Annotated in this window: 50 protein-coding genes and 1 pseudogene (2 of these 51 cut by a window edge); 32 read left to right on the plus strand and 19 right to left on the minus strand. The window is 38.2% G+C overall.

Annotation, left to right across the window (positions count from 1 at the left end; translation table 11 throughout):
* From DMZ48_RS18865 to DMZ48_RS14185, 4 genes are all read left to right on the plus strand, one after another.
* Positions 1 to 464: the 3' portion of an acyl carrier protein gene (locus DMZ48_RS18865; protein WP_143955817.1), read on the plus strand. The gene continues 130 nt to the left of window position 1, outside the view; 464 of the gene's 594 nt are visible here — the last part of the coding sequence; its start codon lies off the left edge, out of view; the stop codon is at positions 462 to 464.
* 164 nt (positions 465 to 628) lie between these two features.
* Entirely contained in the window at positions 629 to 1,282 is a 654-nt protein-coding gene (locus DMZ48_RS14175) for a hypothetical protein (protein ID WP_143955818.1), read from the plus strand.
* A 159-nt stretch (positions 1,283 to 1,441) separates the two neighbouring features.
* Complete coding sequence (locus DMZ48_RS14180; protein ID WP_143955819.1) at positions 1,442 to 2,170, plus strand: hypothetical protein; 729 nt, start codon at positions 1,442 to 1,444, stop codon at positions 2,168 to 2,170.
* A gap of 117 nt (positions 2,171 to 2,287) precedes the next feature.
* The gene (locus DMZ48_RS14185) at positions 2,288 to 2,758 is read left to right on the plus strand and encodes a hypothetical protein (RefSeq protein WP_143955820.1); all 471 of its coding nucleotides are present in this window, start codon (positions 2,288 to 2,290) and stop codon (positions 2,756 to 2,758) included.
* Between the two features lie 308 nt (positions 2,759 to 3,066).
* Here the strand turns inward: DMZ48_RS14185 and DMZ48_RS14190 are convergent, their stop codons facing one another.
* Positions 3,067 to 4,122: an IS110 family RNA-guided transposase gene (locus tag DMZ48_RS14190; protein ID WP_143955821.1), complete on the minus strand. Its 1,056-nt coding sequence runs from the start codon at positions 4,120 to 4,122 to the stop codon at positions 3,067 to 3,069.
* 181 nt (positions 4,123 to 4,303) lie between these two features.
* Between DMZ48_RS14190 and DMZ48_RS14195 the strand changes: the two genes are divergently transcribed.
* Complete coding sequence (locus tag DMZ48_RS14195; protein ID WP_143955822.1) at positions 4,304 to 5,035, plus strand: hypothetical protein; 732 nt, start codon at positions 4,304 to 4,306, stop codon at positions 5,033 to 5,035.
* 102 nt (positions 5,036 to 5,137) lie between these two features.
* On the opposite strand, the pseudogene DMZ48_RS18910 reads toward DMZ48_RS14195, so the two are convergent.
* Positions 5,138 to 5,326, minus strand: a pseudogene (locus tag DMZ48_RS18910) (hypothetical protein); the annotation flags it as partial.
* Between the two features lie 191 nt (positions 5,327 to 5,517).
* On the opposite strand from DMZ48_RS18910, the gene DMZ48_RS18915 reads away from it, so the two are divergent.
* From DMZ48_RS18915 to DMZ48_RS14280, 18 genes are all read left to right on the plus strand, one after another.
* Entirely contained in the window at positions 5,518 to 5,868 is a 351-nt protein-coding gene (locus DMZ48_RS18915; RefSeq protein ID WP_422395441.1) for a transposase, read from the plus strand.
* 90 nt (positions 5,869 to 5,958) lie between these two features.
* Complete coding sequence (locus tag DMZ48_RS14205) at positions 5,959 to 6,417, plus strand: hypothetical protein (protein ID WP_143955823.1); 459 nt, start codon at positions 5,959 to 5,961, stop codon at positions 6,415 to 6,417.
* Positions 6,398 to 6,796, plus strand: a complete 399-nt coding sequence (locus DMZ48_RS14210; RefSeq protein WP_143955824.1) for a hypothetical protein — start codon at positions 6,398 to 6,400, stop codon at positions 6,794 to 6,796. Before DMZ48_RS14205 ends, DMZ48_RS14210 begins: the two co-directional genes overlap by 20 nt.
* 825 nt (positions 6,797 to 7,621) lie before the next feature.
* Complete coding sequence (locus DMZ48_RS14215) at positions 7,622 to 8,074, plus strand: FEKKY domain-containing protein (RefSeq protein WP_143955825.1); 453 nt, start codon at positions 7,622 to 7,624, stop codon at positions 8,072 to 8,074.
* Between the two features lie 5 nt (positions 8,075 to 8,079).
* Entirely contained in the window at positions 8,080 to 8,292 is a 213-nt protein-coding gene (locus DMZ48_RS14220) for a hypothetical protein (RefSeq protein WP_143955826.1), read from the plus strand.
* A 150-nt stretch (positions 8,293 to 8,442) separates the two neighbouring features.
* Positions 8,443 to 8,985, plus strand: coding sequence for a hypothetical protein (locus DMZ48_RS14225; RefSeq protein WP_143955827.1), 543 nt, complete (start codon positions 8,443 to 8,445; stop codon positions 8,983 to 8,985).
* A 44-nt stretch (positions 8,986 to 9,029) separates the two neighbouring features.
* Positions 9,030 to 9,278 (plus strand): DUF4844 domain-containing protein, encoded by a 249-nt coding sequence (locus DMZ48_RS14230; RefSeq protein ID WP_242009217.1) that lies wholly within the window; start codon positions 9,030 to 9,032, stop codon positions 9,276 to 9,278.
* 4 nt (positions 9,279 to 9,282) lie between these two features.
* Positions 9,283 to 9,426 (plus strand): hypothetical protein, encoded by a 144-nt coding sequence (locus DMZ48_RS18655; protein ID WP_162558727.1) that lies wholly within the window; start codon positions 9,283 to 9,285, stop codon positions 9,424 to 9,426.
* 168 nt (positions 9,427 to 9,594) lie between these two features.
* Positions 9,595 to 10,146 (plus strand): hypothetical protein, encoded by a 552-nt coding sequence (locus DMZ48_RS14235; RefSeq protein WP_143955828.1) that lies wholly within the window; start codon positions 9,595 to 9,597, stop codon positions 10,144 to 10,146.
* Between the two features lie 238 nt (positions 10,147 to 10,384).
* Entirely contained in the window at positions 10,385 to 11,005 is a 621-nt protein-coding gene (locus DMZ48_RS14240; protein ID WP_143955829.1) for a hypothetical protein, read from the plus strand.
* 239 nt (positions 11,006 to 11,244) lie between these two features.
* A complete protein-coding gene (locus DMZ48_RS14245) occupies positions 11,245 to 11,766 on the plus strand; it encodes a hypothetical protein (RefSeq protein ID WP_143955830.1) in 522 nt (173 codons plus the stop codon).
* 162 nt (positions 11,767 to 11,928) lie between these two features.
* Positions 11,929 to 12,324, plus strand: a complete 396-nt coding sequence (locus DMZ48_RS14250; RefSeq protein ID WP_143955831.1) for a hypothetical protein — start codon at positions 11,929 to 11,931, stop codon at positions 12,322 to 12,324.
* A gap of 166 nt (positions 12,325 to 12,490) precedes the next feature.
* Complete coding sequence (locus DMZ48_RS14255) at positions 12,491 to 13,039, plus strand: hypothetical protein (protein ID WP_143955832.1); 549 nt, start codon at positions 12,491 to 12,493, stop codon at positions 13,037 to 13,039.
* Positions 13,040 to 13,528: 489 nt separating this feature from the next.
* Positions 13,529 to 13,969, plus strand: coding sequence for a hypothetical protein (locus DMZ48_RS14260; protein ID WP_143955833.1), 441 nt, complete (start codon positions 13,529 to 13,531; stop codon positions 13,967 to 13,969).
* Positions 13,970 to 14,700: 731 nt separating this feature from the next.
* Complete coding sequence (locus DMZ48_RS14265) at positions 14,701 to 15,237, plus strand: DsrE family protein (protein WP_143955834.1); 537 nt, start codon at positions 14,701 to 14,703, stop codon at positions 15,235 to 15,237.
* A 288-nt stretch (positions 15,238 to 15,525) separates the two neighbouring features.
* On the plus strand, positions 15,526 to 16,287 hold the full coding sequence (locus DMZ48_RS14270) for a DUF6090 family protein (RefSeq protein ID WP_143955835.1): 762 nt from the start codon (positions 15,526 to 15,528) through the stop codon (positions 16,285 to 16,287).
* A gap of 139 nt (positions 16,288 to 16,426) precedes the next feature.
* On the plus strand, positions 16,427 to 16,852 hold the full coding sequence (locus DMZ48_RS18920; protein WP_479685358.1) for a DUF2975 domain-containing protein: 426 nt from the start codon (positions 16,427 to 16,429) through the stop codon (positions 16,850 to 16,852).
* Positions 16,853 to 16,873: 21 nt separating this feature from the next.
* The gene (locus DMZ48_RS14280; protein ID WP_143955837.1) at positions 16,874 to 18,091 is read left to right on the plus strand and encodes a DUF3500 domain-containing protein; all 1,218 of its coding nucleotides are present in this window, start codon (positions 16,874 to 16,876) and stop codon (positions 18,089 to 18,091) included.
* A 336-nt stretch (positions 18,092 to 18,427) separates the two neighbouring features.
* Here DMZ48_RS14280 and DMZ48_RS14285 read toward each other — a convergent pair whose 3' ends face one another.
* On the minus strand, positions 18,428 to 19,495 hold the full coding sequence (locus DMZ48_RS14285) for a glycoside hydrolase family 43 protein (RefSeq protein ID WP_143955838.1): 1,068 nt from the start codon (positions 19,493 to 19,495) through the stop codon (positions 18,428 to 18,430).
* A 356-nt stretch (positions 19,496 to 19,851) separates the two neighbouring features.
* On the opposite strand from DMZ48_RS14285, the gene DMZ48_RS14290 reads away from it, so the two are divergent.
* From DMZ48_RS14290 to DMZ48_RS14300, 3 genes are read left to right on the plus strand one after another with little or no spacing between them, the layout of a single operon-like run.
* A complete protein-coding gene (locus tag DMZ48_RS14290; protein WP_143955839.1) occupies positions 19,852 to 21,231 on the plus strand; it encodes a 3-keto-disaccharide hydrolase in 1,380 nt (459 codons plus the stop codon).
* Between the two features lie 6 nt (positions 21,232 to 21,237).
* On the plus strand, positions 21,238 to 22,578 hold the full coding sequence (locus DMZ48_RS14295) for a Gfo/Idh/MocA family protein (RefSeq protein ID WP_143955840.1): 1,341 nt from the start codon (positions 21,238 to 21,240) through the stop codon (positions 22,576 to 22,578).
* A gap of 3 nt (positions 22,579 to 22,581) precedes the next feature.
* Positions 22,582 to 23,781 carry a Gfo/Idh/MocA family protein gene (locus DMZ48_RS14300; protein WP_143955841.1) on the plus strand — a complete coding sequence of 400 codons (1,200 nt, stop codon included), beginning with the start codon at positions 22,582 to 22,584 and terminating at the stop codon, positions 23,779 to 23,781.
* A gap of 496 nt (positions 23,782 to 24,277) precedes the next feature.
* Here DMZ48_RS14300 and rsgA read toward each other — a convergent pair whose 3' ends face one another.
* The 5 genes from rsgA to DMZ48_RS14325 all read right to left on the minus strand — a co-directional run bounded on the left by rsgA (position 24,278) and on the right by DMZ48_RS14325 (position 32,319).
* Complete coding sequence (gene rsgA, locus DMZ48_RS14305) at positions 24,278 to 25,345, minus strand: ribosome small subunit-dependent GTPase A (RefSeq protein ID WP_143955842.1); 1,068 nt, start codon at positions 25,343 to 25,345, stop codon at positions 24,278 to 24,280.
* 297 nt (positions 25,346 to 25,642) lie between these two features.
* The gene (locus tag DMZ48_RS14310; RefSeq protein ID WP_143955843.1) at positions 25,643 to 26,788 is read right to left on the minus strand and encodes an efflux RND transporter periplasmic adaptor subunit; all 1,146 of its coding nucleotides are present in this window, start codon (positions 26,786 to 26,788) and stop codon (positions 25,643 to 25,645) included.
* Positions 26,789 to 26,792: 4 nt separating this feature from the next.
* Positions 26,793 to 31,160 (minus strand): CusA/CzcA family heavy metal efflux RND transporter, encoded by a 4,368-nt coding sequence (locus DMZ48_RS14315; protein WP_143955844.1) that lies wholly within the window; start codon positions 31,158 to 31,160, stop codon positions 26,793 to 26,795.
* 84 nt (positions 31,161 to 31,244) lie between these two features.
* Complete coding sequence (locus DMZ48_RS14320) at positions 31,245 to 31,541, minus strand: hypothetical protein (protein ID WP_242009218.1); 297 nt, start codon at positions 31,539 to 31,541, stop codon at positions 31,245 to 31,247.
* Between the two features lie 325 nt (positions 31,542 to 31,866).
* Complete coding sequence (locus DMZ48_RS14325) at positions 31,867 to 32,319, minus strand: DoxX family protein (protein WP_143955846.1); 453 nt, start codon at positions 32,317 to 32,319, stop codon at positions 31,867 to 31,869.
* Between the two features lie 157 nt (positions 32,320 to 32,476).
* Between DMZ48_RS14325 and DMZ48_RS14330 the strand changes: the two genes are divergently transcribed.
* Positions 32,477 to 32,980 carry a molybdopterin-dependent oxidoreductase gene (locus DMZ48_RS14330; protein WP_199288003.1) on the plus strand — a complete coding sequence of 168 codons (504 nt, stop codon included), beginning with the start codon at positions 32,477 to 32,479 and terminating at the stop codon, positions 32,978 to 32,980.
* 13 nt (positions 32,981 to 32,993) lie between these two features.
* On the opposite strand, the gene DMZ48_RS14335 is transcribed toward DMZ48_RS14330, so the two are convergent.
* From DMZ48_RS14335 to DMZ48_RS14355, 5 genes are all read right to left on the minus strand, one after another.
* On the minus strand, positions 32,994 to 33,746 hold the full coding sequence (locus DMZ48_RS14335) for a sulfite exporter TauE/SafE family protein (RefSeq protein ID WP_143955847.1): 753 nt from the start codon (positions 33,744 to 33,746) through the stop codon (positions 32,994 to 32,996).
* 94 nt (positions 33,747 to 33,840) lie between these two features.
* The gene (locus tag DMZ48_RS14340) at positions 33,841 to 34,269 is read right to left on the minus strand and encodes a molybdenum cofactor biosynthesis protein MoaE (RefSeq protein ID WP_143955848.1); all 429 of its coding nucleotides are present in this window, start codon (positions 34,267 to 34,269) and stop codon (positions 33,841 to 33,843) included.
* A 28-nt stretch (positions 34,270 to 34,297) separates the two neighbouring features.
* Positions 34,298 to 35,443 (minus strand): XdhC family protein, encoded by a 1,146-nt coding sequence (locus tag DMZ48_RS14345; RefSeq protein ID WP_143955849.1) that lies wholly within the window; start codon positions 35,441 to 35,443, stop codon positions 34,298 to 34,300.
* The gene (locus tag DMZ48_RS14350) at positions 35,436 to 36,590 is read right to left on the minus strand and encodes a cysteine desulfurase family protein (protein ID WP_143955850.1); all 1,155 of its coding nucleotides are present in this window, start codon (positions 36,588 to 36,590) and stop codon (positions 35,436 to 35,438) included. Before DMZ48_RS14350 ends, DMZ48_RS14345 begins: the two co-directional genes overlap by 8 nt.
* 165 nt (positions 36,591 to 36,755) lie before the next feature.
* Entirely contained in the window at positions 36,756 to 40,682 is a 3,927-nt protein-coding gene (locus DMZ48_RS14355) for a hybrid sensor histidine kinase/response regulator transcription factor (protein WP_143955851.1), read from the minus strand.
* A 308-nt stretch (positions 40,683 to 40,990) separates the two neighbouring features.
* Between DMZ48_RS14355 and DMZ48_RS14360 the strand changes: the two genes are divergently transcribed.
* From DMZ48_RS14360 to DMZ48_RS14380, 5 genes are all read left to right on the plus strand, one after another.
* On the plus strand, positions 40,991 to 43,924 hold the full coding sequence (locus DMZ48_RS14360) for a SusC/RagA family TonB-linked outer membrane protein (protein ID WP_143955852.1): 2,934 nt from the start codon (positions 40,991 to 40,993) through the stop codon (positions 43,922 to 43,924).
* 11 nt (positions 43,925 to 43,935) lie between these two features.
* Positions 43,936 to 45,513 (plus strand): RagB/SusD family nutrient uptake outer membrane protein, encoded by a 1,578-nt coding sequence (locus DMZ48_RS14365; protein ID WP_143955853.1) that lies wholly within the window; start codon positions 43,936 to 43,938, stop codon positions 45,511 to 45,513.
* 60 nt (positions 45,514 to 45,573) lie between these two features.
* On the plus strand, positions 45,574 to 47,640 hold the full coding sequence (locus tag DMZ48_RS14370) for a beta-L-arabinofuranosidase domain-containing protein (protein WP_143955854.1): 2,067 nt from the start codon (positions 45,574 to 45,576) through the stop codon (positions 47,638 to 47,640).
* 22 nt (positions 47,641 to 47,662) lie between these two features.
* The gene (locus tag DMZ48_RS14375) at positions 47,663 to 48,808 is read left to right on the plus strand and encodes an aldose epimerase family protein (RefSeq protein WP_162558730.1); all 1,146 of its coding nucleotides are present in this window, start codon (positions 47,663 to 47,665) and stop codon (positions 48,806 to 48,808) included.
* A 105-nt stretch (positions 48,809 to 48,913) separates the two neighbouring features.
* Complete coding sequence (locus DMZ48_RS14380; protein WP_143955856.1) at positions 48,914 to 50,449, plus strand: glycoside hydrolase family protein; 1,536 nt, start codon at positions 48,914 to 48,916, stop codon at positions 50,447 to 50,449.
* Positions 50,450 to 50,534: 85 nt separating this feature from the next.
* Here DMZ48_RS14380 and DMZ48_RS14385 read toward each other — a convergent pair whose 3' ends face one another.
* The 6 genes from DMZ48_RS14385 to DMZ48_RS14410 form a co-directional block, all read right to left on the minus strand.
* Positions 50,535 to 51,560 carry an NAD(P)-dependent alcohol dehydrogenase gene (locus DMZ48_RS14385; RefSeq protein WP_143955857.1) on the minus strand — a complete coding sequence of 342 codons (1,026 nt, stop codon included), beginning with the start codon at positions 51,558 to 51,560 and terminating at the stop codon, positions 50,535 to 50,537.
* 258 nt (positions 51,561 to 51,818) lie between these two features.
* Complete coding sequence (locus DMZ48_RS14390) at positions 51,819 to 52,211, minus strand: barstar family protein (protein WP_143955858.1); 393 nt, start codon at positions 52,209 to 52,211, stop codon at positions 51,819 to 51,821.
* 143 nt (positions 52,212 to 52,354) lie between these two features.
* The gene (locus DMZ48_RS14395; RefSeq protein ID WP_143955859.1) at positions 52,355 to 53,683 is read right to left on the minus strand and encodes a MutS-related protein; all 1,329 of its coding nucleotides are present in this window, start codon (positions 53,681 to 53,683) and stop codon (positions 52,355 to 52,357) included.
* A 6-nt stretch (positions 53,684 to 53,689) separates the two neighbouring features.
* Positions 53,690 to 55,015 carry a MutS-related protein gene (locus tag DMZ48_RS14400; RefSeq protein WP_143955860.1) on the minus strand — a complete coding sequence of 442 codons (1,326 nt, stop codon included), beginning with the start codon at positions 55,013 to 55,015 and terminating at the stop codon, positions 53,690 to 53,692.
* Between the two features lie 60 nt (positions 55,016 to 55,075).
* Entirely contained in the window at positions 55,076 to 57,373 is a 2,298-nt protein-coding gene (locus DMZ48_RS14405; RefSeq protein ID WP_162558731.1) for a Gldg family protein, read from the minus strand.
* Between the two features lie 40 nt (positions 57,374 to 57,413).
* Positions 57,414 to 57,671 carry the 3' portion of an ABC transporter ATP-binding protein gene (locus tag DMZ48_RS14410; protein WP_143955862.1) on the minus strand. 666 nt of this gene lie beyond the right edge of the window, so only the last 258 of its 924 coding nucleotides appear in the window; its start codon lies off the right edge, out of view; the stop codon is at positions 57,414 to 57,416.

Raw genomic sequence — 57,671 nt, forward strand, 5'->3', positions numbered from 1 at the left:
TTCATTCAACTGAAAAATGCTTAACCCAAATTATTTTTTACCGAATTAGTAAAGCTTTCGAAAACTTGGAGTTATCCAAACAAGAAATAAAACCTAACACGAAATTATCTGATTTACTGACTCAATCAGAATTAAAAACAAATTGGAATCGTTTAGGGGCAGAACTCAAATTTAAATTACCTGAATTAGCTGTTCTTGACTTTAATCCAAACTTGGATTCTTACGTAACGTTTTTAGGTATTCGTACAATTAAAAGACAAACACCGGTAACAAAAGGAACAATAAAACAATTAATTGATTGGATTATATCACTCAATTTTAAAAAGATGATTGATATTCAAAAGATTACCAACAAATATGAGGTTGAGAGAATAATTTCAGGAATTATAAGCGAAAATATGGGAATTCCAATAAGCGAAATTGAATTAAAACACTCAATAACAAATGATTTAGGAATTGACTAAAAAAACGTTTTACAACAAGCTGTATAAGCCATTGCCGGTACCTCTCTCCTATTTAAAAATTTTCCTACATTAGTCAGTGAATATTAATCGAGCCAAAAGTTAGCGCAGTTCACAAACTGCAATGGCAACGGCTCATACACCAGGCGTTGCCACCAATTAGAGAAATGACCACGAAAGAAATTTACGAAAAAGCGAATAACGTTGTCGGAATTGAAGGAAGGACTGGAAATGAACGTCTTTGGGAAAGTGGTTTAATGGATGAATTTGACAAAGCGAAAAAAACAGACAAATACAAAGCTCGAATAATACTTCAAGCATTAAAATTTGACGAACTTTCCATTGGCAGAATAGTTGGATTCTCAATGGACTCTCTGGAATATCCAAATGCTTGGGATTTTCCGAATGAAAACTCAAACGGACAAGAAGATGAAAATAAAGCTACGTTGGAATATTCCAATCTTAAAGAAGTTGGAATGGGTGCGCCATTGATTGGAAAATGTAAAGTCAGACTTAATGACAATAAAGAAATTCTGATTTACGAAAATTGCGGTGGACCAGCAATTTGGACACGAAACGGACAAAAAGTTGCAATACCGATTTGGGACAGCTCATTTTTTGGCGGAACATTTCAAAGAATCGGAATTGTGGACTTGAAAAACCAAACGCTGACTAAATACAAAAAGAAATTTCGAGTTTTGGATTTAAAGTCATTTAGTGGTAACAATATTGTTGGATATGACAGTCCAATCCACCGAATGAAAAAAATTGAATTTGATTATATTAACGAACCTATTGAAAAAATTATCGGAATAAAATAACTGGTGGTAATAACTAAGGCTATAATTCATCGTGGCGACAGTGCAAAAACCAAAAGTAAAACCTATATTTAAACTGATTTCTCTGCGAAATAGTCCTGCGGACAATTCCACGCCGAAATCATAGCCCAACCGTTACTTGCAAGCTGAAAAACGAACCGAATGAACATAATACAAAAAATATCTAGAGGTATAATTAAGATCTCATTTGACACATCTGTTTTGACAATTGAGTATTTCAATAAAATGGACAGGTACCATAAACAAGTTGATGACTTAAGAAAACTCGAAAACGGAACATTAGGAAAGGAAATTGCCAATTGCTTAGACGACCACAAATTGACTCTTGTGCCCAATTATGAAAGTCACGATTTAAAACACCTTTTACTTGACTACAAAATGACAGCAGAAGATGAAATTCGGATGCAAGCCTTTATGATTGGAAATGGCAATTATTCAATTCCATCATTTACAATTTTCTTTTTTGGAGCTATTTTACTTCCTGACTTATGGACGACTTTTTATTCGGATTTTGAAAAAGGACGGCAAACTGTCCCAATCTCAAACTGGACAATTAATGACTTTGCAAACAGACCAATTAGAGAATTAAGAAATGAATTGGCTCAGCCAATAAGACAAAAAATAAACCTAATAGATATGAAACGATTGACTCAATTAGTTGCAATGGCAACAGTTTTCGCAGGAGTATTTGGAATGTTATTTTGCCTTCCGTTTTTATTCTCGTCAAATATGGCTGACCTGTTTGGAGCAGGATTCCCATTTGTTGGAGGTGCTATTTTATTCGTTGGTGGACTTCTGACTTTGTCAAACCTGACGAAAGAAAAAAATAAAAGCCAGCAAGTAACATCGGCTACAGCAAATGCGGGTTGACTGCTAAAAAATGAAAATATTTAAACTAAATAACATTCGGTCTGGTGGACAAAGATTCGGTTTTAAAACCCCATACTTGCCATAGCAAGGACCTTTACCTGCAAGCTGAAAACAGAAATGCGAAAATTAATTGGACTTATATTGTTATTAACTCTAACGAGTTGTTCCTACAACACGGATTTCTATATTTTTAATTCAACTGATAAGCCGATTATAGTGACGTACGAATCTGGACCAAATGGAAAAATCTTCGTGACTGACCCAATGATTGTGGAATTTGACTCGGATTTTCAAACTCGTGAAATAAAAAAAGCATACGAATACAAAACTGAACTTAAAGCTGATTCGAAAAATAAAATCATTAGGTGTGAATTGAAAAGCGGACAAGCACTTTGGATTGGACACGATTTGAATTTTACTTTGACGAATCCAAACGAGGCTCTGATGTTGAAAGAAAATCTTGTTGAATTAAAGGTAGAACAGAACGGAAATCAAATATTTCGTGTGGATGACAGATATGTAATTGACTTTTTTGAAACGATTGACATTCACACTGTCGGAATTAAAGTAAAAAAAGCCAGCAGGTAACAACGGCTCCTATGAAAAGCATTAGTCACTTTCTCCAAAGTTAATATTTAAATTTTCAACTACTTCATCATTTTGTTTTTAAGCGTGTTGATTTATGGATGAAGCTTTGATTCATCTTTAAATCAATACTATATAACTTGCTCAGCATCCTATATGTGATCGCTCTTTTGAGTGTCACCGGCATCTGTATGATTATAAGTTATAATAAACCCATTTACTTGCTATATATATGTGATCGTTCCAGACGTCACCCACGTTGTTTTGTAATATGGGTTTTAAATACTTCTTTGTGAGCTTTGTTATTGATTTTATTCTATTACTCCAATCTGATAAGGTGTTTCTGTTTTTATTACTGCCAGCGTTCGGCTTAATAACTTTCTGGCCACCTTTACAATAATACTCTTCACATTTTTACCATAATGTTTCCGGTAATATGCCTGCATCACCGGATCGGTACGTATGGCCTGCCAGGATGCCTCTATGAAATAGGATCGCAGTAAGCGGTGGGCTCGTGGGGTCATCCCCATCACCCTATAGGTTTCTGCACTTTGATAAACTCCTGGAGCCAAGCCTACATATCCAGCCAAATGTTTGACGCTGGAAAACCTTCTTAAATCACCCAGCTCACTTAGTATCCCACAGGCTACAATTCCTCCGATTCCCGGTATACTTTTCAATAAGTAATAATCCTTTTTAAAATGTTTTCGACAATAGGCCAGTAACTGACAGCTAACCAATCGTAAATCCTCATCGACAAAACGAAAATAGCGCATGCGGCTTTCCAAACTTGCCTTTGCAATAGGATACTCAAATACCATTTCATCCAACCATTTTCTATAATCATGACTCCAATGATCGTTGTCAAAATGTTCCGGGACCTTGATGCCGAAATACAATAACTGCATTTTGATATAGCTCTTAATCCGTATGAAATCTTTCACTAAATCATTGCGTCGGCGAAATAAACTCCGCAGTGCCTCCCGATGTGTATCAGGTACCTCAATACTCTCCAAACGGCCATCCTTTAGCTCTCGGCTTATAAGTTGAGCATCAATGCGATCCGTTTTGGTAAACCGCTCTTTGCCTTTGCGATGAATATCTGCCGGATTTACAACCAGGGAATTCCATCCAAACGAAATAAAACTGCAGTGTGCTGAATAACCACAACATCCGGCTTCATAAGCGGTACTCACTTCATGATCAGGAAAATGTTTATGAACAAAAGTTCTTAATTGCAACGCATCCGGAGGCATGCTAAAAGATTTACCAGCAAAAAGATCTGTACTGCAATGAACTTTCCAACTACGTTTGTGTATGTCGATTCCAATGAATAACTTGGCACTAGCAGTTTGTTGTGTTTCCATCTCTATAAGTTTTAGTGAACTTTAAAGATACTCGACAAGCTGCTTTTACATAGATGCTATAATTCAGCGTGGCGATAGTGCAAAACCGAGAAGAAAAACATATAACCAGCTTGATTTCTCTGCGGAATAGTCCTGCTGACGATTCCACGCCGAAATCATAGCCAATCCGTTACCTACAATTATGAAAAACAACATATTAATAATTCTTCTAACATTTAGTTCATTAGTATTTGGACAAAATTTAAAAGGAAATTATTCTGGATATTGGGCTTCAACTAATTGGAGTTATATTTTTGATGGTAATGGAAATTTTGAATATGTAACTGCAGGTCATTTCGGTTTTACAAAATCCAAAGGAAAGTACGAAATCAAGGGAGATACAGTTTATCTGAATGCCAAAAAAACTGGAATAGGAACTTTGGATGTTAAAAGGAGAATGCTAATTGAAAAAGATTCCTGCATAATTGACTTGATAATGAGATATGACTATTGCAAGTCGAGAAATAGTGAGTTTCTAAATTCTAATAAACGGAACTTCAAATTTCCCCAAACAAAACCTGAAAACACTAAATCAATATCGGATTTAAAAGCTGTTTTAGATTCTGCCTTTACAAATCCCAAGGTTGTTGATTATTTTCATTTTGAAGAATTTCCTGAGAGAAGATTGATTTTTAAACCTTATTTTGAGTTAAATGAATTAAACTTTCCTAATTTTAAAATTGGAAATAAAACATTAGGATTTAAAACAACTGATTTGCCAAAATTCTATATTGAGTTTATCGAAATTAATCAAAGTAAAGAATCTATCGAACTTGAATTTGAAATCAAAGATGAAGGAGTTGAATTTACTATGATTTATGAGATTGCAAATAAAGAATGGAAATTGGAATATGAAAGACATAACGAAAAATAACTGTAGGTAACACTGGTAACCGTTGCACAAGTCTATAATTTTCAGAAAGATGATATAAAAGCGCCCTTTTTAAGGGCGTTTGTTGTTTTTGATAGTTATTTATCATCCTAATTCAAGGGAATTATATGGGGTAATATAGGGCTTAAAAACAGCTTTAAATTGAGAAATAATAGACTGAAGACTTACCGCCCCACTCTTACTGTGTTTTTCAATGAATTTCAGGTACTTTTTAAGGTTATAGGCAAACGCCGATAGCTGCATGCACTTATTGGCCTGCTTGATTCCAATGGTATAGCCCCTAAAAATATTAATTTCGTTGGGGTTTTTAATCCTTTAGCCAACATTATAGGCTTTAAAAATTGTCAAGCAAAAAGATCAACACGATATATACCATAAAAATAATGGCATAGGTGTTACTCTCCATCACAGAAAATGCCAATACGATCGACGGTATCACTGCCAGAGTAACGGGAATGTGAATAATAGCACAAAACAAAACTAATTTAAATAACCCGGAATTTTATAGACTAAGGCAACAGATTACTGAACACCAGTTTGGAACATTAAAAAGACAATGGGATTTTAGTTACACCTTGGTAAAGGGGAAACAACACGTACTAACTGAAGTAAATCTTATCATGATGAGCTATAATCTTAAAAGACTTTTAGCCATTTGGGGACCAGAAAGAATAAAAGAAAGGTTCAAAGAACTTTTCCTTGAAAATACAACTATAAATAAGTCAATTAAGCACATTTTAAGCACTTTGAACTTATTGAAAAATATAGACAGTGTAGAAAGAAAATTCTTTAAAACGTCTGTAATACTTCCGTAAATCCAAACGAAACACTTATTTTAGTCCAAAATGAGGTTGATGCGCAGCCTCCCGTTAGGCACATTTGAAAAAAAAATCGCATAATGAAATATGATTGAATTTTTAAAAGGAGGAAAAACTCTGAATGGAGTAAAAATGGGAATGAATATCGACGAACTATATTCGATTTTGGGAAAGCCAACAAATGTTAGCGGAGAAAAAAATTACGGTTATATACATTACGGAGAATATCGCTATGGATTTACTGATGACATAATTAATGAAATGTCAATAGAATTTAAACTGATTGAAAAGCCATTTGAGTTTCCCAATTTAGAATATAAAAAATATGATATTTCTCTTTTTGAAAATTTTAAAATCAAATCTAAAAGTAAAATTCATAAAATAATCAGCTTTGTCAATCACTTGCAACTGAATTGGAAAGCGCAAAATGGAATTGACAAAGATTCGTTGACAATAAAAATTGAAAACGGACCATATATTGTATTCAATCTTTATGATGGAACTGTAGATAAAATTACAATTGTAGATGGCCACCAAAACGACTGATTTTCTATTCGGATGTAAAAACCTTTATTCATTAGGAATTCATCCTTTTGACTTTAGTAAATCTGACTCTGACGAGTACAAAGCAATTATTGAACTTGGAAAAGAAATAATACGAGATATTGGACTTCAAAGTTTCCCTGAATTTATAATCGAATATCAATATCATGTTGGAATTTGGTCGTCGTTTATAACATTGGAATTTGGAAAACTAGACCAAAATGAAATTCTACAAATTAGTGGAACTAAATCTAAATTATCGGCTTGTTTAGAGAAAATTGAACAGAACGAAATTAATGAATTGCCCAGTGATATTGTTGAAAACAAAAATAACTGGATAACAAAAATAAAAACGTGCTACAACAATGGCTCCTATAAGTAATTGCTTGTTCTCGCCTACTTCTTCCCGCACGTGCGGGACTCGAGGATTTTCAGCTTGGTGTGTACCTGTCTGCCGACAGGCAGGCTTGTAAAGTTAAGTGCTAAACCACGCAACTACTCATAGCCGAAGCCATTGGCATCCATTTGAAATGAAAATCGTTCAAACTATAATAATTACAATTCTATCACTGTTTCTGACTATATTTTTGGCTGGAGGAGGCCACGGAACTTATATTCCTGCGAAACTGATTTACCCTTTCACAATGATAATTGCGGAATTCAAAAACGAAATCGGAATTGTTGGAATTTTACTAGCAATCATACAGATTCCGACTTATGCTCTGATTCTGAATAACAAACCGAACTGGAAATATTACTTACTCGGAATTCATTGCATTGCGGTAATTATTGGATTATATATTAACAACGGCTCTTTCTAAAATATGATTGGATTTTTTATTATATCATTCTTTTAACTTTTTTTCGAAGCTTTTATCTATTTTGGTTATTATCAAGATTATAAAAGAAAACCGAAAGAATTTACTAGAAGTATTATCGGAATGCCAATTGGACTTTTAGCAAGTTTCTTCGGACTTAAATCAATTGACGAAAGACTTAAAAAATGGGCAAATAACTCGGAATTGTAAAACAATGAACCTAAAAAATAAAAACGTATACCAACACCGGCTCCTAGTTCATTGCTGCAGTAATCCTCACAGCTTATTTAGGCAACTTTACTATCTTTAAGCCTGGCGGAAAAGTCCTGCGGACATTTCACGCAACGAAACCATAACCAAAACCGTTGTAAAACATTTAAGAGAACCGTATGAAATTCATATTAAAGCTATTTTTCGGAATTTTGACATTCACTTTGAATGCTCAAACAGACGGAGAAGAAACTGTTATATTCTCAAGAATCGGAGAATTGAGTGATGAGCAATTAAATAATTCTGGAACTTCTAAACTGATTTTTGTTACGGACAAAAAAGAAGCTGAAAAAATGGCGGAATTGGATATTAAAAACGGAAATCCATTTTTGTTGCTAATGGGCGGCGTTGCACCAACTATAATTGCTACTGACCCACAATTTGAAAAAGAATACGGAATTTACTTTTACGAATTTGGTTGTACTGGACCTGAAAATGACATAATAATTGCTTACAATAGAATTGTATTTGAACACTTAAGCTCAACAAAAGAAAAAAAATGGATAAATGAAGTTAGAGATGACGTAATCGGATTTAAGGAATGGAAACGCAATTACAAACGAAAAAATTAAATACAATGACTGAATTTATAATTATATCCATTCTTGTAATTCTATTTGCTGGATTCTTATATTGGGCTTATTTACCGGATTATCAAAGAAATCCAAAAGAATTCTGGAGAACCATAATTGGAATGCCAATAGGAATGATCTTAGGCGGATTAGGATATCCAACTTTAAATTATAATATTAAAAAGTGGGCAACGAAGAATAAAAAAGTTAATCGTTAGTAAAAACGTTTTACAACAACGTATAACAACAATTGCGGCTTTGTGCCCTGCGGACACAACCGCGCAAGCATAAAAGTTGGTTATTTTAGCTATCTTAATTTTTAACCAATCCGCAACTGATCATTATACAAGACCGTTGTGCATAATTAGATGACCGAAAAACAAATAGAAAAAATAATTGACTCTAATAAAGTTTTATCTGATGAACTTGATAAAGATAAATATTTTGGATTTTTTCCCGCTGTTTTAATAACTCTTGCATTTGGAATACCAAACTTGCCTTTCATTACTGATAATACGACTTTTAATCCGACAGTTAAATGGATTGGACTACTCTCAGGCTTACTGCTGATTTTGTTGACGTTTCTAAGTTTTAATAAAGAGAAAGAAATAAAATCGGTTATAACTAATCTAGATAAAGAATCGAATAGGCAAATAATTGAGAAATATTTTTGTGACCAGAATATTTCATTGACTAAATATTCAAACTATTACTCAACATTACTACCGAGTTTATTCTATAAAAAGGGTTTGAAATTGATAATCATACCAAGGAATAATAAAATTCTATTCAATTTAAGAACAATTGGTTTTGCAGTGGAGGGTGGTAGAATACCTTACTCAATCGGAAAACAAATACAACAAAATAAACTGACCGAAAAAATAAGAAACTATGCACAACAAGGAATATAAAAAATTGCTACATTTAGTTTTACCAATGTTAGTTGCTTATTTGTTTGCTTACGTCTGACTATAAAAATATTGCGGAATCTGAAAATCCAACTGACAAAAAATACCAAGAAAAAATTAAAATCGGACTTTCAAGGTTTGCCGATATTTATATGGAATTAGACACCGAAGACCGAGAAAGAGTTTGTACATACTTTAAAGAATTAATGGACATTGTGGGACTGGAAAGTTCCAATGGACAACTGAATAAATTTATGTACGGTTTTGACCTGAACGAAATGACAAAAAAAAATTAAAAAAATGTCTACTAGAAAGAAGGGTCAGTTAACGACAGACACAGAATGGCGAAAACATTTACGTAAGATAGGAAAGCGATTTTTCTGGAAAGGTGAACGTTTAGCTGAAAAGAAGATGATTGATAAAGAAATAAAAGAAAGTAAATAAAAAAGCTAGTTGCCAACAAGCTGTATAAGCCATTGCCTGGCCGTTACTCCTATTTAAAAATTTTCTTACATTAGTCGGTGAATATAAATCGAGCCAAAAGTTAATGCAGTTCACGAACTGCTATGGCAACGGCTCATACACCAAGCGTTAACTACTACTACTATTTGAATGAACCAATTTTGCACATATGCTGTAATACTAATCTTCGTCCTAGGATGTAAAGAAAAAACTGAAATAGAAAAAGCGAGCACTGAAAATAGTCTCCAAAAAACAGAAAATAAAAGTGATGTCCACCCACTCATTGACTTGATTTTGGATAGAGTCCATCCTGTAGAATTGGAGAGTTATAATTTGGTAATTTCCATTGACTCCACCTCAATTCCTCGACTGACAAATTTTCCTCCTAACCTAAACGAAAGACTGGACGACCCAACAAAAATTAAACTAATAAAAACTTTTAAAAACAAAACTAGCCCAATTGAGTTCGACAAAAGCAAACTAAATTCAAAAAGCAAAACTCTACTGGACCAGCAGGCCGACAAAGAGTATAAAATCCAAATAATATTCAATGGATTTTTAGAAATAAAAGAAGATAGTCTTGCAGTAACAACAATTGGATTTTACTACAGTCCAAAAGGTGGTTGGGAAGAAATCGTAATCTTTGAAAAAAATGATAGAGTTTGGAGAATATCAAATCGAATAAAAACAGTTCACTATTAAAAACAGTGGCTAACGCAGTGTATAATTGATTGCTGGCGGAAATTTTCTGTCGGAAAAGTCCGCAACTAATCATACACGAACCGTCAGACTGCGCAAAAACCTATTTTGAATATTAGAATATTTGGAGGGGTATCTGAGAAAAAAATCAAATACGGGAATCTCAGAGAATTAAATTTAGTTATTGCGCAGACTCCCGTTGTAAACAATTTGACCCAACAAAACCGAACCAAATCAAATAATGAGCGAAAATAGATTTATTGAGAAATTCCAACATAAGACTGACTCGGAATTAGAATATATTTTAGAAAACAAAAATAGTTACAACGAACAAGCTGTCGCAGCTTCTATTCATATTCTGAAAGAAAGAAACGGAAAAACACCTGAATTGGAATCTGTTGAAAGCAAAATCAAAATAGAAAAAGAGAAAAAAGAAATTGCTCGTGAAAAAACTATTGAGGAACAAAAAAAGAAAAACAATATAACTGACGACCCAAATGCACCTGAACTTCATTCAAGAAAAGTAATTATGGTGTTTTCTGGATTATTCTCGACGATTTTCGGAGCAGTATTACTAATGTATAATATGAACCAAACCGACAATCAAACTGGAAGAATCCAAGTTTTGATTTTTGGAATTTCATATACGATTATTACACTTGTTGTTGTGAACTTATTAAACATTGGAGGCAATATTGCTTTGATTTTTAATATTGCAGGTGGTGGAATTTTGACAGAATATTTCTGGAATAAATTTATCGGAAAAGAATTTCTGCACAGAAAAAGAAGTTGGATAAAACCAGCTATTATTTCCGTTTTAATAGCCATTCCTTTGATTTTAGCAGCAATATATGGACAATAAAAACTGCATACAACAATGTATCCGCAATTACGGAGGATTCGACTGCGTCCGAATCCACCCGGAATTGCTAACGTCAGTTCTAAACCGAAAAATAAAGTAAACCAAACCGATAATTGACGGTTATACGAACCGTCAGACTGCGCAAAAATCTATTTTGAATACTAGAATATTTGGAGGGGTATCTCAGAGAGTTAAATTTAGTTATTGCGCAGACTCCCGTTGTAGCCAATTAAAAGAAGATGAGTAATCAGCCAATAAAAGCAGGCTCAAAGGAATTTACCAAAGAACCATTTCATTTGATTCAATCGAATGGAATGGATAAGAGATATGTGGTTTCATTGAGAGATAAAGTTAGAGTTAGAACTTTGTTGACTGGGTTCATAAATCAATCAAAAAATGATATTCAAATAAAAATCAGAGATTTAGACAACCCTAAAAATCCGATTGACTACTCAGGCTCATTGGGTAATGCTAAACTTCATGAACTAATGACAAAACATGAAGATGTAATTTTTCACAATGGCTACCACGACCTAATGATTAGGAATCCCGACTCTGGAGATTATGTAGCTTTTGATGAGCATGGATTAATTTTCATTTATACGAATCAAGATTATTCAGAAATTTTGAAAAACTTAGAAGCTGAATATAAACCTGACGAGAAATTGATTTATGAATTCAATCATTGGCATTATTGCCTTCCCAAAGGACGGGAAAAATTGGCTGATATGATAAAGGATTTTGAATTGAAAAAAGAATAGAAACGCACTACAACAAGATGTATAAGCCACTGCCCGTTCCTCTTTCCTATTGAAATATTTTCTTACATTAGTCGGTGAATATAAATCGAGCCAAAAGTTAACGCAGTTCACGAACTGTAATGGCAACGGCTCATACACCAGGCGTTAGCCACAATTTAAAAAATGACGTTTCCAATAATTGACATATCGACTGAAAAATGGACTTACGAAGATTTGATAGAATATGTTTGTTACGATGAATATATCTACACAAATAAAGAATCGGTTTTTGAAAAATATTATAAAGACAAATTGTTTTGTGACGGAAATGGAAAAATATACAAAGCCATTGGAAAAGCTGAAATGACTGAAAAATGGCGGAATTGGTTAAGATTTATTCCAAATGTTTGGAAAACAAAAATTGTGTTTAAGAATACGCATAAAGAAATGCCAGTTGAGGAACTTCGGACTTTCTTACTCGAACGGATTTCTGACTTGAAACAAGACAACTTTACCCGACAATGGAAAGTCGATGTTCAAAAAGCAAAAACTCATTCGGAATTAATAAATGACAAATAAAAAAAGTGGCTAACACCGGCTCCTATAGTTCATTACTGTGGTAATCCTCGCAGTTTATTTAGGCAACTTTACTATCTTTAAGCCTGGCGGAAAAGTCCTGCGGACATTTTCCACAACGAAACCATAGCCAAGACCGTTGCCACACATTTGAGAAAATCGTCACGAATTGAAAATCCTGAAAAAAATATTATTAGTAATTGGAATTTTAGCAATAGTTGGATTTGCTATTATTTGGGATATTGCTGACAGAGGACAATTTTACTCGAAACACATTCCGACTGACGAACTGAATGAATTCTATATGCACAAAACGACCGAACAACAAGAAAAGGCGTTTGAAAAGCATTTCGGATTTGGAAAATATAAATTCCCAAGAGAGCACGTTGCGAAAATTAAGCTGTATAAGAATAACTTTCTAACGAGTCGTTTGACTTACAAAACAGTGTCGCAATTGAATAAGGCTGATTTGATTACATTTTTTAATAATCCGAGTAATTTCAATTGGTCAGAAACTACTTGGAGTTTATCTGAATCGGAATATATATTGAGATTTTATAACAAAGAAAATAACGAAATAGGAAAGATTTGGTTGTGTTTGGAAGGTTGTGGAATGATAGAATCGGAACCATTTTCACCGAATATGAAATATGGTGGATTAAGCAAAGTTGGAAAAGAAAACTTGAATTTTATATTAAACGAAATATTAACTGAATAAAAAAACGTGTGGCAACAAGGTGTCCTATGAAAAGCATTAGTCGCTTTCTCCAAAGTTAATATTTAAATTTTCAAATACTTCATCATTTTGTTTTTAAGCGTGTTGATTTATGGATGAAGCTCTGATTCATCCATAAATCAACACTATATAACTTGCTCAGCATCCTATATGTGATCACTCTTTTGAGTGTCACCGGCATCTGTATGATTATAAGTTATAATAAACCCACTTACTTGCTATAAATATGTGATCGTTCCAGACGTCACCCACGTTGTTTTGTAATATGGATTTTAAATACTTCTTTGTGAGCTTTGTTATTGATTTTATTCTATTATTCCAATCTCATAGGGCACTCCGGCTGTATTATCACCCGGAATTAATACAATTGCATGAGATAATTTAACATCTTCTGAACAATCAAGAATTAACCAGAACATAAATTTGAATTTCTTTAATGGTCCAATAAATTGTTTTTAACGCCTAGAAGATATGAGAATCATTTTATTAATTTTTATTCTGTCAACTACTATTTCATTTTCACAAAATGACTATTATCAATTAGTTAAGAATGGAACTAAATTTAAAAAGCCAATTTATTATATATTGGAAAATATTATGGATACAATCATTCATACTGCCGATGGAAAACAAATATTCCTAATTCAAAAGGAAAGGTTTGAATATGACCCCAATATTCATTTTAAAGGCAAAGTTGTCGATAGTATAAATTACCGTAATCGTATAACTGCCAATATCCAAACTTTGTACAATAGAGAAGAAGAAGAGTATTTAACAAAAGCTAGAATTATAAAAAATGATTTAGGATTCAAACCAATACCGCCATTAACACATAAGTTATTAAAGTTATTCATTTTAAAACAAAAGGAAGCATCATTATACATCTATGAAGTAAATTGGATTAGTGAATAGTTATAAAATAAAGTTTAACGTTTTAAAACATGCTAGATAGTTAAAATAACATTGTTTTATTACTATAAGAGTATAATTCCCCCCCAATAATCAGGCAGTGAGTTAAAATAGATCGATATTTTCTAAATGTGTAAAACCAGGTGCGTATTTCGGTGCGTAAATAATTTACAATCCCTTGTAGACCCTATGATAGCTATAAAAATTTGATTCTGGATAGTTCCTCTTTCTCCGCTGGGAGCGTCCCAAAAACCAAACCCCGCAGATCAATAGATCTTGCGGGGTTTTCTTTTTATAATGAATTCTACTTATTCATAAACTACCGGGAATTGGCCAAATGGAATCGTGGAAAGTTTAATAGAGTGTGCTTCTTTTGTGAAAACAAGAAAGATTGAAATGAAAGCGCTTCCAACCTAATAATTACCGGATCATTCTAAATAGCATTCCCACAATAAAGTTCAAATAAACGATTCTTCATTTAGGTGTAATGCGAAATATTTTCAATTCAAATTCTAAAACTGGTAACTCAAAAAATACACAGCAATTTTGAATTGTATAACACATTAAAAATCAAATTGGTATTAGATTTATAGCTATCTTTAAATAGTACGGTTAGACTTTCATTTGGGTGCTTTGCAGCGTATCCGAAGTGGTTGGACCAAAATATACCCCAACTTCTTTTTTGGCCTGCATATTCATTTACTCTTTCTAATTAAACTTAAAACACCAACCTAATGAAAAAGTACATCATTCTTACCTGCCTAATTATTTTTTCAATGCTCTTATCTCAAGCTCAGGAAATTGTGTTTCCGGCAATTCAGGGATATGGGGGTGTAATCCCTGTTCCATTTGAAACAGAAAAACCAGATGCGACCAAGCAATATAAATTTGTTATTGAAATTGGAAATCGTCTGAAGGACAAAAATATAGTGGCAGATAATCTGGATTATGTGGCTCGTATGTATAATCTCCATCGTTATGCAGGAATCCAAAAAGAAAATATTGAAATTGCCATTGTTATTTATTCCGGCTCAACTTCTGCCGTGTTAACAAATCTAACCTACGACAAGCGGTTTAGTCAGGAGAATCCTAATGGTGCTTTACTGGACGAATTCTTAAGAAATGGAATACAAGTGTTTGTTTGTGGTCAGTCTATGATGAAACAAAATCTTGTTCCCGCAGATATTTATCCGGGAGTTAGACTGGCCATGTCAAGATTTACAGCTACTACAGACTTGATTGAAAAAGGTTACCGACTCATTGTACTGTGAATTCAAACAGGTTATGAAACAATAAATGGTTAAACCGTAATTCCCCGGATAATTATGAAAATTGACATTTAATCGACAGAGTCCAGCCCACTACGCATTTATTGTGTTGAAAAATGTGAAGCATCTCTTTTTTGGTGACAAAGCAATGATACCTCAATAAAAGCCCGTTTCATTAAAATGATGGGCCCGGCCAGTCACTGATGATGAAAAGATGAATCACTTAGTTCCTGAAGTACCTTAAAAAATCAATACCCTTAAAAATCATCCAATCTATCGAACCATTCACCAATGAAAACAATCTTTAGAAAACTTCGATGGGATTTACTCTACAGGGGAAAGACCCGTAAATACCTTAAATACGCTATTGGAGAAATTGTATTGGTTGTGATTGGAATTTTAATTGCTCTAAGCATTAACAATTGGAATGAAAACCGGAAAAATAAAGCTGCCGAACAGCAATTATTGAACTCATTATTACTAGAGTTTGAGGACAATCTGATCATCCTGGATAGCACAATTGTAACCAATGCTGAAATAGCAGAAACCTGTATTAAGATTGGGGAATTTACCGGGCCAACTTTACCCACAATTAGTGAAAAGGAATTATCGCAATATATGGTGGGAGCTTTTAAGTATGAGTCGAGGTATATCCCTAATCAAGGCACCCTTTCTGAGATAAACAATTCCGGAAAACTTTCATTGCTTTCTGATAAATTGTTAAGAAGGTCCATTTCCGAATGGCAATCACAATACGAGCTCGTTAAAAATCAGGAGACTTATGTTGTTACAATGAGAGACAACACCCATAATTATTTTATAAATAATGGTAATTTTAGAAGACATTTGGATTTAATTGATGATGCTCTGGTGGATGTTAAACCAAGTAGATTTGCAAACAATGATTTTGCTTTTCTCACCAATCCAAAATTTGAAAGTAATCTTTACCTTTTTATTGTAGCCTCTATTAACTTAAACAAAACCTTCTATTTGCCCTTGAAGGCAAAAACTGAAACCATCATTGAACAATTAAAACAAAATATTAAGGGGTAATAATCAGGAAAGAATTAAACATTCTGCCCGGTAGATTTAAAATACTAAACTTCAACTAAAAGATTAAAACGTGAAGTTCATTTTGAAAAATAGTACGTTATTATGTATCCAAATCATCTTGGCAATTATTGGTCTATTAGTGCTTGCTGCCTTGATTTGGTTTCCATTGATAGAAGGACGAGCAGAAAAATTGGATCTTTTTCATATTTATATGGACCCGTTCATACTCTATGGTTACCTCTCCTCTATCGCCTTTTATATCGGGTTGTTTAATGTGTTTTTATTCGTCAGTTATGTTCGGCGAGATCAATTACTATCCATGAACACCTTAAGATCCTTAAACAGAATTAAATTTAGTGCCATCCTATTTTCTATATTAATTGCAATAGCGGGAATTTATATAAGGATCTACCACCATAAAGATGACGACCCCGCTGGCTTTTTAGCTTTATGTTCTATCGTAATCATCAGTAGTATTTCGATAGCCATAGCGGCCACCATATTCATCAGGAGGTTGGAGAAAAAACTAGCAATAGGGACTGGTAAAGAAAATCTCAATAATTAAAAGGTACACTAATAAGGTAATATGAAAAAGGTACTCATAATACTCATACTATTCACTGCAATTGGTTGCAAGCCTAAAAAGGTTCAAAACGGAAATTCCAGAACAACGGAAAGTCCTGAAAAAGTAAATCCTGTAAAAGAACGGTTTTCCAAAATGGAGGCAGACGCTTTGAAAGAGCCTTATAGTGGAATTTTTTCAGGAAAAAGCGATTCGACTGATTTCTTTCAAATTCGTTCAACCGGAGTTTCGACCCTGCCAATTCTTCAGGCTGCCAGGGAATTTTTAAAAAATCTGTCACCTTCACAAATAGAACGAACAACATTTAATATTGATGATAAGGAATGGAGGAAGTGGAGTAACGTAGATAATGGAATATATGACCGACATGGAGTAAGCTTAAAAGAATTGAACAACAACCAGAAGAAAGATGCCTTTCTGTTAATTCAGGAATCCTTAAGTGCAAAAGGGTTGCAACTAAGCAAAGACATTATGAAGACCGACCAAACTCTCAAAGAACTTAATAATGGTTCATTGGATTATGATGAAGAATTGTATTTTTTGACCATTATGGGAAATCCTTCGGGCACTGAGCCATGGGGTTGGCAATTGGATGGACACCATTTGGTAATCAATTATTTTATCTTGGGCGACCAGGTGGTAATGTCTCCTGTATTTATGGGTGGTGAACCCATAATCACAACTTCCGGAAAGTATAAAGGAAATACCCTTTTTCAAGATGAACAGAACTTGGGTTTAGCACTCATGAAGTCCCTTGAACCAGCACAGCAAAAAGAAGCAACAATCACAAAGATCAAATCCGGCAATAATAATGTCGCTGGGGCAAATAAAGATAATTTGATTCTCAACTATGAAGGGATACCTGTCTCAAAATTTACCAATGAACAGCAGGAAAAACTATTGGACCTAATTTATTTGTACATCAGTAATATTCGTGAGGGACATGATAAAGTTAAAATGGAAGAAGTAATGGAGCATATGGATAATACTTGGTTTTCCTGGATTGGATACACCACTGAGGATGCCGTTTTCTATTATAGAATCCATAGTCCGGTGATTTTGATTGAATTTGATCATCAAAGAGTGGCCAGCATACCAAATGCTGATGACGGAAAGCCCACAAGGAATCACATCCATACAGTTGTGAGAACCCCTAATGGCAATGATTATGGCAAAGACTTATTGAGACAACACAAAGAAAGGCATCATCACAAAAATTGAAACCTAAGTTAAAATAAAGGATTGAATCGACATTTACAGCTATCATCCTATCTGTATTTCAGTATAGAAATTACCTGCTTTTGATGGATTTTGACCTTCATTTAATAAAGAGACTCTTTTGGCGAATGCCTGAAATACAACCTTAGAAAAGATCTAAAAATACTGTCCTTTTAAAGGATTAATTAGACTCATTTTCTCCGCTGGGAGCGTCTCAAAAAAAACAACCCCGCAAGTCATCAGGTCTTGCGGGGTTTAGTATTATAGTTTTTGACAAAATGGAATTAAAAGATCAGGTAAGAAAGCTTATAGGGTACAAAGTCTCCTCACTAACCGCCATTAAAAATTAAGATTCATCCCATAATGAGTTGCGAGCTTTACAGCCTCAGATTTACTCAGCTGAATTACGGCACCGTGTTTAGGAGACGTAAAATTGGTAGTTTTCATTACCCCTTCATTAAAATGGCCTAAATTCTCGAAGGACTTGAAATCGGTAGTTTCCAGAAAACCGAAATTATGTGGCTGGATACTAAAAATATCGTACATCAGTACCCATTTATCCTCTCCTATACGTTTATAGATATTGGGAGCTTCACAGGCACCGGGCTCCTGATCTATCCAATCCGATTGGTAAACATACCCCCCGTTAATTCGGTCAGAAAACGCCATCTTTATTCCGCCCGGATTCTCTTGTGCAACATAAGTCATCATATACCTACCGTCATTCAGGGGTAATATATCCGCATCGAGCACTTGTATTTCCGGATCTGGATATTCGAATATTAATTTTGGTTGCGTTATAACTTTGGTGAAATCATCATCCGTATAAGCATAATACATTTTTGTAAGGCCATGTCCTAAACGCATCGTAAAATATACCATCATTTTATCCTCCTTAGGATCGTAAATCGTTTGGGGAGCCCAGGCACAACCAATATTTTTCAATTCCGGGAAATGTTCATCAAAAAGAAAATCGCTATGAGTCCAATGGATCAGATCAAAAGATTTCATCAATACAAATCCCCGGTTGTTACCCCAGTCATAATCTTCCACCGGGCGTTCCCAGGTCGTCTCCCGAAAACCTTTTTCCTTCGCAAAAATGTGCAAGTCTGTCATCGCCACATAGAATGCACCATCAGGTCCACGGGTAATATGAGGATCCCTGATTCCCTTTTGACTGGCAATGGTATCTCCGGCAACCACCGGCTTGCCATCATTTATATCGGCGAACGTATAACCATCAGTGCTCAAAGCCATATGTAAACTGTGATCATCATCTTTAAAATACGTCATCAAATACGCCTCCATCGTTTCATTTTGAGTATCCGTAGATTTATTTTGTGTTACATCTTTACAACTGAAAAATAGCGGTAAAGAACATACTAATAGTAAGGTTTTAAAATTCATATAACAGTATACGTTTAAAGGTTTTAATTTAAGGGAACAGTCCACTTTTTCGTCCAGAGCGTTTATAAATGTAAAAATAACATTTAAAATTAAATGGCCCCTATCAGAGATCGCGAAGAAACCCGCTCATTTCATATCGCTTCCTGAAGAGAAGTATCAGGGAAAAGAAATATTGCAATAAGAAGGTACTCCGTTAAATTCATGAAAATAAATGAACAACCCCAGAAATTATAGTCGCTTTTTTGAAGTAAATTTAATATCTTCAAAACCTGAACTAAATCGATTTCGTGAATTTCATTCTTATCAATGCATAAAATTCTCTTTCCATTAAACCATTCGATTTTAAAATCTTAACTATGAAAATCAGATTTTTTTACTTTCTGAGTCTGTTATCTGCTATTCTCATCATACCTGGATGTGCAGGTCAACAAAAAGATCAGGAAAACATTCCCTGGCAGCCCCTTTTCAATGATACGGATCTTTCCGGATGGAATCAAAAAGGCGGTGCTGCATTATACGAAGTAAAAGAAGGAATTATCTATGGAACAACCGTACCGGATAGTCCGAATTCCTTTTTAACCACCGATAAAAACTATGACGATTTCATCTTAGAGCTGGATTTTAAAGTAGATTCAACGATGAACTCCGGTATACAGATACGAAGCAATAGTCTGCCTCATTACCAAAACGGACGCGTTCATGGATATCAGATCGAGATCGATCCATCTGACAGAGCGTGGAGCGGTGGTATTTATGACGAAGGTCGCCGGGGTTGGTTAGTAAATCTCGAAGGACAAAAAGAAGCACAGAAAGCATTCAAGCAAAATGAATGGAATCATTACCGTATTGAAGCCCTGGGCGACACGATCAAAACCTGGGTTAATGGTATTCCCACCGCCAATCTTATAGACGATAAAACGCACGAAGGCTTTATTGCCTTACAGGTACATTCCATAGGTAAAGAAGATACCCCCGGTAAATATATTCAATGGAAGAACATACGGATTCTTACCGATAGCCTTTCAAAATACAGTACTAAAAGTCCGATACCTCCAACTTACACAAAAAATCACCTGACCGATCAGGAGAAAAAAGATGGCTGGCAATTGTTATGGGATGGTGCCACTACGAATGGCTGGCGTGGAGCCAAACTATCAAATTTCCCGGAAAAAGGATGGAAAATAGAAGACGGTATCCTTATGGTGCTCGAAGCCGATGGAAAAGAAGCAGCCGATGGAGGTGATATTGTAACGATCGAACAATTCAGTGATTTCGAGCTTTCGGTAGATTTTAAAGTCACTGAAGGAGCGAACAGTGGTATTAAATATTATGTGGATACCGAGATCAACAAAGGAGAAGGCTCCTCGATCGGACTGGAGTATCAAATATTAGATGATGAACGACATCCGGATGCCAAATTGGGAAACCATGAAGGTAGCCGAACCGTTGCATCGCTTTATGATCTTATTCAGGCAAATCCGGATAAACCGATCAACCCGGTAGGCACATGGAATACGGCTCGCATTTATTCCCATGATGACCATGTGGAACATTGGCTTAACGGCGTTAAAGTTCTGGAGTATGAGCGGGGTAGTGAAGATTTTAAAAAGCTCGTGTCTGAAAGTAAATATAAGGTTTGGCCCGGGTTCGGACTGTTAGAGAAAGGTAATATACTGCTTCAAGACCATGGAAATAAGGTATATTTCAAAGACATAAAAATCAAACCCCTGAACTAAAGAGTTATGACCACAAGAAGAGACTTTATATCAAAAACCGCATTAGGTGGAGCAGCCATTACTTTGGGCGGACCCGCGATGGCCATGCCGGCAAACAGCTACCGAAGGATAATCGGAGCAAATGACCGACTGAATGTCGCCTTTGCAGGTCTTGGCAGACGTGTTGGCGCTTATTACGAGCCCGTACAGATGAAAGAAGCCAATGTACATCTTTTGTACCTCTGTGATGTGATGAAATCACAACGGGACAAAGCTTTGATCGATTTTACAAAAAATGCCGATTATCAGCCAAAACTCGAAAATGACATTCGGAACGTTATTGCAGATAAAGACGTAGATATCTTATTTAACGCTACACCAGATCACTGGCATACGCCCGGTTCCATTATGGCTCTGAAAGCCGGAAAGCACGTGTATGTCGAAAAGCCCTGTAGTCATAATATGCATGAAAATGAAGTATTGGTACAGGCTGCTAAAAAATATGATAAAGTGGTTCAAATGGGAAACCAGCAACGCTCTTCCGACCACACCATTAAGATCATTGATAAAATTCATGATGGTATTATCGGAACTCCGTATAAAGCCCTGGCATTCTACACCAATGCCAGAGGAGAAACCTCCGTACAAAAAGCAGCCCCCGTTCCTGAGGGATTGGATTGGGAATTGTGGCAGGGCCCTGCTTTACGAAGAGCGTATACCGATAACACCTGGGATTATAACTGGCATTGGTATGGCTGGAACTACGGAACCGCAGAGGCCGGTAATAACGGAACACACGAACTCGATGTAGCGAGATGGGCATTGGATGTCAACTACCCGTTATATGCTGAAGTCGAAGCTAAAAAACGTCACTTCTCAGACGATGGCTGGGAAATGTACGATACCATGCTGGCTACCTTCCAGTTCACAGATGACAAGATCATTCAATGGGACGGGAAAAGTAGGAATGGTTATGACACGTATGGAGGAGGCCGAGGGACTATCATCTATGGAAGCGAAGGAACTGTTTTTGTGGATAGAGAAAAATACCGACTTACCGATAGAAATGGCATTGTGATTGAAGAATTCGACAGTCAAAGCAATGAAGCAGGTACTGCCCTGGGAGGTGGGGGCGACGTTACAACCGCTCATGTCCTTAATTTCTTCAACACGATACGGGGAAAAGAAAAATTAACCGCTCCCATCGATGATGCAAGCATCAGTATGGCCATGGTACATTATGCCAATATTGCTTACCGGATCAACAAAGGTTTTAGTATCGATGAAAATACCGGACGAATCTACGATCGTGAAGCCATGCAACTTTGGAACCGACAATATGCTCCCGGATGGGAATTAAACTTATAAAAAATGAAGCGAAGAAACTTTGTTAAAACGAGTGGCCTCGCCGTAGCCGGAGTTACCACCACTGCTGCACTTTCAGGATTTAATATCCTGAATAATCCTAACCGCACAGTTAATATCGCAGTTATCGGCACCGGTGACCGTGGAAGCGGACTCATCCCCTTCCTCAATGAAATTGAAGGCATACGAGTTTCCGCCTGTTGCGATACGCTGCCCTTTCGCCTCGAAAATGGCTTGAAAAAAGTTAACGGAAATGCCAAAGGTTATAAAGATTATCGCGGTGTATTGGATGATAAAAACATCGATGCAATTTTAGTGGCCGTACCATTCAGCGAACATGCTAAAATCGAGATGGATGCCCTGGATGCCGGAAAGCATATCTATGGTGAAAAGACTTTGGTGAAGGGTTATAGTGCTATTAAGGAATTACTTCATAAGAAAAATCAACATAAAGAACTCATCTTTCAAACCGGACATCAGTATCATTCTTCCAGGTTATATACCGAAGTTGTGCAGATGATCAAAAACGGTAAGATTGGTAATATAACTGCTTTTGAAAGCCAATGGAACCGGAACGGGAACTGGCGCAGACCTGTACCTGACCCTTCCCTTGAAAAATTGATCAACTGGCGTATGTATCGTGAATATTCCGGTGGTTTGACCGCCGAACTGTGCTCCCATCAAATAGATTTTGCCAATTGGGTACTGGAAGAACACCCAAAAGAAGTCGTTGGATTGGGAGGTATTAATTATTGGAAAGATGGCCGCGAAACTTACGATAATATCCATCTAATTTACAATTATCCGAGCGGGGTAAAAGCGACCTTCCAATGCCTCACCTCCAATGCCAAAGACGATTACCAGATCAAGGTCATGGGCGACAAAGGCACGATCATTTTAGGATATACCAATGCCTGGTTCTACCCTGAAGGAAACCCGAATAAAGAAGTCGGAGACGTAGATGGCGTATCTGGCGCTACCCTGCAATGGGAAGATGGAAAAGGTATTCCTATTCATATTTCTCACAACGATCCGAGTAAACAGGCCCTGATGGATTTCAGGGATAGTATTCTCAATGGCAGTGAGCCGATCTCCAATCTCAAGACTGGAGCCGGTGCGGCGATCTGTGTACAAATGGGACTGGATGCTATGTATTCGAAAACAAAGGCGGACTGGAGTCCGGAGTATTCTGAATGGTTGGGTTAGGAGTTTCAACTAATCTTAAGATCGATCGTAACTGAGGTACTGATAAAATCTTTTGGTCTGCTGGCGCACCGGAGAGTGACGATCCTACCTTCGGCCTTCGGCGAAGTTGGAGTGTCGATCTCCTTTCTTATTCAGGCAAGCCTGAAAAAGAATTCGTCGAGTGTCGTCGCTATCATAGTGCTGACGCACGATGATGCTAGAGTGACCTGTGGTGGAAGTGATCTTCGCAGGCTCAGTTTTTTTGGAAACTTCGCGGGATTAGTTTTTTTTGGGGGCTCGCGGGCTCGGCTTTACGGGGATTTGAAGGCTCAGTCTTTTGAGTGGGAATCGTTTGAGCCTCTTATTATTTTTAATAAAAACCTGAAGGCTTTCATTATGAGATCAAAGAATAATACCTATAGTTCCTTGAAAAAAAAGGAGGTCCGTGCTTTGTTATACTACCAGGTTTACAATAAAAAGAGTTCAATATAACTATATCCGCCACAGAAATTAAAAATCATTTTTTGTATTTGGAGTGCGTTGATTTCATATCCCGGATCATCTTATTGAACGCCTTACCTTTCTTCCGTTTTTCTGCAATGGTTTCCTCGAAATGTGCTTTTTCCCTTTCCATTCTTAAATAGTTCTCGTAGGAAGCCTTATCGATTTCTCCATTATCCACTGCGGAAATAACCGCACAGCCGGTTTCATTAGTATGCGTGCAATCATTAAATCTACAATGTTCCGCTGTCCTACTGATCATCTCGAAAGTGGTTTCCAATCCTTCTGAGGAATCGGTGATTCCCACTTCCCGGATTCCGGGATTATCGATAATCACTCCCCCACTTTCCAATACCAGTAGTTCACGGTGACTGGTGGTATGTCTTCCTTTTTGAGTACTGGAACTGATATGACTGGTTTTCATCAGCGATTGCTCTGAAAGTAAATTGGTAAGAGTTGACTTTCCTGCACCTGAAGACCCTAGCAAACAGTAGGTCTTACCCCTATGGATAAAATCCTTTACTATTTTAAGCGCTTCCGGATCTTCCATACTCATCGTAAAAACCGGTAATTCAGGAATTCTTTCGCTGATCTTTCCTATTTGGTCCTTCAGTAAATCATCATCGACCAGATCAGTTTTTGTGAGAACGACCACCGGTTCAACCTTTGATGAATGGCAAATGGTCAGATATCTTTCGATTCGGTTTATATTAAAATCCCGGTCTACAGCCTGTATGATTAAGGCGTAATCGATATTGGTCGCAATTATTTGTTTTTCTCCATGTTGACCGACTGCTTGTCGTTCCAATACAGACCTTCTGGGTAAGATGGCATGGATAAGTGCATCGTCTTCATTGTATTCCGAAAAGGCAACCCAGTCTCCCACCGCCGGGAAATCGGACCTGCTATTCGCAGTAAATCTAAGATTGCCAATCACTTCACCGTCGTACTCCTTTTCAGTATTCTTTACGATATACCGTTCCTTATGTTCCGAAATTACACGACCAACTTTAAACCCTTGCAGGTTTTGATCGATTCGATACTTTTCCAGAATACTATTATATCCTAAATCTTCAAGTTCCATCTTCCCTTCTTAACTAATTAATTCCCTATACTGGCTTCGATCATGTAATGTCTTAGCACTTATAACCAGCCTTAAGTTAAAACATATTTCTTTTGAAGAGCAGAATATTTTAAAATTCATCTAGTGTATTCCGTTGGTTCCCCTGGTTCATATGGGCTTGAACGTTTTAAATAAATAGTTGAAAAAATATAGTTCTTCAACTTCCGTCTCTCAATGACCGTTCTTAGTAACTTTTTCAAACTAAAAAAAAACCACTCCGAAGAGTGGTTTCTGTTGAATGTTCACTATAAAATTTCCTTACTCTTCACTGGCATTCATCGCCTTCATCAACAGGGTATATGCATTTTTCACCACAATTTCAGAGGTTTCATCAATTGTATCTGACTTGATGTGCTGCTGGCCGTTCTGACTAATGCCTGCCTCTACAGGAACCATCTCAAAAATCTGATTTTCTATAGCTTTAAATACATAGCTAACGCCTTTCCATTGAACTACTGCGGCTTCTGGAACGGTTAATCCTGTTTTGTTTTTTACATGGATCTCTGCATTCACGAACAGACCCGGGTAGAGCGCCTCCGTACTTCCACTTACAACGGCGGTCACCTCTGCAGCATGGTCGGTATTCAGACTATGATTGATATACTTAATATTCCCTTCGAAACGGTTTTGCGTATCACCGTTACTGTATACTTCCAGCGTCTGCCCTGCTACCAGATTAGGTATATCCTTCTCAAAAGCATTGAATACCATAATGGCCTCTTTCATCTCCAGGATCTCGAAGAGTTTCTCAGTAGAAGAAATATATTTACCAGCATTAATATTGACTACAGATACTAATCCGCTTACCGGAGCAACCAGGGCTATAGAATTATGGATGGTAGCCGCGGTTAAGGATTTTGCATTGATGCCAACCAAAGCAAGCTTTTGTGCCAAAGAGGTCATCAGGATCCGTTGCGTTTCCCGCTCTGTTGAAATCTGTTCAAACAATTTATCTGAGGTCGCCTTGCTTCTATTCAATTCCTTTTGTCTTCCATATTCCTGTTCGGCTAATTGAAACTTTTCCTTTGCCGTTAAATAGTCCTGTTGCAATTGTATAAGTTCCATCCCTTCAATTACAGCCAGCACTTGTCCTTTAGACACATGCATCCCAGCCATTACTTTGGTACTTTTAATGTATCCGACCAAGGGGAAGCTTACATCCACTCTGTTTTGTGGAGGCACTGTGACCAATCCTTGTAGGGTTATCACCTCATTTAATTTTCCTATGTTTGGAACACCTGTTTCCAAGCCTACATTCTTCATCTGAATATCTGTTAGGCGTAATATGTTATCCGTTACCGCTACTTCTGATGCTTCAGCGATAGCTTCCTTCTTTTCCTCCGGCTCATTACAAGAAATTAATCCGAGTATGAGGCCCATGGTTATTATAATATACTTTTTCATGATTTTACATATTTGTTAGTGACATTACGCGTATAACTGCCTGATTGTATGCATTCAATGTGTCCAGATATTCATTTTTGATCGTAATGGCCTGATTGACCACCTGAACCCATCTTAAGTAGTCGATATCCCCATTGTTTAATTGACTATTGGCGGCATCGATAATGGTCTGTGCATTAGGAAGCCCTACCGTTTCAAAATATTTAAGGGCTTCCTCATTTTCAGCGACGATACTCCTGGCATTATTCAAAGCGGTTTCCAATTCGATACGTAAGGCCTCTGACGCTATTACTGACTGTTCATAAGAAACTTTGGCCGCTTTATTTTTGGCACTCTGACTGCCAAAGAATAATGGTATCCTTAACCCGGCAGTCACATAACCGAATTGGTCACCGTTATCATAGTATACCTCTGCTCCCGTCTGATCGGTTTGATAACCATTGATCGTCGTACTGTTATATCCCACAGTAATGTCAGGTAATAATCTTGCCCGTTCGGTTTTCCACTCCCATTTGGCAGCTTCACCCTGATACCTGGCCCGTTGCAGGGCAGGTAACTCTGCTATTTGACCTACCTCTTCATTAAATGGAATCCTGGGTTGAACGGTTTCAGGTATATACGCTAAGCTATCCTGTAGCATGGTATTGAAGGTATTCAAAGTGGTTTTCAGATCCATATGCACCAGATGCAATTGATGAATATATTCCTGACGTGCCGACTTTGAAGCACTCCGTTCCAAAATATTGGCTTCTCCAACTTTAAATCTAAGTTCCGATTTAGCCTCCAGAATACTATAAATACTATCTGCGTACTGCAATAATTCTTCTTTCTGAACAAGCCAGATATATTCGTAATACAAGCTTCGAACCTGTCCCTGAAGTTCCTGTTTGGCTATGGCTGTATTTGCCTTTGCTGCCTGATAGGTAGCTTTTAAAGCCTTTTTCTGACGTACGTACACGGTAGGGAAACTAAAATCCTGACTGATACCGATCCTGGTATCATTATAGGTGCTGTTATAATGTCCGTAATCAACATCCACCAGTGTTTTACCGATATCATAGCCGGACTTTGATAACAGGTATTGTGCATTCTCTCCTTTAGTAGCCAACTGAACACGACGGTTATTTTCCATCGCGATGTGCACTGCCTCTTCCATTCCGATCGAAACTTTTTCCTGTGCTTGTAAGAGCGGAGGGCATAGTACTAAAATCAGAATACTCATTCCGGTCACATATTTTTTCTTTTTACGAATTGTCACTTTTGAATGATAGCTCATAAGATAAATGGCCGGCAGGACAAAAAGTGTAAGCAGTGTTGCCGTGATCAGCCCTCCTATTACAACCGTTGCCAAAGGACGTTGTACCTCTGCTCCCGCTCCATTACTAAGTGCCATTGGCATAAAACCAAGGGATGCTACCGCAGCAGTCATCAAGACCGGACGCAATCGGTTCTTTGTACCCGTAACGATTACTTTTAGCGGATCTGTTATCAGACCCGTCTTACGAATTGCATTGAATTCTGAGATCAACACAATACCATTTAAAACTGCAACTCCGAAAAGGGCGATAAATCCAACCCCTGCCGATATACTGAAAGGCATACCGCGAGACCAAAGGGCAAAGACTCCACCGATGGCGGATAATGGGATGGCGGTAAAGATTATAATTCCTTCCTTCAAGGAGCCAAATGCAAAATAAAGGAGGACCAGGATCAGTAATAATGCTACCGGAACGGCTATTCCGAGTCTGCTCTTTGCCTGTTGTAAATTTTCAAAAGCACCTCCATAAGTGATATAATACCCTGCATCCATTTGTAACTGAGTTTTAACCTTTTCCTGTAATTCATTCACGATACTCTGAACATCTCTTCCACGGACGTTAAAACCTACGATGATCCTTCTTTTGGCATTTTCCCTTTGTATCTGATTAGGACCTTCCACCTCGGTAACACTGGCTACCTGATACAATGGAATCTGAGTACCTGACGGAGTTGCAACCAGCAGATTTCTGACATCACTGATATCCTTTCTTCCGCTGTTCTCCACGCGGACCACCAGATCGAACCGCTTCTCACCCTCATAAATATTTCCTGCAACCGCTCCGGCAAAAGCTGCATTTACCGTACGATTGACATCCTGTACATACAAACCATATTTCGCCATTTCAGCCCAGTTATAATCGATTACGATCTGAGGCATCCCGGTAACCTTCTCTACATACCAGTCTGCCGTACCTGAAACGGTTTGGCTGATAGCCCCTAACTGTTCCGCATAGGTCGCCAGTTTATCGAGGTCTTCACCATAGATCTTACAAACCACATCTTGCTTTGCCCCTGTCATCAATTCATTAAATCGCATCTGAACCGGATATTGAAAACCTGTAGTTACTCCCGGAGAAACCTGTTGAACGGTTTCTGTCATTTTCTCTGCCAGTTCCGGAAATGAAGATGCGCTGGTCCACTCAGATTTATCCTTTAGTACGATGATCATATCCCCTCCTTCTATGGGCATCGGGTCTGTTGGAATCTCGGCACTTCCGATACGGGATACCACCCTGATCACCTCGGGATATTGCTTTTTCAACTCTTTCGAAATGTCCTGTATCGTATTCACTGTCGTAGAGAGGTTCGTTCCCAATAATAATCTGGTTTCAACGGCAAAATCGCCTTCTTCCAACTGAGGAATAAATTCTCCACCCATTTTACTGAAAATCATGATCGCTGTGGCAAACAAGGCCAGCGCAACCCCGATAATCGCGATACGTCGTTTCATCGCTTTGACCAGGATCTTTGCATAGAACTTTTCCAGTCGGAACATTACTTTATCCGAAAGATTCGGGGTTTTGCTTATCTTCTTACTGATCAGTAAGGAGCTTATCATCGGCACATAGGTCAATGAAAGAATAAAGGCACCCAGAATGGCAAAAGCAACGGTTTGCGCCATAGGTTTGAACATCTTCCCTTCGATCCCCTGTAAGGATAATATTGGCAGGTATACAATTAGAATAATAATTTGTCCGAAGACCGCAGCATTCATCATACGTGAAGCGGAACCGGAAACCTCCTCATCCATTTGATGCTGATCGATACGTAAAACCCTTTTATATTTATCGGAGGTATGTATGTGATGTAAAATTGCCTCTACAATAATAACAGCACCATCCACGATGAGTCCGAAATCAAGAGCTCCCAAACTCATAAGGTTACCACTGACTCCAAAGGTGTTCATCATAATAATGGCGAACAACATCGCCAGAGGTATGACGGAAGCTACGATAAATCCGGCGCGAAAATTCCCTAAGAAAAGTACCAGCACCAGTACCACGATCAAGGCCCCTTCTATCAAATTCTTCTCGACCGTTCCAATGGCATTATTTACCATTTTCGTTCGATCAAGAAAGGGCTCAATGGTCAAGCCTTCCGGTAACATGGTTTCGATCTCAGCAACCTTTGCCTTTACTTCATCAATTACGTTGTTTGCATTTTCGCCTTTCAACATCATGACGATACCGCCCACCGCTTCTCCAATGTCATCGGTGGTGAGTGCACCATATCGGATAGCAGAAGACAGACTAACCGTGGCAACATTCTTAATAAGTACAGGTGTACCCGTTTCGGTAGTTTTGATCACTATGTTTTCAATATCCGGAATACTTTTAGCGAGTCCAACGCTTCGAATATAGGAAACGGTGGCCCCTTTCTCTATATAGGCGCCTCCGGTATTTTCATTACTGCGATTAAGGGCTTCGAATACATCACTGATCGTTAAGTTCTGTGCTTTAAGCCTTGCAGGATTAACCGCGACTTCGTACTGCTTTAATTTTCCACCAAAGGTAGATACATCGGCAATTCCGGGTGTTCCTAAAAGGTTTCTGCGTACCACCCAATCCTGCAGCGTCCTTAATTCTGTCAATGAATACTTCTCTTCATATCCTTTTTTAGGTTTAAGTACATACTGATATATTTCACCTAATCCTGTGGTAACCGGAGCCATTTCAGGGAGATTACTATTCTCGTCTATCTCAACCTTTTTCATCCGCTCCTCAACCTGCTGTCTGGCCCAGTACACATCGGTATCCTCATCGAATACAATACTTACTACGGATAATCCAAACCTGGAAATACTTCGACTTTCTTTAAGTTGGGGGATGTTACTGATGGCCTGTTCTATCGGAAAGGTGATCAACCGCTCTACATCTTCGGCTCCCAAAGACGGAGCGGTCGTAATGATCTGTACCTGGTTGTTCGTAATATCAGGTACCGCATCGATCGGCAATTGCGTGACCTCATAGATACCGTAGATAATCCACAATACTATCATTCCACCAACTGCCAGTTTATTTTTAACTGAAAATTGAATTATTCTATCTAACATATTTTATTGATTGTAGTGAATACAAACATATCCAGCCAATGAGATGACTCATGGCTACTTTTATTCAAACAATAGGGAAATATGTCAGGCTATAGGAGGGCGAAACAGATCGCCAAACTGAGGATTGTTATAAAAAATTTGTTTATCAAAGATCGACGACTGCTGTATTGGAATACTATGAACGATCGTACTTTGCTGATTTTGGTTGGGTGTGATTACCAATTGCGAATTTCCGGCATCAATCTTTTTAAATGGTAATTGCATATCTCTGTCCTGATCGTTGTCATTCAGATCATTCCCCCAATAGTGCCATTCCAGATAATTATAGAAGGTAATCGCTGTATCGCGTTGCTGATGCTCTATGAAGTGTTCTATTAACATAGGGAGCTTCGATAATTGTCCGAAGAAACAATTATTCTGAACGATCAATATTGTTAATAAGAGGATACAGTACTTTCTCACATGTCAAAAATAGTTGTGAGACCTTATTCATACAATAGTCTCCATCATTTTTAAGGATATATAAATTATAGGATGTTTAATTTGGGATATTTCCACATTCCAACCGCAAAATAATCGTAATCCATTATTGAAGTTTCTCCTGACACCCGTCTAAATTCAATTGAATAAGATTATATATGGATCAACCTCTGTTTATGAAGGTAGGTTTCACATCGATTTCGAATTCACTCCATACGATGAACATTCACATTTCAATAGCAAATAAATAGATCCATGCGAGATAGATCACTTGCAAAGGAATCCTGAACCACAAATAGTTTAATCCCTTTCCCTGATAATTAGCGTTTTCATAATCAACATTTTTCACAGCCCCGTAAATATTAGCAGGAAGAATTAGCAGCAGAAAGATGATCAGGAACCAACCCGTTTTCACCGTCATGATTGGAATTAATAAACCGATGGCTGCAAATATTTCAATAAAAGCCGTCAAATAGACCCAGAATAATTTATAAGGAATGAAATCGGGTATCATCATCGACATCCCTTTTGGATACAGAAAATGCCCCAGTGCGGTGAACAATAACATCACGGTCATTGCGATTCTCCCTGAAAATGCCGCGTCAAACCGACCTGTGATGATCCTGATCATAAAAAGAGAAATAATAAATGAGATTAATAGTACGAGGAGTGGTTTCATTTTTACTTTATTTATCGATATTTCCCGAATCCAATTTAAGTTTAGCGTTACCCTTTATTTTTTCTTAAAAATATACATAACTATTTGATTACTGTAATTATAAGAACACATAATCCTTTAGATTTGCGATATCTACAATCATACATATCGATTATGTTTGAAGATATCACGCTTCCACATTTTTTTGATCCTGATCTGCATTTTAGGGAGCTCCACAAACTATGGGCAGCGCCCGCAGGAACCCAGACTCCTTATCGAAGGGGAGGTCATGAATCCGCAATCGTTAAGCATTTCCGATCTTGAAAATATGAGTCCCCGCACTATCGAAGCGGAGGATAGTGATGATGTCAGACATCGATTTACCGGAGTATTCCTTTCAGAACTTCTTCAAAATGCAGGCGTGACAACGGGCAGTAAACTTCAGGGTGAGTATCTTGTAAAATATGTTTTGATAACCGCAGCCGATGGGTATGAAGTACTTTTCTCCCTGCCGGAGATCGACCCGTATTTCACAGAAAATAAAATCCTCCTCGCTTATGCCATGGATAACGCTCGCCTGCCGGATGGATATGGTCCATTCCGAATTGTTGTTCCCGGAGAAAAGCGCCATGCCCGGTGGATTCGCGAAATCCGTAGTATCAATATTATTTTCTCCAAATGAATGATGATCAACCTTATATCTTTATGCCAAAACCGTGCAGAAGAATCAACCGAAAACCTACATACAGTACAAGAACACTGGTTAAAATGCCTAAAAATTTCAAGTTGAACTTCTTATTGGAAAGGTATGATCCAATACTACCCCCTACTATAACCGCAACCACCAGAAAGACGATCAGTTGCCTGTTGAGATGAAAAGTTCCGGCCATAAATAATCCGAACAGACCGGCAGCGGAATTTACCAGGATAAATACGGAAGCAAGTGCAGCTACTATTCTGGGATTACCCCATTTCATCAGGTTTAATACCGGAGAAAGAAAGATTCCTCCGCCTATTCCCGAAATTCCGGAAAGAAGTCCGATGGCACCTCCAAGGGCCAGTTTTTTAGTATTGCTAAACTCCTTGGCCTCTATCTGTTTGAGAATGAATCGAAGCATCATGAAGATACCTGCAAGTATCAGTGCACTCCCCAAAACCAGAAAGAAACCTTTTTGTGAAAGTTTTACGCTGGCTCCCAAATAGGCAAAAGGGATGCTCATGACCAGAAACGGCCAGAATTGTTTCAGACTGAACACTTTGTTCTTTATAAAGATGAACGTACCGATAGTAACTACGCAAATATTCAGAACCAAAGCCATGGATCGTATCTCGTAAAAATCGGTAAGTACCAAACTGAGAATAGCCAGGTAGCTGGAGCCTCCTCCAAATCCTACGGAACTATAAAACAAGGCGATCAAAAAGAAAATAAGCGGTAAATAATATTCCATGGAATTCAGGACGGTTTTAATCAATCAACCGTGATAGTGTTTCTTTCTACGGATAAGAATTGATAGTTTATAAGTTATCAAATGGTGAGTTGTATCAGGTATTCACCTTCCACTGATAGGATTCATCTGAAAATACCTCTTTGCCGAAGATAGGCACCTTAGCCTTTATCTCTTCCACAAAATATTCTGTAGCTTCGATAGCTATCTTACGCCTTTTTGAGGAGGTGAAAACGAAAAGACAGATCTCCCCCACATTCACTACCCCAAGACTATGGTAAATATGAGCACAGGTGAGTTCAAATTTTTCAAAGGCAGCCTCCCGTATCTCATGAAACACCTTTTCAGCCATCTCTTCATAAGCGGTATATTCTATCGCCTTAACAATCTTTCCTTCTATGTCATCTGCTCTGATTTGACCTAGAAAAATACTATGGGCGCCTATCCCGGTTTTGCTTTGATGATCGGTGATGGATTTCGTGATTACCTCCGGTGGAATTCCACCTTGTATAAATGTTTTTTTCATCGCTTTTACTAATACAAGTCTGAATTCTTCAGATCTTTAATTTTTGAAATTCCCATCCTTCTTTTTCATGAATGGGCGTTTTTTTCTCTCGAAGTGGTCTGGCAGATTTTCCACTGATCACACTCTGAATTTCCGCTAATACAGATAATCCAATTTCCGCAGGAGATTCTGCGCCGATCTCCAAACCGACCGGAGCATAGATCGTGCTGAACTTATCCTCCGGAATTCGTATTCCTTCGATCTCTAGATCATCGATCATGCGGTCATATTTTTTGAATGGTCCAAGAATTCCGATATAGGGAATCTCCGGATAAGCCAGTAACAATTTCAAAACCGCCAGATCATAGTTATAATTATGACTCATCAAAACAAATACGGTCCTGCAATCGATACGAAAATCTTTTAAGGCCTCCTCTGGTTTCGAAACAACAACCTGACATGAACCAGCAAAACGCTCCTTATTGGCATGAGAAGGTCTGCCATCAGCTACGATCACTTTCCAACCGAGCAATTCTGCTTGTTTTGAAAGAATCAGTGCATCATTACCCGCCCCGATCAGGACGAGTTGTATCGGAGGTTTAAAATACTCTATAAACACATTGCGCATCTTCATTGCCATACCTAACTCTCCAAATATCGAAGATCCTGATTCAAGAACTTCCCGGCATTTCATAAGTAGCCCTTCTTCAGGATCCTTTTTTGCAATCACCGTTTGATCTTCAAGGAGGATCAACTGTGTCCCCGCTTGTTTTTGAAACCGATCCAGATCGAATCCGGTAACGATGGCAGCCGGCAATTCTTTGTTAAGCAGTTGTGCCAGCATTTCACAAGTGTTATACCGGTTTGAGAATTCCAGAGGTTCAAATAGCACCTGTATAATCCCGTTACAGCCCAGTTGAGCCCCGATCACAGCATCATTCTCATCACTGGTATCATATTTAACCAGCTTATTCTCCTTGTTTGTAAGTACCAATAAAGCCTTTCTAAGTGCATCTCCTTCCAGGCAGCCTCCACTGATCGCACCCGTAATATTACCATAGGAGTCCACCAGCATTCGCGCACCGGCTCCACGGTAAGAGGAACCATTTACATGAACTACGGTGGCAAGCACACAGGGAATATCCTGTTCTTTCAGTGCCTGGTATTGTGATATAATGGATTTAAGCTCATTCATAGATAACATTTGTTAACTGTTCATTCGCTTTTCTGATATCATGTATGGCAATCAAAAGATCTTCCTTTGTGGTTTGCATGCCGGTACTGATCCGTAGACTTGCCAGCGCATTAGTTTCAGAGTGTCCCATCGCCAACAGAACATGCGAAGGCTTCACATAATTAGAACTACAGGCTGACCCTCTGGACACTGCCAGACGATTCAACTGCCGTAATAATTTTGAGCCGTCGATGCCTTGAAAGGTAACATTGGTCGTATTCGGCAACCGATCTTCAGTACTGGCGTTGATATGTACGCCATTAAGTTCCTGAAGCGCATTTTCCAGCGTTGTCCTAAGTTCCAGTAAATGTTCCTGTTTTTCAACAATTTCAGATGCTGCCAGGAGACATGCCTCTCCAAAACCAACGATTCCGGGTACGTTCAGGGTACCGGGACGAATTCCTTTTTCCTGTTTTCCCCCAAACCATCGGGGATTTATCTTCGAAGTTATTTCCGATCGGATATACAAGGCCCCCACTCCTTTAGGTCCGTTTACTTTATGAGAAGAAAACACTGCCAGGTCAACATCGAGTTCCTTCAGATCTACCCGGATCTTTCCAACTGCCTGAGTCAGATCGGTCATAAATGCAATATTCCGGGATCGAACCCATTGTGAATATTTACGGATCGGCATAATAAGACCCGTTTCATTATTGGCAAGCATAACCGAAACCAGAATAGTATTCTCCCGAAGTGAATTCTTCAGATCTTCAAAGGCTATATTTCCATTGGCATCCACCTCGAGCCAGGTTACTTCAAATCCGCGATTTTCCAGTTCTTTAAAAGTCTCGAGTACTGCACTGTGTTCCGTCTTACAGGTTACCACATGATTTCCCCGATGTTTACCAGCCATACAATAACCAATAACTGCCATATTGATAGCTTCGGTAGCCCCTGATGTAAAATAAAGTTCTCCCGGATTGGCATGTACAATTCCTGCTACGTGTTCGCGTGCCTGTTCCACGGCATCCGCTGCATACCATCCAAAATAATGATCACTGGAAGGATTGCCGTAATTCTCATATAAATACGGCAACATCGCGTCTACCACTCTCGGGTCGACCGGGGTGGTAGCATTATGATCCAGATAGATTATTTCTTTTTTCACCTTGTAATCGATATGTAAACTTGTACATATCGCAATTTAGTAAGAAATATTGAGGTTCAATTATACAAATCAAACTGTTTCATGCTAATTCTATTTGAATAACTTAAAAATAAAATTTGATTTAAAAGGAACTGATACTGCCAAGAAAAGCAACGCTCATCCAAATTATTTATTCGTCTTTCGATAATCGGTTGGCGATAGATTAAAATTAGCCTTAAAAGATCTGCTGAAATAAAACGGATCACTAAAACCGACATCATAAGCGATCTCAGCAATTGTTTTTTCAGTCTGAATCAATAACAATGCTGCCTTTTTTAAACGGTAAGTCTGTATGAATTCTTTTAAAGATTGACCGGTAATTGCTTTCATCTTACGATAGATACTGCTTTTACTTAATCCTAGTTTGGTTACATAAAAATCGATATCCAGATCGTTATTGTGTAAGTTGTCATTGGTAAGCTGAATGATCATTTTCAAAAGTGTTTCATCAGGATTAGAATGCGTGACCTCCTCCGGAGTTAACTCTAAATTCTGCTGATATTTCAACTTTAAATTCCTGTTTCTGATCAAAAGGTTGAGAATCCTTGAAGATAGTAACTCTATATCCACAGGTTTAGTGATATAAGCATCAGCCCCTGATTTATAGGCCTTTAATTTCTCGCGCCCTTCCTCAAATGCGGTGAGCAAAATTACCACAATGTGACTTGTATATGAATCATTTTTTAGTCTTAAACAGAGATCGTAGCCGTTCAAACGCGGCATATTGATATCACTCACCACCACTTCCGGTTCGAATTCTTTGGAAATGCTTAAAGCTTCCAAACCATCCTTAGCTGCTTTCACTTCATAGTTTTCACTCAGCAGATCTAACATAAAATCCCTTAATTCCGCGGAATCATCAACAATCAGCACCTTGGGTTTTTTTGAAGAAACGTCGATCTTAAGAAAATCATAGTTTTCATCATTCAGTACCTCATCGATCTCTGCTGCCTGGATCAAAGAATGACCTTGATTGATATCCACCGGAATGGATACTATAAAATTCGTTTCAACATTTGGAATGTTCTTTATTTCGATAGTCCCCTTATGCAGTTCTATCAACATTTTAACATAGTTCAGTCCGATTCCGGTCCCTGCCATATCGGAAAATAAGGGCTCTGAAGAATGAAACCGATTAAAATATTTTGATACATCATGATCGGTGAGTACGCCACCCGAATTTCTGAAATAGAATTTATGATATCCTTTTTCAATAAAATGTTCAATTTCGATGATACCATTCTTCGGAGTGAATTTGAAAGCATTCGAAATAATGTTAATTACGACCTTTTCAAATTTGGTAACATCAATATTAATCAGGGTATTCTCATCCTTTGATGTAAATTGCAAATGGACATCATTTACTTCAGCCATCCAATCAAAGTATGACAAGACTTCATCCATGAATGTTTTAAGATCGACCTTTTCGAGTTGTACATTCAATTGAGCCAGATCTGTTCTTCTGAATTCTATAAGTTCATTGATCAGCAATAATAGTCGTTCGGCATTTCGTCTTATCAGATCATAATATTTCAATCTCCTTTGATCACTGAGGTCGTTTTTAGAATTCAGGTATTGTATGGGACCTATGATCAGATTTAAAGGCGTTTTAAATTCATGAGAAATATTCGTGAAGAATTTAAGCCTCACATTCTGCAACTCTTTGATTTTATCCTTTTCGATTCGCTCCAATTGAAGTCTGTGAACCGTATTCTTGTTTCGAATATACAGATACAATATTCCTAATAGGATCGTTAAAGTCAACAGAATGAACATGATTTTTGAGAGGGTCCGTTCATACCAAAATGGCATAATCTCCAGATTTACACTTCTTTGTGCTGTAAGTCCGTTACTGGAATTAATCGCCTTAACGATAAATTGATAATTTCCGGGAGGTATGTTTGAATACGTAGCCTGCATCACCCCTTCTTTAGGGACCCAATTCATGTCGAATCCATCAAGCTTAACTTCATAATCCACTTTATCAGGGTTCGCGTAATCCAATCCGACATAATGAATCATAAAGGAACGGTTAAATGGCGCAAGAGTGATGTGGTCAAGGTAATTGATATTCGAATCATATTCCTGTTCGGTTTGATTCAATATCCTCAAGGAAGATAGATTGACCACGGGTGGATTCCCTTCAGGCAATTGAATATTTTTATCATAGATCACCATTCCATTGGTTGATCCGAATAAGATCCAGTCGTCTGCCTTAGCCGAAGAATTATAATTAAAACGGTTGGTGGGTAATCCATCCTTTACCGTGTAGGACTTAATAGTTTCAAAGGATCTGGATAATCGATGTATTCCTTTATTCGAGGTCACCCAGAATTGATTATTATCCTCCAAAAAAGAATAGATTGTATTATCAGGCAGGTTTTCGGGCTTTTTTAAATGTACAGAACCATCATTTGACAGTTCTATGATACCTATCCCCATCTGTTCTGTACAAACCACGATACTACCTTCACTGGTTTCTTCCAAGGATATTATTCTGTCAAGATCTACATCAATTTTTTGAATTTTCCCTTTAGGATCAATTTTAAAAATTCCACGGCGGTAGGTGGCGACCCATATATTTTTATGTTTGTCTTCCAGAAGATCCCAAATGAATGAATTCTTGAATTCCTCCACTCCTACCGGGTAAAATGAATCTTGCCTTCGATCGTACTTTTCAAGTCCACCTCCCCGGGTCCCAATCCATATTTCACCATCTGAATCCTCCAGTAACGCATATACACTATTACTCGTGATCACGCCGGGTTTCGGGGTTTCTTTTTTATAATATGTGAAATCAACAGGTAACCCATTCACCAATTTCGATTTACACAGTCCGCCAGTATAGGTTCCTATCCATATATATCCATTGGAGTCGACCAATAAGGAATGAATATTATTATAAATCAGATTGCTGTTACTCTCATTAAAACTTAAAAACTTCTGATTCTTCTTATCAAAAACAGCCAACCCATTGTCTTCAGTACCAATATATATTTTAGTACTCGTTGGAAAAATACTGCTTACCGCTCTACCCGGAATACCTTTTCCGGAAATATCAGGTTGGTATATTCTGAAAGGACTCTTGTTGGGTCTGTACAGACTGACTCCATTAAAAAAAGTTCCGATCCAAATATTGCTGTTTTCATCCGCATACAAGCTGTAAATAGCATTATCTCCCAATTGAGACACCCCGTATTCATCACTCCTTATATATTCAAAGTTTTTTTCGGAAGGATCATAAATCGTAATTCCCTGTTCGGTACCAAACCATATCTTTCCCTTGTCATCTTCAGTGATAGCCCTCACAAACAGGTTTGATAAAATTGTTGTATTCTGAAAATGAACTTTATCTTTTGAACTTTGATCATAACGTACTGCTCCTGCACCATCATAGCCGATCCACATCCCCCCATCGCTTGAATTATATATTGTATTTACAGGAATATCCTGTATCGATAAGGCAGGTATTCTATTCAAAGTTTTCTCATGAGGATCAAGGAAGGCTACATTCCAGGTATCGTAAACAAACCAAATTCTTTTATTCTGATCTACTTCCATTTTTCCAACATCAATCTGATCAAACATAAGACTTGCTTCTTTTGAACCTGTATCGACGAGATACATTCCATTATTAGTACCAATAAGCAGTGTTTCATCATCCAATTGTAAAATGGAATTGATAATTAAGGATGTGGCTTCTCCTTTTAACAACGCTATTTGAATGGTTTCACCCGAAGCAGATTCATAAAAATAAAGTCCTTGAGAAGTACCGAACCACAGGTTCAATCGGGAATCCTGAATCATGGTGTTCACGGCAAGTTCAAGTTCATCAAGAGGTTCGAACTTTTTGCATAGGTGACCATCATATTTGAACACTCCTTCCTGAGAACAAAACCACATATAGCCCTCACGATCCTTAATGATATTCCAAATCCAGGTGTAATCTAACCCGGCACTGTTAGAGATGGTTTGAAACTTATAATCATTTCTAAGAGGCTGAGCGGTTAGCAGATTGAAAAGCAAAAAAACTAAAATGCACGCAGGTTTCATTTTTGATAAAATAAGGCAGTTCAAATTAAAATTTATTTAATCAAAGATATCCAAATATAGGAATCTGCTAAATGTAATTATAAATCATCCTACTGGATAAATAATTCAATAAGGTAAGTTTCTGGCCATCCAGCAGCATAATCACCACTTTACGTGTTTCGGGAGATACATTAAAAATTCACTTGAAGGTTGTTTTACACTGAACGATTTCAACATGGTATTTGGAAGAAAATTGAAAGTTAAAATGCAGTTAAAAGATAATTTTTGCATACAGGACTTAGAAATAGATTAACTAAACAAACAACCTAATGAAAAAAATCTTGAATTTAATTTTCACCCTTATTATTTATTGTGCTGCTACTGCACAGAATAATAATAATGTAAGTGGAAGTGTTAGTTCCTCTAATGGTGATCTGTTACCGGGAGCGAACGTAATGTTAAAAGGAACCACCAATGGCGTGGTCACTGATTTCAATGGGGAATTCACAATCCAGATCGCCGATACCCAAAATGCGATACTGGTAGTTTCCTATATCGGTTTTAACACCCTCGAATTTCCATTGAACGGAAAAACAAACGTCCAAATCGTTCTGGATGAAGATGTTTCCTCTTTGGATGAAGTGGTCGTAGTTGGTTATGGTACTCAAAAAAGGTCTGAGGTAACCACAGCGATCAGTTCCATTTCTGAAAAGGATTTCACTAAAGGCGCGGTTCAGAATCCTATTCAATTGATCCAGGGCCGTGTAGCCGGACTGACTATCAATACGACTTCAGGTAACCCGGGTAATAATGATGTGCAGTTATTGCTTCGTGGATCCAGTACTTTTTCCGGAAATCAGTCGCCCTTGATCGTAATTGACGGTATCATCGGAGGAAGTCTGGACCTGGTAAATTTCAATGACGTGGAGAAAATCGATGTTTTAAAAGACGGTTCAGCCGCTGCTATATATGGTACCAGAGGTACCAATGGTGTTATTCTCATTACTACTAAAAAAGCAAAAGGTAACCAAAAAGCACGTATTGAATATGATGGTTTCTTAACCGTAAGCCAGATATCCCGTGATGTGGAGGTCTTTTCTCCTTCGGAATACCGGAAACTGCCTGAAATAACCGATGGATATTTTACTATTGTCGATAATGGAGCTGATACCGATTGGGGAGATCTGGTTATGCGTGATGCATTTTCTCAAGTACACGCATTATCCATGAGTGGCAAATTAAACAATACCTCTTATATCGCCTCCCTTAACTATAGAGATACGGAAGGTATTGTAAAAAAGACCGGTAGTGAAAGACTGAACGTCAGATTGGGAGTTAATCAGTCTTTATTAGATGATCTGGTAATAGCCAGTCTGAATATAAGCTCTACCCAGGTTAACGAAAACCCCAGTGAACATGGTCAGAATGTATATTTTTCAACAAGAGTACTCAATCCAACCTATCCTGTTAAAAATCCTGATGGCACCTATACCAGATTTCCGGAAGCTATAAACCCGGTTCAGGAAATTAATGAAACATACCGTAAAGCCGAGTGGATTCAAAAGCGAATTGATGGTTCGGTACAAATTAAGCCTGTCGATGGTTTGAATATTAAATTTCTGGGATCCATTCAAAACCGATACAGATTAGGTGGTTCCTATGCAAATAAAAACTCTCTGAATGGAAGTACCTTCAACGGAGAAGCCTGGAGAAATTCGTCTAAATATACTGAGAGTCTCTTTGAATCAACGGTTACCTATAACTGGAAAATTCAGGAAAATCATGACTTTACCTTACTGGGTGGTTATAATTATCAAAATTTTGATGGAGAAGGTTTCGATGTATATAATTTTAATTTCCCTACGGATATTTTCGGATATAACCGACTAGATCTCGGACTTGCTTTACCGGAAGGGAAAGCCAATATGGGCAGCTTTAAATGGAACAGCAAACTAATTGCATTCTTTGGCAGAATCAATTACAACTATGCAAACAAATACTTTTTATCTGCCAGTATACGTCAGGAAGGGTCAACAAAATTCGGAGAAAATAATAAATGGGGGACATTTCCTTCTTTCTCGGCTGGCTGGCAAATAGCTAATGAAGAGTTTTTAGAATCCGTTACTGCGATAAATGAACTGAAACTACGTGCCGGTTATGGAGTGACCGGGACAGAACCTACCCAACCCTACATCTCACAACTCAGATATGATTATACCTCTGCTGTGGTTGACCCAGACGGAAATATCGTATATGCCGTAGAGCCGGCGGTTAATGCGAATCCTAATCTCAAATGGGAGACAAAAAGAGAAGTAAACCTCGGTCTTGATTTTACCTTGTTCGATCACAGACTTAGGGGTAGTATCGATCTTTATAACAGAAATACTAAGGATCTGATCTCAAATTTCAACGTTCCGGTACCTCCAAATCTTGCTCCCACCATCGTAGCGAATGTTGGCGAAGTATCCAACAAAGGGCTTGAATTCGTTGCTTCAGGAGACATCATTCGAAATGATGCTTTTAATCTGAACCTGACACTTAACTATGCAACCAATAAAAACACCGTAGAAAAACTGTCAAATGATACCTATCAACGTGACTTTATGGATGCTGGATGGACAGGTGCCCCGGTTCAAAAGACGACTCACAGAATTGTTGAAGGTGGTTCCATCGGGAATTTTTATGGCTGGAAATCTACAGGTCTGGATGCTGATGGCAAATGGATTATTGAAGCACCAGATGGTAGTGTAGGAGAATATGGAAATGAAGATCACAGGCAAGTGATTGGAAACGCTTTACCAAAACACACGGGCGCTTTTATTGTTAGTGGAAATTACAAAGCTTTTGATTTCTCTTTCTCCCTTAGAGGAGCCTTTAAGTACCAGATTCTGAACCAGCACAGAATGTTATGGGAAAACTTCACCAAAGGTCAACAATGGAATTTCCCGACCTCTGTACTGGATAAACCCTATGGATCTACCTCTTATTTAAATGATGCACCGGCTTATGTAAGTTATTATGTTGAAAATGGTGATTTCGTCAAATTAGACAACGTCTCCATTGGCTATAACATCGATGTTGAGCCTTTCAAAAATATCGATAAGCTCAGGATATATGTGAGTGGAGCCAACCTTCACACCTTTACAAAATACAAAGGTGTTGATCCTGAAGTTCCATTGTACGGACTTTCCCCGGGTATTGATTATCAATCGAGATATCCCACAACACGAAACTTTAACCTCGGTATTCAATTAGCATTTTAAAATATATCACAATGAAATTTAAATCATTAGTAACCGTAATAATTATACTTTTTACCTCCTGTACCGATCTGGAGGAAGTTGTATATGACCAGCTAACTGAAGATAGCTTAAAAGCAAACCTGACTGATAATGATATTCCGTCGTTATTAGGGCCGTTATATAACGACCTAAGAAAACTCTATACCGGTAACAACGCCACAGAAGCGCATTTTAATGGTAACTGGCTATGGGTTAGTGAAGAATCAGCCGACTTGTGGATCACTCCTAAAAGAGGTGGAGGTTGGTATGACGGAGGTATTTACTACCGTCTTAATCAACATAATTGGGGAACCGATGAAACTACACTTCTCGGGGTTTGGAGAAGTTTCTACAAGGCAATAAACACGAGTAACCGATTATATGAGCAATTTGAAACTCTCGAAAACGAAACACAGAGGAATAAAATTCTTGCTGAGATTCGCGTAAGTCGTGCATTCTGGTATTATAATCTTGCGGACTTCTATGGAAATGTACCGTTAGTAACTGAGTTCTCTTTGCCTGATGGCTATTTACCTGAAACCAACTCAAGAAAAGAAGTTGTTGATTTTGTTATCAATGAATTAAAAGAAAGCATTCCATTTTTGGATGAAGAAGGCTACGGTAAATGGAACAAATTTTCAGCCTCTCATCTTTTAGCCAAGGTTTATCTCAATTATAATACTTGGTTCGACAGTCCTAAATGGGATGAGGTCGTTGCACTTTCAGACTACATCATAAATGATGGAGATTATTCGTTGGAATCCGATTATTCACAACCGTTTATCACAGAGAATTCATCTTCACCAGAAATTATAATGGGTGTTTTTAATGATGAGATCTACCATAGTGAACAACCTTTCTTGATTCATCAGTGGACGATGCATTGGAAATTCAAATTTCATCAAAAAACCGAAACGTTCTTTTGGGGAGGTCCGTGTGCCACACCGGAATTCATCAACACCTATGATTCAGAAGATCTGAGGTTAACAAAATCCTGGTTTGAAGGGCAACTTTACGATAATGAAGGTGATGGTTCTCCGATGTTTTGTGACCCATGGAATCCGAGAGATCAGGGAAAACCACTGGCATACTCCAGAGAGATAATACTGGATGATGACGGAATCACCTCCGGTGAAGCAGATGGATTACGAATGATCAAATATGAGATTAAAAAAGGGGCAAGAGCATCTTTGAGTAATGACTTTGTTCTTTTCAGACTGGCAGATGTATACTTCATGAAGGCTGAAGCCCTCTATTGGAAAAACGGAGGTGCTGCGACTCAGGAAATTGTAGATCTGATCAACACGGTAAGAGAACGTTCCTTTGAAAATTTTGATGATAGTAAAAAATTGACGGTAGGTCAGCTTGATGATAACAGATTCCTTGATGAATACGCCTGGGAATTCTGTCAGGAAGGTAACAGGAGACAGGTTTTGATACGTTTTGATCAATTTACTTCCCGTAACTGGTTCCTGCATGAGCCAAGCGGATCAGACCATAAAAATCTTTTTCCAATTCCGTTACAAGAGATCAATGCAAATCCAAATTTAATTCAAAATCCCGGGTACTAAGGTTGTTGCTTATATCCGGAAAACCCCGAAAATAATACTAACAAATATCAATATAGAAGAATGTCAAAGTTATTAAACTATAATAATTGGATCCGTCTTTTACTGATCATACATCCGGTTCTGTTCATGCTTTCCTGCGCTGATACAAAGGTCACAGATTCAACTGAGATCGCAGCAATCTATACCGAAAACAGAACACCCTTAAAAGAAAATAATTATACGGAATTACCTCTTGGGACGATAAAGCCACGTGGCTGGCTAAAAGAACAGTTGATCCGTCAAAAGAATGGATCTACCGGACAACTGGATTCACTTTATCCTGAAGTAATGGGAGAAAGAAATGGCTGGTTAGGTGGTGATGGTGATCAATGGGAACGAGGTCCTTATTGGATAGACGGATGTCTTCCACTCGCCTATCTGCTCGATGATGCGGAATTAAAAGCGAAGGTAAAACCCTGGGTGGAATGGATTTTGAACAGTGCTCAGCCAAATGGTTACTTCGGTCCTATTAAAGACTATCCTCAGGAAGATGGACTTCAAAGAGATAATTCAAAAGACTGGTGGCCCAAAATGGTGGTTTTAAAAATACTGATGCAGCATTATTCTGCGACCAAAGATGAAAGAGTGATCGAATTAATGACCAACTATTTTAAGTATCAATTAGAAAAACTGCCGGAAGTACCATTAGATAACTGGACATTCTGGGCGAAATACAGAGGCGGAGATAATTTACTGGCTGTTTATTGGCTGTATAACTTAACCGGTGATAAGTTTTTACTCGATCTGGCTGATATCTTATATGATCAAACGTTTGACTTTATTGACTTTTTTGAGAACACTGATAAAATCTCGGAATATGGGGTCATGCATTGTGTTAATCTGGTGCAAGGTTTAAAAACTCCTGTAATCTATTATCAACAAAAAAAGGATGAACAACTCATTCGTACACTGGATAAAGCTTTCGCTGATATCAAAAGATATAACGGATATCCTACCGGGTTGTTCGCCGGCGATGAAACCGTTCATGGATCTGACCCGACACAGGGATCAGAACTATGTACTGCTGTGGAGATGATGTACACATTGGAAAATACGCTTCAAATTCTAGGTGACAGCAAATATGCCGATCATCTGGAGCGAATAGCCTTCAATGCCCTTCCTACTCAGATCACTGACGACTTTATGAACCGACAATATTTCCAGCAACCCAATCAGATAAGTGTGACCAGGCAAATGAGAAATTTTGACACCAATCATTCCGGAACAGATATTTGTTTTGGTTTGCTAACCGGTTACCCTTGCTGCACCTCGAACATGCATCAGGGTTGGCCTAAATTCACCCAAAACACCTGGTATGCTACCTCCGATAATGGAATCGCCGCATTGGTTTATTCCCCATCAGAGGTAAACGCACTCGTTGGCGAAGGGAAGGAGGTTCAAATTATTGAAGATACCAATTATCCATTTGATGAAAGCATCCGGTTTTCCATAGCGTCTGAAGGAAGAACCAGCTTCCCTTTCCATCTCAGAATCCCTGAATGGTGTAAGAATCCAGAACTTAGATTAAATGGGATAAAGATCGATTTTACTATTTCCGAAAAAGGTATTGTAATCGTTGACAGGGAATGGGAAAATGAAGATGTTCTCGAGTTAAAACTCCCGATGTCTGTTCAACTGAGTAAATGGCATCAAAATGCACAGACAGTAGAACGCGGACCGCTGATCTACGGTCTTAAAATGGAAGAAAACTGGAGAGAAGTAGAAAATACGGTCAATCCAAAATGGAATGGAGACACCTATTGGGAAGTAACTTCGGCATCGGATTGGAATTATGCCATCTTTGAAACGGAAGAATCAGAACTATCTGAAAAATTCATTGTTACCAAAAACCCTTCTCTGGCTAAATATCCATGGAATCTGGAAAATGCCCCGATCCAAATAAAAACCAAAGCCAAGAAAATTCCGAGCTGGAAGGAATACAATGGTTCAACAGGACCATTACCTTATAGTATCATGTATGATCTGGAAACTGCAGAAGAAGTGGAAGAGATAACGCTTATCCCCTATGGATGCACAACTTTACGTATCTCTGAATTTCCGGTTTACGGCACCTACAAAGTTTACTAAAAAGATGTACGGATTTAAAATTATGGGCTGCAAATTTTATTTACAAACCGCCATAGTTCTTTACGCTCTTCTTTTAGTAGGATGCTCGGAACCTCAGCTGTCCATCGCTTCTATGGGTACTGCTGACGAACAAGAGGTCAGTGTTTATAAAGTTGACTTTCCGAACGGCTTAAAAGCAGAAGTATTGAACTACGGTGGTATATTAAAATCACTATCGATACCTGATAAGCACGGTGTATATAAGGATATCGTATTGGGCTTCGACGATCTCCAGGGATATCTTAACAATAGTCCTTATTTTGGAGCTGTAGTCGGTAGATTCGCAAATAGAATTCGTCAGGGTAAGTTTCAGCTTAACAATACGTATTATGATCTTGATCTAAATGATGGCGATAATCATTTACATGGAGGATTTGAGGGCTTTGATAAAAAAGTATGGGAGATTTCCAAAGTAGAAGACAAAAGGGATACTGTTCGGATTCAATTTAAATTATTGAGTCCGAATGGTGATCAGGGGTATCCTGGAAATTTACTGACCTTTATCCAGTATACCTTCACAAAAGATCAACTCAGAATTTCTTATAAGGCTACTACTGATCAAACCACGATAGTCAATCTTACGCAGCACAGTTATTTTAATTTATCGGGGAATCCTGAAACAACGATACTGGACCATGAACTTGAAATCAATGCAGCTTATTATATACCGATTGATGAAGATCTTATTCCATTAGGGAATTTTAGGAATGTTAAGAATAGTCCTTTTGACTTTACCAGTACCAAAAGTATTGGAGAGGAAATAAATTCTGAGGACGAACAAATCAAAATAGCCGGAGGATATGACCATTGCTTTGTTATCGACACACTGGAACACGGGACCCTTAAAAAAATAGCGGTAGTATCACACCCGGAGAGTGGTCGTCAAATGGAAATCTATACCACAGAACCCGGAGTACAGTTTTATTCCGGAAATTTCCTGGATGGTCGACTGTTGGGTAAAGCCGGGATCAATTATAAAAGAAGAAGTGGATTTTGTCTTGAGACACAGCATTTTCCAGATTCACCAAACCACCCGAAATTCCCTACGGTGGAATTGTATCCTGATGAAGCGTATGAATCTGAAACAATTTTCAAATTCGGTATTACGGAAAACCTTAATCGTTTATAATTCCTATTAATAGAACAAAACACATCCTAGCTTACAATGTTTAAATATTTCACCCTATACCTGCTTGTATTCTTAACAAATATGCATTGCTCCAAAATGCCTGAAATGGTTTCCAAAACGGAACCTGAAAAGATCAGTACCGGGAAGATTTATTGTGATTTCGATAATGAGATCATGAAGTTCCGCAAAGCTGCTGATTCCTCAGGAATAAACTATATTATCACCAAGAATCCGTCAAGGTCAGCGCTTAACCCAAGTGAACTTTGTGGGCATATTAATTCAGGTAATCATGAAAATACAATTATCATAAGCGATAAATTGAATACTGAATTCAATTTTAGAGAAAATGGTTATGTATTTAAAATTAAGATCTATGCTGATCAAAAAGGGTCTCTTGATTTCAAAATTGAAAATGGAGGAGGCCAGGTACTCAATTCGAGTATAACTGTACTCATAGATGAAATCAAAATATGGAAAGAATATGTTTTTGATTTCAGTGAGATAGCGTCTAAACCTGCAAGTGGTGAAATGTGCAAATTCATTTTATCTTTTACCGCCAAATCCGGATCGGAACCAATAAATTGGTATTTCGACGATATAAGCGGACCTGCGAATACCCCTCCAAAGACTCTTTTTAAACGATACTCAAACAATCCCATTTTGAAAAGAGAATCATCAGAAAATCCTGATTGGCGTAATCTTCATGTTGCTAATGCAGCCATTTTGGAACCTGAAAATACACCGGATGGAAAATGGAGGATGTATGTAAGAGGAAGCGGAAATGTACCCGATTACCATGATCAGATCGGTTTGTTGTATCAGGAAACCGATAATTTTAGCCCATTCGGTCCATGGATCGAATATCCACAAAATCCGGTTATACACCATGGTTCTCCAGGAACATATAATGACCTTCACATGCTTGATTGTGCACCCGTTATGGGGATGAACAATCAGATGTTTTTATTTTTCCTAGCCAAAAGTTATGGTTCTGTCGGGGCATTGGCCGGTTCAAAATCGGATGATATGGGATTTTCATTCCAAAAATTCCAAGATCCAATCAAAGATATGGTTGGTTGCAGTGATGCTATCTACTTCAATGATAACTATTACCTGTTCTATGGTGACGGCCATTATGATGGGAAGAACTGGGGCAATCTAAGTTTGTATGTTGGTGTGACAGAGGATCCGGAAGAATTAAAAGAAACAGCCATAAATCAAGCAATAGCTATTGGAGGCGGACCAGAAAATTTTGACAGTTATTCTGTGAACGGATCTAGAATCTTTCGATTGAAAGGTATCGATCTGTGGTTTATGTGTTATCAGGGAAGTCGTAAACACTTTGATTTTCCGAATCGATTCCATATCGCCTATTCGAAAGATCTGGTTCATTGGACCAAGGTCAACAATGATCTGCCACTGTTTGAGCGTGGCGCATATGGTGAATGGGATCAGGGAGGTATTTGGTATGGTGAAATTTTTGAATATGAAGATATGCTTTATATGTATTACGAAGGTTGGGGTGCTGAACAGAATATCGCCGATAGAGATGTCCCCTATTTTAGCCCGGGCGGTTCTCAAACAGGTGCCGCCTATTGTACAAAACAGGAATTTCTTGAATGGCTAAATATTGAACTTTGAAGCTATACTTCAAAAAAAAACGGAACTCTGTGAGTTCCGTTTTTTTATTACTATTTACAATCAATTCTAATTAAAACAGAATAGATCAGGGTATCAAAACAGCCCTACCTTTAATCTTTCCATTTCTCATTCTATCATAGACTTCATTGGCCTTTTCGAGTGGATATTTCTCTATCTCGATATGAATCTTTTTCTGTCGAGCAAGTCCGACAACCTCCATCAATTCGGTACGGGAACCCCAATAAGGATTGGTCATGGTCACTCCAAAGGGAATGCCCATCATATTGTATTGAAAATATCCTCCCCCAAGTCCGATTATGGTCAGATCTCCATCCATACCGACTACCTTGGTTCCAAGTTCTATCGTAGAAGTCGCCCCTACAAAATCAAGAACCACTTTGGCCTTTTTAATTCCCGTGATCGCTAAGATTTGCTCTGCGGCGTCAGCGTCTTTGGAATTTACCGTATAAGCAGCACCCAATTCTTTGGCGAATGCTAGTTTCTCCTCCGTCACATCACAGGCAATAATACCTGCTCCGGAAATTTCATTAAGGATCTGTAAAGCAACATGGCCGAGACCTCCGATACCGATTACCACCACATATTCATCCGGCATCAATTTAGGCAACGATCGCTTGATCGCTGAATACGGTGTTAAAGCCGCATCGGTCAAAGGCGCTGCGATCACAGGGTCAAGATCATGAATCGGCACTAAAAGTCTTGAAGAAGGAACCAGCATGTATTCTGCCATACCTCCATTCAACCCTAAGCCACCTCCAAATCCCAATTCACTCTGATGGTCACAATAATTTTCCTTCGATTGTTGGCAAGGCTTACAATGACCGCATCCCCAGGGTCCATAAACGAGAACGGCATCCCCTTTTTTATAGTCTTTTACAGTGTCCCCTACTTCTTCTATCCAACCCGCATTCTCATGACCAAGCGTGAACTCCATGTCTCCTACTGTTCCTTCATCAATGATGTGAAGATCGGAATGACATACGCCAGCTCCTCCTATTTTCAATAAGACTTCATCACCTTTTGGAACCGGTTTTTCCATATCATTTATTACTCTGACATCTTTATGTCCAAAATAGCGTACAGCTTTCATATTAGTATGTGTTTTTTCAATTAAAATTCTGATTAAACCATACCACTAATTTACCGAAAATTCGAGGGTTAGCAGGGATCCGGACTGGTAAAGTTCTGTGAAATTTCTTTCCTTAATCCGGCTTTTAAAGCGGTCTTGAATTAAGATTATAACGAAAAAAATATAACCTTTAACGTTTTCTGTTCAATACAGGAATTATGTCATTTTTGTATAAGTCGTGCGAACTTCTATAAGATTCTGTTCTAACTTAATTTTTCATTATTCAGGCACCAATTCAATATTGGGGTGTCCTTCAATTATTTCCAGAATGATTTCAAAATAAGTCTTTCCTTCTCCACGTTCCAAAGCCTCAAGTCTTTTCTGAAAAACCTCTTTATTGAACTTCTCCGGTTGCTTCAATTTTTCAAGGTAGTAATCACGGGTGAGCTCCTTACCAAAGTCCTGTTCACTTTGTTTGAAATTTTTCCAGATCAATTTTATCGGCTCCTTCCCTTCGATCAGTCCGAAACCTCCATAGAACATATCGTTCAAAGCATCCAGACTTTGCCCTAGTTTCCAGTCAACTTCCTGCATAAAAACACGATTGATCTCTTCATAAAATGAAGGTATATCATTAAAGTTCTTACCTTCTATTATAATTGTTTTACTCATAGCAATTTCTTTAGTGATCGAATTCTGTTTTATTATTAAATTATTCTGAACCGGATTAAAGTTACTAATTGTTATACATTTAAATGGCGTAAGTGCCGAAAACGGGTGTACAATACTTTAATTTTCAATAGTGTCAGGCATATCTATACGTTATCTCCTTTAATGATATCCAGGATATTTTCATTCTCAATGATCATCATTCCCTGACGGTCATCAGTGATCCCTTCTTGCAACGTATAGGTATAGGTCGGTCGGTTTCCGACAACGATGGTTGGCAGATATTTAAAGAACAACCGATCATTATCCTTCAATAACTCACCTGCCTCGACGATATGGGTGGAAATGATATATGAACTATTCCGTTTTGAAAATGCGTCGACAACGGCTACAGTGCCATCAGATGCATCTTTGACATTGGTACCTTTAAATAGCTCATCAAAGATCACCAGCAGTTGTTTGTTCGATGCCACCTGTTTCGCAATATCCTTTACACGCAAAACTTCCGCATAAAAATGACTATACCCTTTGGCCAGATTATCGGAAACATTTATCGAAGTATACATGCCGTCATGAATTGAGAACTTCATATGTTCAGCCGAAACCGGAAAACCCATATGAGCAAGGTATAGTGCCACCCCGATCGATTTCATCAACGTCGATTTCCCGGCCATATTCGCTCCGGTCAGGAAAAACACATTCTTTTCTGAATCAATCGTAACATCATTGGTTACAGCTCCTGCAATGCCTGGATGGCCGACTCCCTTCAACTCAAGTTGCCGGTATTTCTTTTCAATGGCGTTGGCATAGACAAATCCTCTTTCTCTACCTACCGTTGAAACAGCGATATAAACATCAATTTTATAGATCTCTTCAAGTAGTTCCCTTATCTCCTCATAGAACAGGCTTCTGAAAACATAATCAAACCGCATCATCTTCTGAAAGGATAATGGAAAATCAACCATGGCTTCCCAAGCCGGTTGAAATTTTGCAGCATTCAGAAAGTTATTCCATCTCATCGCCGTATCATGATACGGAGTATTCTCAGAATTTTCAGTTATCTTTTCCATCATCGTTTTAATTCGATGAAACAAAACAATGGTCTGTTCCAATCCTTCCTGCAGTACCACATGGGTAGGATCGTTGACCACCGTGTGTAAAAATTTGTTTTTTACACGCTCAAATCCTGCAACCCAACGGCTTTTATTTGTAGGAGTCAACAGATAATTCTCCGTATTTTCAAATTCCTTTGAATCAAAGGGTAAATTCAGGTATAGATTTCCAAAAAAAGAAAAAACTTTGCTGCGTTCATTAATCGCCTCAACGTCTATAAGCGGATTCAGGAATAACTGTTCCAATTGGCGCCCGCCTCCAACGGTAATCGTTTTATTAAAAAGGCTGTAAATCGAATTACTTTTATAACGCCCCGTTATATTCAGATCGTCGAGTGTTTGTCGGTCTGTTATAAACTCCATCTTCATTTAGGCTTTTAAAATATCCAGGATTTGTTCATTTTGTATGATCATCATTCCATGACGGTCTTCAGTAATCCCCTCTTTGATCATATAGGTATATTCTGGCATATCGCTATTCATGATCGTTGGAAGATACAGGTAGCGTATGTTATTACTGCGTTCTTTCAAGACTTCACCTGCTTCGATAATGTGGGTAGAAATAATGAAGGTACATTTCCGTTTTGTTGCGAAGGCCTCGACCACTGCTATAGTCGCTTCATATGCATCCTTAACATTGGTTCCCCGGAAAAGTTCATCAAAAACGACGATCAAACGTTCATTGTTATTCACCGCTTCGGCTACCTTCTTTAACCTTTTTACCTCTGCATAGAAATGACTGAAACCCATATTCAGATTATCCGCCAGATTAATGGTCGTAAACATCCCATGCTGTATACTGAAACGCATACGCGATACAGGAATCGGAAAACCCATATGGGCCAGATACATCACTATGCAAAAAGTCTTCATAAATGTTGATTTCCCCGCCATATTTGCACCGGTCAGAAAGATCATATTATTATCTTCATCGATCTTTAGGTCATTGGATACGGCGTTCGGCACCAATGGATGAAACATTCCCTCGATATCTATGCTATTTTCGGCCTGTTGATTAACTTCACCAAAAGTAAAATTCTCTGAACCTGCCACATCTGCTACCGCGGTGAATACATCAATTTCGTAGGCATAACGCAACAACTTCAGGATGTCATTCCTGCTCCTGAAACGAAAGAGTTCATCATATTGCACCGTTTTGTCGAAATTGAGTTTTCCAGCCCCATCAGCGTTCTTGATAAATACAAAAGGGTCTTTGTTTAATAGGGTACTTACCTTTTTCAGAACTTCCTTAAGTGCTGATCCCATTCCTTCATCGCCGAGGTTAAGGATGAATTTGTCAAGACCGATCAGAAAATGTAATGTATCAGAAACTCCCTGCTGCAATTGCTGATATTCAACATCCGCTCCGACCATTTGGTCAAGTTTCCGCTTCAAATTATTTTCCTGAACCGTGAGTCTGCTCCTTTCATCTGTATTGCTGAGATAGAATTCTATGGTATCAAAGATGACACTGCTAAAGGGAAAGGTTATTTTCTTTTTCATAAAGAACCGTATTGAATTGACCCTGTATTCAATTTCGGATGCCGTTGCAAGTGGATACGAGAACATATCCTTTAATAGCTTTGCACCACCACCGGTTCGTGTTTTATTAAAGATTCCAAAAATATCCTTTCCGGTATTATCTCCGAAAATTCTCAGATCATTAATAGTCTGTGTATCTGTTTTAAAACTCATAGGTAATGATTTACATAGCGGGGCAAAGGTATCCTTTGCCCCGCTGTATTTAAGTATTGGCTATCTTCCCTTTCTACGTAACCAAATGATCAAAAATGTGATCGCAAATAGTAGTGGTATGATCAGTCTATATAAGATTTTAACAAAAGGCATATCCTTCTTCTCTAAGTAGATCCTGTCATCGGTAAGTTCAGGTCTGCGAACATCGATCGGCACTTCCCCATTCGACAGCCAGAAGAACATTCCTGTTCCCATGGCAAAATTCTGAGCCCTATACCCTTCTCTTGTCACCGACAACTCTCCATTACTTATAAAATCGGCATCTCCGAGAATCATAATTCTTTGTTCACGATCTCCCAGATTTCGTGTAAGAGCAAGTGCTGTGGTATGAGGACCCTCGATCTCTCCGATAGCAGTATCGAGCTTCGCAGTTTCATCGATAAAATTTGAGGTATTTAATTCATTCCAGGAGCCCACTTCATCAATACCTTCTCTTTTCGCGTCAGATTCCAACACAGAGATATATTTGAATTCGCTTTTGGGCTTATAGGATATTGCCAGGGCTCCCGGCATCATGACGGGTTGTTTATCGTTAATGGATGTGAACAGGTACGCAAGTTCCTTACCTTTATCAGTGACTTCCGAAGTGACAAGATCCATACCATAACCTTCATTATACTCAACGATCTGTCCCGGTAAGAAACTAACCCCAAAAGGCGCTACCAACGGATTCATCATCTGTTGCCGGTTCAGATCGGCAGCGATCACCAAATTACCCCCAGCTTCGATATAGGCATTGAGATTTTGTAATTCCTGCGCAGAAAACTCCTTTTTAACATCTGCAATAATCAGAATATCGATTTGTTCATCAACCGGAACAGCCAATTCTAATTCTTGAAATTCAAATCCGTTATTGATCAATGCATACCTGAATGACTTTTCATTAGCCAGCATAAGGTATCCACGGGAACCAAAATCATTTACATCCCGCTCCTGATGACCGGTGACGAATCCTACCCGTGGTAATTCTGTTGTTAATTTTTTAAAGGCCGCCGTGATCTGTGATTCATTCGGAAACCGAAACATATCATCATAAACCCTTAAAGGAGTTGAATTTCCAGCCTCTGTAGTGATCTTACTAACAAAGCGATTTTGTTCTGAGGCCAGATCGATCTCGTCTGCATAGTAATCCGCCGGTTTAAAGATCTCCGGATCAACTTCTGCGAGGTTACTCGCTTTGGTCAGCGCTTCCTCTGTGGATAATCCTTCAAATCGTTTGTTATGACTTTGCAGTACTTCTTCACCCTGTGGAAGTGCATAATAATAATTGTAACTAAGGTCTATATCCGGATAGAACCTTCGGTATTGGTCATAGCGACTCATGTCAAATTTTTGATTAGCGGGTGCTCCAGACCAAAAACTATTATCAAATATATTTACATAGGTATCAATCTTAACTTTGCCTTTCAGATCAGCAAGAACCTGCTGACTGTTTAGTGTAAGCGTATTGGTTTTAGTCCTGGTTGTATCGTAATAATACATTAACGTGGGCAACGTACTCAAATAGCCCACGAAGGAGATCAACATGAAGGCTCCCGCATAACGGATGAAGGAAATATATTTCGGACTTCGTTCCCGGATTCCTTTCAATCGAAATATGGTAAAGGTGATGAACAGGCCCGAAACCAAAATAAAATACAGCACATCCTCACTGCCGATCAATCCTCTGATCATGGTATCGGATCTGCCATTTATAGACAACCAGTAGGTGATATCCCTCACAAATTCCACATCCTGCCATAAATTTCCGATTTCACCAAGCACAAACAGAATCGCGAAGGTACCAATAGCAGCCACGATCTGATAGGAAGTCAGGGAAGAAACAAAGAGTCCTATTGCAGAATAAGCGCAAACTACCAGAAACAATCCAAGAATAGCAGTTAATACCAATGGAAGATCGAAATCTTTTATCGTAAAAACACCGAATATCGAAATGATCACGAGAATTCCTGACATGGAAAGACCAAAGATCACCATCGATAAATACTTACCAAGTACGATCTGTCGATTAGATACGGGGGCAGAATATAATAATTTGATCGATCCCGAGCTGAATTCATGACTGAACAAGCCCATGGTCAATAACGGGATATACAGGTACAGATAGTTTTGCATACGGTTCATTACCCCGCTTTGTTCGGTATAAATCATTCGGGTCAGGTTACGTATGGTATACCCCAACTCGGTATTCATTACTGCGTCGTTTGTAAGCTGCATCAACTGTATTCCTGCCTGGATACTGAATACGGCAAGAACCAACCAGGCGATGGGCGAATAGAACATTTTCTGGAGTTCCATCCTTGCTATTTTAACAATCATCTTCATGTACTACTTCTCTTTATTTTTTTGACAATGCAGAAAACACATCGTTCAGTGAATTTTTTTCAACTCTTATTTCGTCCAGGCGCCAGTTACATTTTACACTCTGCTGAACGATCCTTTCGGTCGCTCCGTTCAGATCTTGAAATTTTAACCGGTAATTAGGTCCTCCTAATTCTTCCACACCTTCCAGACCTTCGATCATTTTCGTCAATTCTTCTCCGGATGGCATTTCCAGTAAACGAACAAAGATGGTATTGGGAGTTAAATAGTTATC

Origin of the sequence: Robertkochia solimangrovi (assembly GCF_007279655.1) — a bacterium.
Lineage (GTDB): Bacteria > Bacteroidota > Bacteroidia > Flavobacteriales > Flavobacteriaceae > Robertkochia > Robertkochia solimangrovi.

Coding starts and splice junctions, on each gene's coding strand:
- DMZ48_RS14175 (WP_143955818.1), top strand. CDS start 629: ATGACCACGAAAGAAATTTACGAAAAAGCGAATAACGTTGTCGGAATT.
- DMZ48_RS14390 (WP_143955858.1), bottom strand. CDS start 52,211: ATGAGTAAAACAATTATAATAGAAGGTAAGAACTTTAATGATATACCT.
- DMZ48_RS14335 (WP_143955847.1), bottom strand. CDS start 33,746: ATGGAATATTATTTACCGCTTATTTTCTTTTTGATCGCCTTGTTTTAT.
- DMZ48_RS14400 (WP_143955860.1), bottom strand. CDS start 55,015: ATGAGTTTTAAAACAGATACACAGACTATTAATGATCTGAGAATTTTC.
- DMZ48_RS14280 (WP_143955837.1), top strand. CDS start 16,874: ATGAAAAAGGTACTCATAATACTCATACTATTCACTGCAATTGGTTGC.
- DMZ48_RS14220 (WP_143955826.1), top strand. CDS start 8,080: ATGACTGAATTTATAATTATATCCATTCTTGTAATTCTATTTGCTGGA.
- DMZ48_RS14225 (WP_143955827.1), top strand. CDS start 8,443: ATGACCGAAAAACAAATAGAAAAAATAATTGACTCTAATAAAGTTTTA.
- DMZ48_RS14295 (WP_143955840.1), top strand. CDS start 21,238: ATGACCACAAGAAGAGACTTTATATCAAAAACCGCATTAGGTGGAGCA.
- DMZ48_RS14260 (WP_143955833.1), top strand. CDS start 13,529: ATGAGAATCATTTTATTAATTTTTATTCTGTCAACTACTATTTCATTT.
- DMZ48_RS14240 (WP_143955829.1), top strand. CDS start 10,385: ATGAGCGAAAATAGATTTATTGAGAAATTCCAACATAAGACTGACTCG.
- DMZ48_RS14370 (WP_143955854.1), top strand. CDS start 45,574: ATGTCAAAGTTATTAAACTATAATAATTGGATCCGTCTTTTACTGATC.
- DMZ48_RS14245 (WP_143955830.1), top strand. CDS start 11,245: ATGAGTAATCAGCCAATAAAAGCAGGCTCAAAGGAATTTACCAAAGAA.
- DMZ48_RS14325 (WP_143955846.1), bottom strand. CDS start 32,319: ATGAAACCACTCCTCGTACTATTAATCTCATTTATTATTTCTCTTTTT.
- DMZ48_RS14205 (WP_143955823.1), top strand. CDS start 5,959: ATGATTGAATTTTTAAAAGGAGGAAAAACTCTGAATGGAGTAAAAATG.
- DMZ48_RS14340 (WP_143955848.1), bottom strand. CDS start 34,269: ATGAAAAAAACATTTATACAAGGTGGAATTCCACCGGAGGTAATCACG.
- DMZ48_RS14405 (WP_162558731.1), bottom strand. CDS start 57,373: ATGGAACTCCAGAAAATGTTCTATTCGCCCATCGCCTGGTTGGTTCTT.
- DMZ48_RS14210 (WP_143955824.1), top strand. CDS start 6,398: ATGGCCACCAAAACGACTGATTTTCTATTCGGATGTAAAAACCTTTAT.
- rsgA (WP_143955842.1), bottom strand. CDS start 25,345: ATGGAACTTGAAGATTTAGGATATAATAGTATTCTGGAAAAGTATCGA.
- DMZ48_RS14250 (WP_143955831.1), top strand. CDS start 11,929: ATGACGTTTCCAATAATTGACATATCGACTGAAAAATGGACTTACGAA.
- DMZ48_RS14365 (WP_143955853.1), top strand. CDS start 43,936: ATGAAATTTAAATCATTAGTAACCGTAATAATTATACTTTTTACCTCC.
- DMZ48_RS14185 (WP_143955820.1), top strand. CDS start 2,288: ATGCGAAAATTAATTGGACTTATATTGTTATTAACTCTAACGAGTTGT.
- DMZ48_RS14270 (WP_143955835.1), top strand. CDS start 15,526: ATGAAAACAATCTTTAGAAAACTTCGATGGGATTTACTCTACAGGGGA.
- DMZ48_RS14195 (WP_143955822.1), top strand. CDS start 4,304: ATGAAAAACAACATATTAATAATTCTTCTAACATTTAGTTCATTAGTA.
- DMZ48_RS14235 (WP_143955828.1), top strand. CDS start 9,595: ATGAACCAATTTTGCACATATGCTGTAATACTAATCTTCGTCCTAGGA.
- DMZ48_RS14315 (WP_143955844.1), bottom strand. CDS start 31,160: ATGTTAGATAGAATAATTCAATTTTCAGTTAAAAATAAACTGGCAGTT.
- DMZ48_RS14395 (WP_143955859.1), bottom strand. CDS start 53,683: ATGGAGTTTATAACAGACCGACAAACACTCGACGATCTGAATATAACG.
- DMZ48_RS14215 (WP_143955825.1), top strand. CDS start 7,622: ATGAAATTCATATTAAAGCTATTTTTCGGAATTTTGACATTCACTTTG.
- DMZ48_RS14300 (WP_143955841.1), top strand. CDS start 22,582: ATGAAGCGAAGAAACTTTGTTAAAACGAGTGGCCTCGCCGTAGCCGGA.
- DMZ48_RS14290 (WP_143955839.1), top strand. CDS start 19,852: ATGAAAATCAGATTTTTTTACTTTCTGAGTCTGTTATCTGCTATTCTC.
- DMZ48_RS14375 (WP_162558730.1), top strand. CDS start 47,663: ATGGGCTGCAAATTTTATTTACAAACCGCCATAGTTCTTTACGCTCTT.
- DMZ48_RS14180 (WP_143955819.1), top strand. CDS start 1,442: ATGAACATAATACAAAAAATATCTAGAGGTATAATTAAGATCTCATTT.
- DMZ48_RS18655 (WP_162558727.1), top strand. CDS start 9,283: ATGTCTACTAGAAAGAAGGGTCAGTTAACGACAGACACAGAATGGCGA.
- DMZ48_RS14380 (WP_143955856.1), top strand. CDS start 48,914: ATGGTTTCCAAAACGGAACCTGAAAAGATCAGTACCGGGAAGATTTAT.
- DMZ48_RS14285 (WP_143955838.1), bottom strand. CDS start 19,495: ATGAATTTTAAAACCTTACTATTAGTATGTTCTTTACCGCTATTTTTC.
- DMZ48_RS14385 (WP_143955857.1), bottom strand. CDS start 51,560: ATGAAAGCTGTACGCTATTTTGGACATAAAGATGTCAGAGTAATAAAT.
- DMZ48_RS14355 (WP_143955851.1), bottom strand. CDS start 40,682: ATGAAACCTGCGTGCATTTTAGTTTTTTTGCTTTTCAATCTGCTAACC.
- DMZ48_RS14190 (WP_143955821.1), bottom strand. CDS start 4,122: ATGGAAACACAACAAACTGCTAGTGCCAAGTTATTCATTGGAATCGAC.
- DMZ48_RS14345 (WP_143955849.1), bottom strand. CDS start 35,443: ATGAATGAGCTTAAATCCATTATATCACAATACCAGGCACTGAAAGAA.
- DMZ48_RS14360 (WP_143955852.1), top strand. CDS start 40,991: ATGAAAAAAATCTTGAATTTAATTTTCACCCTTATTATTTATTGTGCT.
- DMZ48_RS14265 (WP_143955834.1), top strand. CDS start 14,701: ATGAAAAAGTACATCATTCTTACCTGCCTAATTATTTTTTCAATGCTC.
- DMZ48_RS14310 (WP_143955843.1), bottom strand. CDS start 26,788: ATGAAAAAGTATATTATAATAACCATGGGCCTCATACTCGGATTAATT.
- DMZ48_RS14320 (WP_242009218.1), bottom strand. CDS start 31,541: ATGTTAATAGAACACTTCATAGAGCATCAGCAACGCGATACAGCGATT.